This is a genomic window from Vibrio sp. 03_296 (assembly GCF_002265885.1).
On the sequence record NZ_NPKW01000014.1, the window covers coordinates 1 to 57,671 of the forward strand.

Annotated in this window: 41 protein-coding genes, 2 pseudogenes and 1 other annotated feature (1 of these 44 running past the window's edge); of the genes and pseudogenes, 25 read left to right on the forward strand and 18 right to left on the reverse strand. The window is 46.4% G+C overall.

Annotation, left to right across the window (positions count from 1 at the left end; all coding sequences use genetic code 11):
• Positions 1-29 precede the first annotated feature (29 nt).
• The 7 genes from ftsW to lpxC all read left to right on the forward strand — a co-directional run bounded on the left by ftsW (position 30) and on the right by lpxC (position 8,246).
• A complete protein-coding gene (gene ftsW, locus CIK04_RS00965) occupies positions 30-1,223 on the forward strand; it encodes a cell division protein FtsW (RefSeq protein ID WP_026050481.1) in 1,194 nt (397 codons plus the stop codon).
• Positions 1,210-2,277 carry an undecaprenyldiphospho-muramoylpentapeptide beta-N-acetylglucosaminyltransferase gene (gene murG, locus CIK04_RS00970; RefSeq protein ID WP_039540676.1) on the forward strand — a complete coding sequence of 356 codons (1,068 nt, stop codon included), beginning with the start codon at positions 1,210-1,212 and terminating at the stop codon, positions 2,275-2,277. The genes ftsW and murG overlap by 14 nt, the downstream gene beginning before the upstream one ends.
• 13 nt (positions 2,278-2,290) lie before the next feature.
• Positions 2,291-3,751: a UDP-N-acetylmuramate--L-alanine ligase gene (gene murC / locus CIK04_RS00975; RefSeq protein ID WP_097352423.1), complete on the forward strand. Its 1,461-nt coding sequence runs from the start codon at positions 2,291-2,293 to the stop codon at positions 3,749-3,751.
• Between the two features lie 191 nt (positions 3,752-3,942).
• Entirely contained in the window at positions 3,943-4,710 is a 768-nt protein-coding gene (locus tag CIK04_RS00980; RefSeq protein WP_017421301.1) for a cell division protein FtsQ/DivIB, read from the forward strand.
• Between the two features lie 10 nt (positions 4,711-4,720).
• Positions 4,721-5,983 carry a cell division protein FtsA gene (gene ftsA / locus CIK04_RS00985; protein ID WP_011078660.1) on the forward strand — a complete coding sequence of 421 codons (1,263 nt, stop codon included), beginning with the start codon at positions 4,721-4,723 and terminating at the stop codon, positions 5,981-5,983.
• 32 nt (positions 5,984-6,015) lie between these two features.
• On the forward strand, positions 6,016-7,230 hold the full coding sequence (gene ftsZ, locus CIK04_RS00990) for a cell division protein FtsZ (RefSeq protein WP_017421302.1): 1,215 nt from the start codon (positions 6,016-6,018) through the stop codon (positions 7,228-7,230).
• Between the two features lie 98 nt (positions 7,231-7,328).
• Entirely contained in the window at positions 7,329-8,246 is a 918-nt protein-coding gene (gene lpxC / locus CIK04_RS00995) for a UDP-3-O-acyl-N-acetylglucosamine deacetylase (RefSeq protein ID WP_017789418.1), read from the forward strand.
• Between the two features lie 65 nt (positions 8,247-8,311).
• Here the strand turns inward: lpxC and CIK04_RS01000 are convergent, their stop codons facing one another.
• Entirely contained in the window at positions 8,312-8,770 is a 459-nt protein-coding gene (locus tag CIK04_RS01000) for a DUF721 domain-containing protein (protein ID WP_026050483.1), read from the reverse strand.
• 331 nt (positions 8,771-9,101) lie between these two features.
• Here CIK04_RS01000 and secA point away from each other — a divergent pair, with 331 nt between their 5' ends.
• The 5 genes from secA (at position 9,102) to carB (ending at position 18,063) form a co-directional block, all read left to right on the forward strand.
• Positions 9,102-11,825, forward strand: a complete 2,724-nt coding sequence (secA, locus tag CIK04_RS01005) for a preprotein translocase subunit SecA (protein WP_017421305.1) — start codon at positions 9,102-9,104, stop codon at positions 11,823-11,825.
• Positions 11,826-11,890: 65 nt separating this feature from the next.
• Positions 11,891-12,289 (forward strand): 8-oxo-dGTP diphosphatase MutT, encoded by a 399-nt coding sequence (mutT, locus tag CIK04_RS01010; RefSeq protein ID WP_026050484.1) that lies wholly within the window; start codon positions 11,891-11,893, stop codon positions 12,287-12,289.
• Between the two features lie 93 nt (positions 12,290-12,382).
• The gene (dapB, locus tag CIK04_RS01015) at positions 12,383-13,192 is read left to right on the forward strand and encodes a 4-hydroxy-tetrahydrodipicolinate reductase (RefSeq protein ID WP_097352424.1); all 810 of its coding nucleotides are present in this window, start codon (positions 12,383-12,385) and stop codon (positions 13,190-13,192) included.
• Positions 13,193-13,673: 481 nt separating this feature from the next.
• Positions 13,674-14,813: a glutamine-hydrolyzing carbamoyl-phosphate synthase small subunit gene (gene carA / locus CIK04_RS01020; RefSeq protein ID WP_017421309.1), complete on the forward strand. Its 1,140-nt coding sequence runs from the start codon at positions 13,674-13,676 to the stop codon at positions 14,811-14,813.
• 16 nt (positions 14,814-14,829) lie between these two features.
• A complete protein-coding gene (carB, locus tag CIK04_RS01025; protein ID WP_017421310.1) occupies positions 14,830-18,063 on the forward strand; it encodes a carbamoyl-phosphate synthase large subunit in 3,234 nt (1,077 codons plus the stop codon).
• Positions 18,064-18,168: 105 nt separating this feature from the next.
• Here carB and CIK04_RS01030 read toward each other — a convergent pair whose 3' ends face one another.
• Positions 18,169-18,630, reverse strand: coding sequence for a hypothetical protein (locus tag CIK04_RS01030; RefSeq protein WP_097352425.1), 462 nt, complete (start codon positions 18,628-18,630; stop codon positions 18,169-18,171).
• Positions 18,623-19,523, reverse strand: a pseudogene (locus tag CIK04_RS01035) (hypothetical protein). Before CIK04_RS01035 ends, CIK04_RS01030 begins: the two are co-directional and overlap by 8 nt.
• Before the next feature lie 249 nt (positions 19,524-19,772).
• Between CIK04_RS01035 and CIK04_RS01040 the strand changes: the two are divergent.
• Entirely contained in the window at positions 19,773-20,552 is a 780-nt protein-coding gene (locus CIK04_RS01040) for a TSUP family transporter (protein ID WP_097352453.1), read from the forward strand.
• Here the strand turns inward: CIK04_RS01040 and CIK04_RS01045 are convergent.
• From CIK04_RS01045 to gltB (CIK04_RS01090), 10 genes are all read right to left on the reverse strand, one after another.
• A complete protein-coding gene (locus CIK04_RS01045; RefSeq protein WP_017421313.1) occupies positions 20,503-21,348 on the reverse strand; it encodes a LysR family transcriptional regulator in 846 nt (281 codons plus the stop codon). The genes CIK04_RS01040 and CIK04_RS01045 overlap by 50 nt on opposite strands.
• A gap of 116 nt (positions 21,349-21,464) precedes the next feature.
• Positions 21,465-22,085 (reverse strand): TRIC cation channel family protein, encoded by a 621-nt coding sequence (locus CIK04_RS01050; RefSeq protein ID WP_026130518.1) that lies wholly within the window; start codon positions 22,083-22,085, stop codon positions 21,465-21,467.
• 71 nt (positions 22,086-22,156) lie between these two features.
• Positions 22,157-22,975, reverse strand: coding sequence for a vitamin B12 ABC transporter substrate-binding protein BtuF (btuF, locus tag CIK04_RS01055; RefSeq protein WP_086016752.1), 819 nt, complete (start codon positions 22,973-22,975; stop codon positions 22,157-22,159).
• Positions 22,975-23,928: a cobalamin biosynthesis family protein gene (locus tag CIK04_RS01060; RefSeq protein WP_097352426.1), complete on the reverse strand. Its 954-nt coding sequence runs from the start codon at positions 23,926-23,928 to the stop codon at positions 22,975-22,977. The genes btuF and CIK04_RS01060 overlap by 1 nt, the downstream gene beginning before the upstream one ends.
• A gap of 11 nt (positions 23,929-23,939) precedes the next feature.
• Complete coding sequence (mtnN, locus tag CIK04_RS01065) at positions 23,940-24,635, reverse strand: 5'-methylthioadenosine/S-adenosylhomocysteine nucleosidase (RefSeq protein WP_097352427.1); 696 nt, start codon at positions 24,633-24,635, stop codon at positions 23,940-23,942.
• Positions 24,636-24,731: 96 nt separating this feature from the next.
• Complete coding sequence (locus CIK04_RS01070; protein ID WP_097352428.1) at positions 24,732-25,160, reverse strand: DUF1499 domain-containing protein; 429 nt, start codon at positions 25,158-25,160, stop codon at positions 24,732-24,734.
• A gap of 112 nt (positions 25,161-25,272) precedes the next feature.
• Positions 25,273-26,685: an FAD-dependent oxidoreductase gene (locus CIK04_RS01075; RefSeq protein ID WP_097352429.1), complete on the reverse strand. Its 1,413-nt coding sequence runs from the start codon at positions 26,683-26,685 to the stop codon at positions 25,273-25,275.
• Between the two features lie 18 nt (positions 26,686-26,703).
• The gene (gene gltB / locus CIK04_RS01080; RefSeq protein ID WP_045594991.1) at positions 26,704-31,167 is read right to left on the reverse strand and encodes a glutamate synthase large subunit; all 4,464 of its coding nucleotides are present in this window, start codon (positions 31,165-31,167) and stop codon (positions 26,704-26,706) included.
• Positions 31,168-31,596: 429 nt separating this feature from the next.
• Positions 31,597-33,066 carry a glutamate synthase subunit beta gene (locus CIK04_RS01085; protein ID WP_038963024.1) on the reverse strand — a complete coding sequence of 490 codons (1,470 nt, stop codon included), beginning with the start codon at positions 33,064-33,066 and terminating at the stop codon, positions 31,597-31,599.
• Positions 33,066-37,604, reverse strand: coding sequence for a glutamate synthase large subunit (gene gltB, locus CIK04_RS01090; protein WP_038940963.1), 4,539 nt, complete (start codon positions 37,602-37,604; stop codon positions 33,066-33,068). The genes CIK04_RS01085 and gltB (CIK04_RS01090) overlap by 1 nt, the downstream gene beginning before the upstream one ends.
• 549 nt (positions 37,605-38,153) lie before the next feature.
• Here gltB (CIK04_RS01090) and CIK04_RS01095 point away from each other — a divergent pair.
• The 4 genes from CIK04_RS01095 (at position 38,154) to CIK04_RS01110 (ending at position 43,954) form a co-directional block, all read left to right on the forward strand.
• Complete coding sequence (locus CIK04_RS01095) at positions 38,154-39,110, forward strand: TIGR01212 family radical SAM protein (protein ID WP_039468279.1); 957 nt, start codon at positions 38,154-38,156, stop codon at positions 39,108-39,110.
• Between the two features lie 41 nt (positions 39,111-39,151).
• Positions 39,152-40,951 (forward strand): diguanylate cyclase, encoded by a 1,800-nt coding sequence (locus tag CIK04_RS01100; RefSeq protein ID WP_176463264.1) that lies wholly within the window; start codon positions 39,152-39,154, stop codon positions 40,949-40,951.
• Positions 40,952-41,157: 206 nt separating this feature from the next.
• Positions 41,158-43,500: an aerobic respiration two-component sensor histidine kinase ArcB gene (arcB, locus tag CIK04_RS01105; protein WP_097352431.1), complete on the forward strand. Its 2,343-nt coding sequence runs from the start codon at positions 41,158-41,160 to the stop codon at positions 43,498-43,500.
• 4 nt (positions 43,501-43,504) lie between these two features.
• Entirely contained in the window at positions 43,505-43,954 is a 450-nt protein-coding gene (locus tag CIK04_RS01110; RefSeq protein WP_011078636.1) for a hypothetical protein, read from the forward strand.
• A 72-nt stretch (positions 43,955-44,026) separates the two neighbouring features.
• Here CIK04_RS01110 and arcA read toward each other — a convergent pair whose 3' ends face one another.
• Positions 44,027-44,743 carry a two-component system response regulator ArcA gene (gene arcA, locus CIK04_RS01115; protein ID WP_011078635.1) on the reverse strand — a complete coding sequence of 239 codons (717 nt, stop codon included), beginning with the start codon at positions 44,741-44,743 and terminating at the stop codon, positions 44,027-44,029.
• Between the two features lie 363 nt (positions 44,744-45,106).
• Between arcA and CIK04_RS01125 the strand changes: the two genes are divergently transcribed.
• A complete protein-coding gene (locus tag CIK04_RS01125) occupies positions 45,107-45,514 on the forward strand; it encodes a DUF3293 domain-containing protein (protein ID WP_097352432.1) in 408 nt (135 codons plus the stop codon).
• 58 nt (positions 45,515-45,572) lie between these two features.
• Positions 45,573-46,055: a putative 4-hydroxy-4-methyl-2-oxoglutarate aldolase gene (locus CIK04_RS01130; RefSeq protein ID WP_011078634.1), complete on the forward strand. Its 483-nt coding sequence runs from the start codon at positions 45,573-45,575 to the stop codon at positions 46,053-46,055.
• Here CIK04_RS01130 and CIK04_RS01135 read toward each other — a convergent pair.
• Positions 46,052-46,525 carry a ribonuclease regulator gene (locus CIK04_RS01135; protein WP_097352433.1) on the reverse strand — a complete coding sequence of 158 codons (474 nt, stop codon included), beginning with the start codon at positions 46,523-46,525 and terminating at the stop codon, positions 46,052-46,054. The genes CIK04_RS01130 and CIK04_RS01135 overlap by 4 nt on opposite strands.
• A 318-nt stretch (positions 46,526-46,843) precedes the next feature.
• Positions 46,844-46,966: a sequence feature (Thr leader region), on the forward strand.
• A 29-nt stretch (positions 46,967-46,995) separates the two neighbouring features.
• Between CIK04_RS01135 and thrA the strand changes: the two genes are divergently transcribed.
• Genes thrA through thrC form a run of 3 tightly spaced genes read left to right on the forward strand, consistent with a single transcriptional unit; the run spans position 46,996 to position 51,707 of the window.
• The gene (gene thrA, locus CIK04_RS01140; protein WP_097352434.1) at positions 46,996-49,455 is read left to right on the forward strand and encodes a bifunctional aspartate kinase/homoserine dehydrogenase I; all 2,460 of its coding nucleotides are present in this window, start codon (positions 46,996-46,998) and stop codon (positions 49,453-49,455) included.
• A gap of 18 nt (positions 49,456-49,473) precedes the next feature.
• Positions 49,474-50,430 carry a homoserine kinase gene (gene thrB / locus CIK04_RS01145; protein WP_011078631.1) on the forward strand — a complete coding sequence of 319 codons (957 nt, stop codon included), beginning with the start codon at positions 49,474-49,476 and terminating at the stop codon, positions 50,428-50,430.
• A complete protein-coding gene (gene thrC / locus CIK04_RS01150) occupies positions 50,427-51,707 on the forward strand; it encodes a threonine synthase (RefSeq protein WP_017421329.1) in 1,281 nt (426 codons plus the stop codon). The genes thrB and thrC overlap by 4 nt, the downstream gene beginning before the upstream one ends.
• A gap of 121 nt (positions 51,708-51,828) precedes the next feature.
• Here the strand turns inward: thrC and CIK04_RS01155 are convergent.
• Positions 51,829-51,999, reverse strand: a pseudogene (locus tag CIK04_RS01155) (autonomous glycyl radical cofactor GrcA); the annotation flags it as partial.
• A 173-nt stretch (positions 52,000-52,172) separates the two neighbouring features.
• Between CIK04_RS01155 and CIK04_RS01160 the strand changes: the two are divergent.
• Entirely contained in the window at positions 52,173-52,766 is a 594-nt protein-coding gene (locus tag CIK04_RS01160) for a pancortin-3 (protein ID WP_097352435.1), read from the forward strand.
• 67 nt (positions 52,767-52,833) lie between these two features.
• Positions 52,834-53,880, forward strand: coding sequence for a hypothetical protein (locus tag CIK04_RS01165; protein WP_325205686.1), 1,047 nt, complete (start codon positions 52,834-52,836; stop codon positions 53,878-53,880).
• A gap of 241 nt (positions 53,881-54,121) precedes the next feature.
• Here the strand turns inward: CIK04_RS01165 and CIK04_RS01170 are convergent, their stop codons facing one another.
• Together CIK04_RS01170 and CIK04_RS01175 are read right to left on the reverse strand one after the other, a co-directional pair.
• Positions 54,122-55,138 (reverse strand): DUF6035 family protein, encoded by a 1,017-nt coding sequence (locus tag CIK04_RS01170; RefSeq protein ID WP_097352437.1) that lies wholly within the window; start codon positions 55,136-55,138, stop codon positions 54,122-54,124.
• Positions 55,138-56,427 carry a hypothetical protein gene (locus tag CIK04_RS01175; protein WP_097352438.1) on the reverse strand — a complete coding sequence of 430 codons (1,290 nt, stop codon included), beginning with the start codon at positions 56,425-56,427 and terminating at the stop codon, positions 55,138-55,140. Before CIK04_RS01175 ends, CIK04_RS01170 begins: the two co-directional genes overlap by 1 nt.
• Before the next feature lie 547 nt (positions 56,428-56,974).
• On the opposite strand from CIK04_RS01175, the gene CIK04_RS01180 reads away from it, so the two are divergent.
• A protein-coding gene (locus CIK04_RS01180) for a site-specific integrase (RefSeq protein WP_157806502.1) crosses the window boundary here: on the forward strand, positions 56,975-57,671 show its 5' portion. 656 nt of this gene lie beyond the right edge of the window; the window shows 697 of its 1,353 coding nt (coding positions 1-697); it begins with the start codon at positions 56,975-56,977; its stop codon lies beyond the right edge, outside the window.

The window sequence follows — 57,671 nt, forward strand, 5'->3', positions numbered from 1 at the left end:
TGATTTTTAACAAGGCACGATGTTTGGTGATGGTAGGTAATATCAAAAACAATTTGTTCGGCTGGTTTCGCCACTCACCACCAGACGCCTTGTTTGATAGGCAGTTGGTTTGGATTGCATTGTGTTTAATGCTGACGGGGCTGGTGATGGTGACATCGGCATCCTTTCCTATCAGCTCTCGTCTGACGGATCAGCCTTTTCACTTTATGTTCCGCCACGCCACTTTTTTGTGCTTGGCGTTGGGCACCTCCGCGGTAGTGTTGCAAATCCCACTGCAGAAGTGGCAAAGCCATAGCCACTATTTGTTGGGCATCGCATTTGCGTTGCTGGTGGTGGTTTTAATTGCGGGTAAATCGGTGAATGGCGCGTCACGCTGGATCCCTCTAGGGCTTTTTAACCTGCAGCCAGCGGAAGTGGCCAAGCTTGCACTGTTTATCTTCATGTCCGGTTATTTGGTTCGTAAACAGGATGAAGTTAGAGCGACCTTTTTTGGTGGCTTTATGAAACCCATTATGGTTTTTGGCGCGTTAGCGCTATTGCTACTTGGGCAACCAGACTTGGGTACGGTCGTTGTTATGTTGGTGACCTTGTTTGGCATGCTTTTTATCGCTGGAGCCAAATTGAGTCAGTTTCTGGCGTTGATGGTCGCTGGGATTACCGCAGTCGTAGGATTGATTCTCATCGAACCGTATCGTGTAAGACGTGTGACGTCTTTCTTAGATCCTTGGGAAGACCCATTTGGTAGCGGCTATCAGTTGACTCAATCATTAATGGCGTTTGGTCGTGGTGAATGGTTTGGTCAAGGTTTGGGTAACTCGATTCAAAAACTAGAGTATTTGCCGGAAGCTCACACCGACTTCGTGTTTGCTGTCATGGCAGAAGAGCTTGGTTTCATTGGCGTGGTGCTGATCTTAGCGCTCATTTTTAGCCTAGTGATCAAAGCGGTGTTTATCGGTAAAAAAGCGTTTGAACATCAATTGCAGTTTGGTGGATATCTCGCTTTTGGTATTGGTATCTGGTTCGCTTTTCAAACCCTAGTTAATGTAGGGGCAGCAGCGGGGATGGTCCCTACCAAAGGTCTTACGTTACCGCTGATCAGTTACGGTGGTTCGAGTTTAATTATTATGTCCATCGCTGTATCGATTCTTCTGAGAATTGATCATGAATGCCGACTTATCTCGATGGGCAATAAAGCAGACTTACAGACAGATGAAAAAGAATAAAAGATTAATGGTCATGGCAGGAGGCACAGGTGGACACGTTTTTCCTGGCTTGGCGGTGGCGAAAAAATTGCAGCAACAAGGCTGGGAAATCCGCTGGCTCGGAACAGCGGATCGTATGGAAGCAGAGTTGGTGCCAAAACATGGTATCGATATCGATTTCATTCAAGTCAAAGGCTTGCGTGGCCAAGGCATCAAACGCCTTGTTTTGGCGCCTTTCCAAATCCTCAATGCTATTTTTCAAGCGAAGGCACACATTAAGCGTTGGCAGCCGGATGCGGTGTTAGGGATGGGCGGCTACGTAAGTGGTCCTGGTGGTATTGCTGCTTGGCTATCTGGCATTCCAGTGGTCCTGCATGAGCAAAATGCGGTGGCAGGGCTAACCAACCACTGGCTAGCGAAAATCGCTAAAAAGGTATTTCAGGCCTTTCCGGGGGCGTTTAAAGATGCACAAGTCGTAGGTAATCCGGTACGTGAAGATGTCGTTGCCCTTCCTGAACCCATGCAGAGAATGCAGGATAGAGACGGTGCAGTACGCATTTTAGTGATGGGTGGCAGCCAAGGTGCCAGAATCCTCAATCAAACCATGCCTCAAGTGATGGCGCAACTCGGTTCTGGTTTTGAGATTCGCCATCAAGCGGGTAAAGGCAGTGCAGATGAAGTGCGTCTGGCCTATCAACAAGCAGGCGTTGAGCACGTTGAGGTGAGCGAGTTCATTGATGACGTTGCTGCGCAATACGCTTGGGCCGACCTATTGGTGTGTCGCTCTGGAGCTCTGACCGTATCGGAAGTCTCTGCCGCTGGCGTAGGGGCCATTTTTATCCCATTTATGCACAAAGATCGTCAACAAGCGTTGAATGCAGATCATCTCGTGGCATGCGGAGCCGCGCTGATGATTGAGCAGCCACAACTGACGGTGGATAAGCTTGCGGGAGAAATTCAAAAATTAGGTCGAGATACATTGCTCTCAATGGCGCTTCACGCCCGAGCAGCAGCACAAAATAATGCCGACCAAGTTGTGGCGGATGCGATTGTCGCCCTAACTGAACAGAAATAAAGAGAACAGGTTAATGACTATTCAACACAAGCAAGATCTTGCACAGATTCGCGCTATGGTCCCAGAGATGCGCCGAGTGAAATCCATCCACTTCATTGGGATTGGTGGTGCAGGCATGAGCGGCATCGCCGAAGTGTTGCTCAATGAAGGGTATCAAATCACCGGCTCTGATATTGCAGAAAATGCCGTTACTGAGCGCTTGGCTCAAAAAGGGGCAAAAGTGTATATCGGCCACCAAGCGACGAATGTTGCAGAGGCGAGTGTTGTTGTTGTCTCAACAGCGATCAATGAAGCGAACCCAGAAGTTAAAGCGGCGCGTGAAGCTCGTATTCCGGTAGTTCGCCGTGCAGAAATGTTGGCAGAACTGATGCGTTTTCGTCACGGCATTGCCGTTGCTGGTACGCATGGTAAAACCACCACGACAGCATTGGTAACGCAAATATATTCAGAAGCGGGACTGGATCCAACGTTCGTGAATGGTGGCCTGGTAAAAAGTGCAGGCACCAATGCGCGTTTAGGTTCTAGCCGCATTTTGATTGCTGAAGCCGATGAAAGTGATGCGTCGTTCTTACATTTGCAACCGATGGTGTGTATTGTCACCAACATTGAAGCTGACCATATGGATACCTATGGCGGTGACTTCGAAACACTGAAGCAAACCTTCATCGACTTCTTACACAATTTGCCATTTTATGGTCAGGCGATTGTTTGTAATGATGATCCGGTGATTCGCGAGCTGATCCCTCGCATCAGTCGTCAAGTCATTACTTACGGCTTCTCGGAAGATGCCGATGTTCGTATTGAAAATTATCGCCAAGAAGGCCAGCAAGGAAAATTCACCGTGGTCCGCAAAGATTGCGAAGCGCTGGATATTACCCTGAATATTCCTGGCCGCCACAATGCATTGAATGCCGCTGCAGCCATTGCTGTGGCAACGGAAGATGAAATTGGTGATGACGCGATCCTTGCTGCCATGATTGGTACTCAGGGCACTGGTCGCCGTTTTGAACATCTAGGTGAGTTCGAAACAGGCAATGGAAACGTAATGCTGGTTGATGATTATGGCCATCACCCAACCGAAGTGGATGTGACCATTCATGCCGCTCGTAATGGTTGGCAAGACAAACGTCTAGTGATGATTTTCCAACCCCACCGTTATAGCCGTACCCGAGATCTCTACGATGACTTCGCAAACGTGCTTGAGCAGGTTGATGTGCTGGTCATGTTGGATGTATACGCGGCGGGTGAAAAAGCGATCGCTGGAGCGGACAGCCGTTCATTGTGCCGCACGATTCGCAGCCGTGGAAAAATCGATCCTATTTTTGTTGCTGATACCCAGCAATTGCCAGAGGTATTGGCGAACATTTTACAAGAAGGCGATCTGTTATTAGCACAAGGTGCGGGGGATATTGGTAAAGTCGCCCGTCAATTGGCTGCACTTGAGCTAAATATCAGTAATATGAAAGCAAAATAGCCATTTGTGGCGGATATTAAGCAGTTAGTAACGCAGATCTCGTATTTGCGATAACTTCGTTGCGATTTCTCTCTATCAATGTTTGATAGTTTACAAGAGCTCAGTATAATCCCGAAGTTAAAGTCATTACTTTTCGCTCGCGAATATCCGCTGAATAAAGAGTATTTGAACAAAGTCAGGAAGCGTTAACTTTGACAGAAATAGCAGTTGATGAAGCTGATGTACTTCCCTTGCACTGGAAGAGACAAAAGCACCAAATAATTGGCGCTGCATTTTTCGTATTGGTTGTCGCTTTAATCGGCTCAATTTTGTATTCAACCTTGAGTTGGATGTGGGATGACCAACGCCTGCCTTTATCAAAGATAATTCTGCAAGGGGATTTGCAGTACGTCACAGCTGATGATGTGCAGCATGCCTTTGGCAGTATTACTCATATCGGCACCTTTATGTCGCAAGACGTTTCGGTGTTGCAAGAAAGCGTGGAAGCCTTGCCTTGGGTTGCGCATGCATCCATTCGCAAGCAATGGCCAGATACGGTGAAAGTGTTTATCACCGAGCACCGTGCCGCGGCGATTTGGAATGGCAACGCATTACTCAATCAAGATGGAATGGTCTTTGATGGTGACGTCGCGCAACTGAATGAAGAGAGAGTCAAACTTTACGGGCCAGTTGCGACTGGGGTTGAGGTACTGAAAAAGTATCGAGAAATGAACCCTGAGTTTAGTAAGTTAGGCTTATCGATTTCTTCATTAGTATTAAATGACCGACGCGCTTGGCAAATTATCCTAGATAATGGTATTCGCCTTGAATTAGGCAAAGAGTCTTTGGATGAGCGAGTGGCGAGGTTTTTTTCGCTCTATCGCCAATTAGGCAGCAAAGCTGATAAGGTCAGCTATGTTGACCTCAGGTATGACACGGGAGCCGCTGTTGGTTGGTTCCCAGAGCAAGAGTCAGAATAAGAGAGTACAGATGACTAAGACCGCCGATGACAACATTATTGTTGGTCTTGATATAGGCACTGCAACCGTATCCGCTCTGGTAGGCGAAATTCTGCCTGATGGTCAAATTAATATCATTGGAGCAGGCAGTAGCCCATCTCGTGGTATGGATAAAGGCGGCGTGAACGATCTTGAATCTGTGGTGAAATCTGTCCAGAGAGCGATCGATCAAGCTGAAATGATGGCTGAGTGCCAAATCAGCAACGTATTTATTTCTTTATCGGGGAAGCATATTGCCAGCCGCATAGAAAAGGGCATGGGTACCATTTCCGATGAAGAAGTCTCACAAGAAGATATGGATCGTGCTATACATACAGCTAAATCCATTAAAATCGGTGATGAGCAGAGAATCCTTCATGTGATTCCACAAGAGTTCACTATCGATTATCAAGAAGGCATTAAAAACCCTCTTGGTTTGTCTGGCGTGAGAATGGAAGTAAGTGTTCATCTTATTTCCTGCCACAACGACATGGCGCGTAATATAATTAAAGCGGTAGAGCGTTGTGGTTTAAAAGTCGAGCAAATTGTCTTTTCTGGTTTGGCGGCAAGCAATGCGGTCATTACAGAAGATGAAAGAGAGCTGGGTGTGTGTGTGGTCGATATCGGCGCAGGCACCATGGACGTAGCAATCTGGACGGGCGGTGCACTTCGACACACTGAAGTGTTCTCTTATGCTGGCAATGCTGTCACCAGCGACATCGCTTTTGCCTTTGGTACACCCGTGAGTGATGCCGAAGAGATCAAAGTGAAATATGGCTGTGCTCTGAGTGAGCTAGTCAGCAAGGATGATACGGTTAACGTCCCAAGCGTTGGTGGGCGTCCCTCTCGGAGTTTGCAACGTCAAACTTTATCTGAGGTGATTGAACCGCGCTATTCTGAACTTATGGGATTAGTTAACCAAACTATTGAATCTGTTCAAATGAAGCTGCGTGAAGATGGAATTAAGCACCATCTTGCTGCGGGAGTTGTCCTCACCGGAGGGGCAGCCCAAATTGAAGGTTTAGTAGAATGTGCGGAGCGAGTGTTCCGCAATCAAGTTCGCGTTGGTAAGCCACTAGAAGTGAGTGGCTTAACTGATTATGTAAAAGAGCCGTATCATTCCACGGCAGTTGGATTACTTCATTACGCACGAGATATGCGCTCAAGCGATGATAGTGACTACAACGAGCCTAAACGTTCGGCAGTCACTGGCTTGTTTGGCAAGCTGCGTAATTGGATACAAAAAGAGTTTTAACCTGAGAGTTGCAGGAAAAACGGAGATAACACATGTTTGAACCGATGATGGAAATGTCTGACGATGCTGTAATTAAAGTCGTTGGGGTTGGTGGCGGCGGCGGTAATGCTGTAGAACACATGGTGCGTGAATCCATCGAAGGCGTGGAGTTCATCAGCGTCAATACGGATGCACAAGCACTTCGTAAGACAAGTGTGGGCAATGTGATCCAGATTGGTGGCAACATCACTAAAGGTCTGGGTGCAGGTGCAAACCCACAAGTTGGTCGTGACGCAGCTCTTGAAGACAAAGAAAGAATTAAAGAATTGCTGATTGGTGCCGATATGGTATTTATCGCAGCTGGCATGGGCGGTGGTACTGGTACAGGTGCTGCTCCGGTTATTGCAGAAGTTGCGAAAGAGCTAGGCATCCTTACGGTTGCAGTAGTAACCAAGCCGTTCAGTTTCGAAGGAAAGAAGCGCTTAGCGTTTGCTGAGCAAGGTATCGATGAGTTATCAAAGCATGTTGATTCATTGATCACCATTCCAAACGAAAAGCTGCTAAAAGTGCTTGGTCGCGGCATCACTTTGTTGGAAGCCTTTGCTAGCGCGAATGATGTACTAAAAAATGCAGTGCAAGGTATCGCCGAGCTCATTACTCGCCCTGGCATGATCAACGTGGACTTTGCGGACGTTCGTACAGTGATGTCTGAGATGGGTCACGCGATGATGGGTAGCGGTGTGGCAAAAGGTGAAGATCGTGCAGAAGAAGCGGCGGAAATGGCTATTTCTAGTCCACTTCTCGAAGATATCGACCTTGCAGGTGCTCGTGGCGTACTGGTTAACATTACCGCTGGTCTAGACATGCGTCTAGATGAGTTTGAAACAGTGGGTAATACGGTTAAAGCGTTTGCTTCGGATAACGCAACAGTCGTAATCGGTACTTCACTTGATCCAGACATGGCGGATGAAATTCGAGTGACGGTGGTTGCTACCGGTATCGGTAACGATAAGAAACCAGACATCACGTTAGTTTCAGGTGGTAAAGCTAAAGTCGCTCAACCAACTGCAGCACCACAACCTGTTGTGGCTGCGAAGGTGGAAGAAAAACCGGCACAAACTTTGCAGGAAAGACCTCAGGTTACTCCTCAGCCATCGACGCCTGTTTCCTCTTCTACAGCGTCAGGCAGCCAGAATACGGCGCCTAAGCAGGAAAAAGAGAGCGGATATTTGGATATTCCGGCATTTTTACGTCGTCAGGCTGATTAATATTCAGGCACAAATTTGACACTGTTCAAAATTGTGGTAGCATTCACGGTCGGCGTCTTAGACGACCGTGATTTGTAGCACTTCAAAGAGGCAATCAGATGATCAGACAACGTACTCTGAAAGAAATTGTGAAAACAACTGGTGTGGGTCTCCACTCTGGTCGTAAAGTCACATTAACTCTTCGCCCTGCAGCTGCAAACACTGGCATTGTTTATCGCCGCACTGATCTAACGCCTGCGGTAGATTTTCCTGCTGATCCTGCTTCTGTTCGTGACACTATGTTGTGTACTGCACTCGTTAATGATGCAGGCGTTCGTATCTCTACAGTTGAGCATTTGAACGCAGCGCTTGCGGGTATGGGTATCGACAACATCATCATTGAAGTTGATGCACCTGAAATTCCAATTATGGATGGCAGCGCAAGTCCATTTGTTTACTTGCTTCAGCAAGCAGGCATTGAGACACAAAATGCAGCGAAGCGTTTTATCCGCATTAAGAAACCAGTTCGTTTTGAAGACGGTGACAAGTGGGCTGAATTTGTTCCATTTAATGGTTTTCGCATGGATTTTGAAATCGAGTTTAACCACCCTGCAATCGATTCTGATGAGCAGCGTCTGTTGTTCGATTTCTCAACGCAAGGTTTTGTTCGTGAAATCTCTCGTGCACGTACTTTTGGTTTTATGCGTGACATTGAATATCTCCAGTCACAAAATTTAGTGCTGGGTGGTAGCTTTGACAACGCGATTGTGTTGGATGATTACCGCATTCTTAACGAAGAAGGCCTTCGTTTCGAAAACGAATTTGTTACGCACAAAGTGTTGGATGCGATCGGTGATCTTTACATGTGTGGTCATGCGATTATTGGTGAGTTCCGCGCATACAAATCCGGACATGGTTTAAATAACCAGTTGCTACGTGCAGTGTTGGCAGACCAAGAAGCTTGGGAATGGACAACGTTTGAAGAAGAAGTTGGTTCTCCAGTTGCCTTTGCTGAACCGAATATGGTTTTAGCGTAACAAGCGAATGAATAAAGAAAAGCCAGACATCTGTCTGGCTTTTTGCTTTGTTAACAAATCAAAGTTCAACTCGATTTCTTCTCTGCCATTGCAGCCAATCGCTCGAGACGAGCTTTCACTTTTGGCGGTGCCATTTCGGCAATCATAGTTAAAGCATTTGCAGCATTTTGCGAGATCGGCTCGCGTTTCTTTTGATCCTTAGGCGCTTTTTGCTGATATAGACCGGGATTAATGCGAACTTCGATGGCCATTAATTTAGCAAATCCACGAGAGCGTAAAGCATTCAGGATCGTCAAACGATCGTAATCAACCTTCATTTTGATCGCCGCGCTAGCGACATCGAGGATCAAACATCCCTGACGTAAATTTGCCGCTCGGCAATGCTGTGCAGTCCCATTTGGCAGCAACTCTGCTAACACTTTATTCAACTCGAGTATCTCGCACGCATGATGCTGGATCTTTTGTAGCGAGCTACCGCTACCGTCAATAAGTTCTTGTGTTGAGGTGGGGCGATGATCACGCATGATAGGCACCTAAAAAAACATCCATACATGCATTCTAAGTTACCACTTAAGCCTGCTTCAAGTTGCTTTGGCGTTATTTCACTGGTGAATCCATCGCCAATAACAATAAAAACTTCAAAGCGCTTCAAACAAATGGGGTTTGTGATGGTTGTCTTAACGAAAAATCCTTACACTAGACGACATTATTTGCCACCTTAGCCTTGAAAAAATAGCTCGTCAGTACAATATCTGAGTTACATGATTTATCTCAGTATCCTTAGTTTAAAACTGGTAGAGACTGAAGGCATTTATCGTAGGCCGAAATGGTCTAACAAAGAGAGATTCATAAGAAATGATAACTAAGCTACTGACAAAGGTGATTGGTAGTCGCAACGATCGCACACTGCGCCGCCTTAGAAAGATTGTTAAAGAGATTAACAACTACGAGCCGACCTTTGAGGCTCTCTCAGATGAACAATTAAAAGCAAAAACGGTTGAGTTTCGCCAACGTCTAGAACAAGGCGAAACGCTTGATCAACTATTACCTGAAGCATTTGCTACCGTTCGCGAAGCATCAAAGCGTGTTTACGGTATGCGTCATTTCGACGTTCAGTTAATTGGTGGTATGGTTCTCAATGCAGGCCAAATCGCTGAAATGCGTACGGGTGAAGGTAAAACTTTAACCGCAACTCTTCCTGCTTACCTTAACGCACTCGCTGGTAAAGGTGTTCACATTGTTACCGTCAATGATTACTTGGCGAAGCGTGACGCAGAAACCAACCGCCCTCTATTTGAGTTTCTAGGAATGACCGTTGGTATTAATGTGCCAAACATGCCTCATCCTGCGAAAAAAGAAGCGTACCAAGCCGATATCCTATACGGAACCAACAACGAGTTTGGTTTTGACTATCTACGTGACAACATGGCTTTCCGCAATGAAGATCGTGTTCAGCGTGAACGCTTCTTTGCCGTTGTCGATGAAGTGGACTCGATCTTGATCGATGAAGCGCGTACACCACTTATCATTTCTGGCCCTGCTGAAGATAGCTCTGAGCTTTACACGCGTATCAATGCGCTGATTCCATTATTGCAGAAGCAAGATAAAGAAGACTCTGAAGAGTATCGTGGTGATGGCCACTACACCGTCGATGAAAAATCGAAGCAAGTGCATCTAACGGAAACAGGCCAAGAGTTTGTGGAAGAGTTGATGGTGAAAAATGGCCTAATGGAAGAGGGAGATACATTGTACTCTCCAACCAACATCAGCCTTTTGCATCACGTTAACGCGGCATTACGTGCGCATGTTCTGTTTGAGAAGAACGTGGACTACATCGTAAACGAAGACGGCGAAGTCGTGATTGTTGACGAACACACTGGCCGTACAATGCCAGGTCGCCGTTGGTCTGAAGGTCTTCACCAAGCCGTTGAAGCGAAAGAAGGCGTTAAGATCCAAAACGAAAACCAGACCTTGGCTTCGATTACATTCCAGAACTACTTCCGCCTGTATGAAAAACTGTCTGGTATGACAGGTACAGCGGACACCGAAGCGTTCGAGTTCCAATCGATTTACGGTCTTGAGACAGTGGTTATCCCAACCAACAAGCCAATGATCCGTAACGACATGCCTGATGTTGTTTACCGTACTGAAGCAGAGAAATTTGCTGCCATTATTGAAGACATCAAAGCGCGTGTAGAAAAAGGTCAACCTGTACTTGTGGGTACGGTTTCTATCGAGAAATCCGAGCTGCTTTCGAATGCACTGAAGAAAGCGAAAATTAAACACAATGTTCTAAATGCCAAGTTCCACGAAAAAGAAGCGGAAATTGTTGCAGAAGCCGGTAAACCGGGTGCGGTGACCATTGCAACCAACATGGCTGGTCGTGGTACGGACATCGTGCTAGGCGGTAGTTGGCAAGCGAAAGTTGAATCGATGACTAACCCAACGCAAGAGCAGATTGATGAAATCAAAGCAGAGTGGAAGCTGGTTCACGATCAAGTGCTTGAGTCGGGCGGTCTACACATCATTGGTACTGAGCGTCACGAATCTCGCCGTATCGATAACCAGCTGCGCGGTCGTTCAGGTCGTCAGGGTGATGCCGGTTCATCTCGTTTCTACCTTTCTATGGAAGATTCACTACTACGTATCTTTACTTCGGATCGTATGGCGGCATTGATTCAAAGTGGTATGGAAGAAGGAGAAGCGATCGAATCTAAGATGCTTTCTCGCTCTATCGAAAAAGCGCAACGCAAAGTGGAAGGCCGTAACTTCGATATCCGTAAGCAGCTGCTTGAATACGATGATGTGGCGAACGATCAGCGTAAAGTGGTGTATGAGCTACGTGATGAGTTGATGAGTGTTGATGACATTAGCGATATGATCGAACACAATCGCGTTGATGTGCTTCAAGGCGTCATCGATGAATACATTCCACCTCAATCATTGGAAGATATGTGGGATCTTGAAGGCCTACAAGAACGCCTGAAGAACGATTTCGATATCGATGCTCCAGTGAAGCAATGGTTGGAAGAAGACGATAAGCTTTACGAAGAAGCGTTACGTGAAAAAGTTATTGATACCGCGGTTGAAGTCTACAAAGCGAAAGAAGAAGTCGTTGGCGCACAAGTGCTGCGTAACTTCGAAAAATCCGTGATGTTACAAACGTTGGATACATTGTGGAAAGAGCACTTGGCGGCGATGGATCACTTGCGTCAAGGTATCCATCTTCGTGGCTATGCACAAAAGAACCCGAAACAGGAATACAAGCGTGAGTCGTTTGAGCTGTTTGAAGGCTTGCTTGAAACATTGAAATCTGATGTTGTGATGATTTTGTCGAAAGTACGCGTTCAGCAGCAAGAAGAAGTTGAGCGTATGGAGGCTCAGCGTCGTGCACAAGCTGAAGAAGCGGCTCGTCGTGCGCAAGCTCAACATGCCTCAGCTCAAAGTCAGCTTGCTGATGACTCTGATGAAGGGCATCACCAACCAGTGGTCCGTGACGAGCGTAAAGTAGGTCGTAATGAACCCTGCCCTTGTGGTAGTGGCAAAAAATACAAACAGTGTCACGGTCAAATCAATTAGTGTTAGCCTAATTAATGTAATCAATTAAGAGTCGCTTAGGCGGCTCTTTTTTTAAGGAAAAAATGATGAAACGTATCCATATTGTTGCGGCGATTATTTTCAATCAAGACAAGAGCCAGGTTTACATTACCAAGCGTCCGGATGATAAACACAAAGGCGGCTTTTGGGAGTTTCCTGGAGGCAAAGTCGAAGAAGGTGAAAGCATAGAGCAAGCCATGGTACGTGAACTTGAAGAAGAAATCGGTATTACGGCGACTCAACAACAGCTGTTTGAGCATTTAGAGTACGATTACCCAGATAAATCACTCAAGTTTGACTTTATCGCAGTCACGGATTTTAACGGTCAGCCTTATGGTAGAGAAGGACAACAGGGAGCGTGGGTGGCGGTTGCAGAACTTAGCCGTTACCCGTTTCCAGAAGCGAACGTACCAATTCTTGAAAGAGTGCTAAAAGAGTTCGCTTGAGATCTGGTCTCTCTTTGCAATAGTTGATAGTTTAAGAACCTATTTGATCGATTTGCCCTGTTTGGCAGATCCAGAAACACGGAGAAATATGCAATGGTAAGAATTGCAGTTGCAGGAGCTGCGGGTCGTATGGGCCGCAATTTAGTAAAAGCTGCGCATCACAATCAGGCTGCTAAGGTTGCTGCTGGCTCAGAGCGTCCAGAATCATCACTGGTTGGTGTCGATCTTGGTGAACTATGCGGTGAAGGTAAATTTGACGTTGTGGTTTGCGATGATTTAGCCAAACAAATTGATCAATTTGACGTAATTATTGATTTTACCGCTCCAGCAAGCACTTTGAACAATCTGGCGCTTTGCCAACAATATGGCAAGAGTATTGTGATTGGGACCACTGGCTTTACCGAACAGCAACGTGAGCAGATCGATCAGGTCGCGCAACAGGTACCTGTGGTCATGGCGCCAAATTACTCTGTGGGCGTGAATCTTGTTTTCAAGCTGCTTGAAAAAGCGGCGAAAGTGATGGGCGATTACTGTGACATCGAAATTGTTGAAGCGCATCACCGCCACAAAGTGGATGCTCCATCGGGTACAGCCATTGGTATGGGTGAGGCGATTGCTGGTGCCATGGGGAATAAGCTCAGTGATGTTGCCGTCTATGCTCGTGAAGGGATCACTGGAGAGCGAACCAAGGACGAAATTGGTTTCGCGACCATTCGAGCAGGGGATATCGTTGGCGAGCATACCGCGATGTTTGCTGATATTGGTGAGCGTGTAGAAATTACCCACAAAGCAACAGACCGTATGACATTTGCTAATGGTGCCGTCAAAGCCGCGGTGTGGCTGCACGAAAAACCTGCCGGGTTTTATACCATGACAGATGTCCTTGGGCTTAAGGACCTGTAAATAAATAATTATGCGCCAGCCAATGCTGGCGCTTCTTTTGTCTGCGCTACTTTTCCTTAAAGTTTGATCAAAGTTCTTGTCTTCCTAGTGTTAAGTTAATGTGTTATTTCTAGTTGTTTGACTTCGTTTTGTTCTGAAGTGCTAGAAAGTAAGTGTAATTGAATCTTGCGCAACGTTTGCTTTTTGGTGTAAATAAAAAATGTGATCTGGGTTTGCTTGGTTTTTGCTCGTTTCATAAAATTTTCATGAATTGGGTGGTTGGGGCTGAATAAAGTTATACTTTTGGGGCTATTTTGCTGTTTTTCACCCTAGATGCTCTAAAGTGATATTTTGTTAGAAGCGAAATGTTGACATGTATCAAGAGTGTCTTTAGAATACCGCCAATTTGTCTGAATTCCCCAAAATCACACTTTTCTGGTGATAGATAGGGCAGATTTGCAGTTTAATTTATTTTTTATGCATTTTTATTCTGGAGGTTGTCTTGAGTAAATCAGCACTGTTAGTCCTGGAAGATGGGACAGTGTTCCGCGGAGTGTCCATCGGCGCAGATGGTATTTCCGTTGGAGAAGTCGTTTTCAATACCTCGATGACGGGGTATCAAGAAATCCTCACTGATCCTTCTTATTCCCAGCAAATCGTTACTCTTACTTACCCTCACATTGGCAATACCGGAACCACTTCCGAAGACGAAGAATCCTCTTCCATTCATGCTCAAGGCCTTGTGATTCGCGATCTCCCTCTTATCGCTTCCAACTTCCGTAGTGAACAATCCCTTTCTGATTACCTCAAATCGCAAAACATTGTCGGCATTGCTGATATTGATACGCGTAAACTCACTCGTATTCTGCGTGAGAAAGGTGCACAAAATGGTTGTATCGTTGCAGGTAACAACCTAGATGAAGCTTTGGCACTGGCGAAAGCAAAAGAATTTCCAGGTTTAAAAGGAATGGATCTTGCGAAAGAGGTTACAACAAAAGAAGCGTATCAATGGAAACAAGGTTCGTGGACGCTTGAGGGTGGACTTCCAGAAGCGAAAGACGACAGCGAATTGCCATATCACGTGGTTGCCTACGATTTCGGCGCAAAACGCAACATCTTACGAATGTTGGTTGACCGCGGCTGCCGCTTAACGGTCGTGCCAGCTGAAACGTCGGCAGAAGACGTTCTAGCGCTAAACCCAGATGGTGTTTTCCTATCAAATGGCCCTGGTGACCCAGAGCCTTGTACTTATGCGATTGAAGCAACCAAAGTGTTCCTAGAAAAAGGCCTACCAGTATTTGGTATTTGTCTTGGCCACCAAATTCTCGCGTTGGCATCAGGTGCGAAAACGGTGAAGATGAAGTTTGGTCACCACGGTGCAAACCATCCTGTAAAAGATTTAGACCGCAATGTGGTGATGATTACTTCGCAAAACCACGGTTTTGCCGCTGATGAAGCAACACTACCAGATAACCTACGTGCTACTCACGTATCGCTCTTTGATGGCTCTTTGCAGGGGATCCACCGCACAGACAAGCCAGCATTCAGCTTCCAAGGTCACCCAGAAGCGAGCCCTGGTCCACACGACGCAGCTCCGCTATTTGACCATTTCATCGAACTGATTAAACAACACAGCGCTTAATTTGGAGTAGTAGACAATGCCAAAACGTACTGACATTCAAAGCATTCTTATCCTAGGTGCTGGTCCAATTGTTATCGGTCAGGCTTGTGAGTTTGACTACTCAGGCGCACAAGCATGTAAAGCGCTACGTGAAGAAGGTTACCGAGTTATCCTAGTAAACTCGAACCCAGCGACCATCATGACAGACCCAGATATGGCGGATGCGACCTACATCGAGCCAATTCAATGGGAAGTGGTACGCAAGATTATCGAAAAAGAGCGTCCAGATGCGGTTCTACCAACCATGGGTGGTCAGACGGCGCTAAACTGTGCGCTTGCGCTTGAAAAGCACGGTGTGCTAGCGGAATTCGGCGTAGAAATGATCGGTGCAACCGCCGATGCCATCGATAAAGCGGAAGACCGTTCTCGCTTCGACAAAGCGATGAAATCTATCGGCCTAGAGTGTCCTCGTGCTGATACAGCTAAGACCATGGAAGAAGCGTACAAAGTGCTCGATATGGTTGGCTTCCCATGTATCATTCGCCCATCATTCACCATGGGTGGTACGGGTGGTGGTATCGCGTACAACAAAGAAGAGTTCGAAGAAATCTGTCGCCGTGGTCTTGACCTGTCGCCAACCAATGAACTGCTTATCGATGAATCTTTGATCGGTTGGAAAGAGTACGAAATGGAAGTGGTTCGCGACAAAGCGGACAACTGTATCATCGTCTGTTCTATCGAAAACTTTGACCCAATGGGCATTCACACCGGTGACTCTATCACCGTTGCACCGGCTCAAACGTTGACAGATAAAGAATACCAACTGATGCGTAATGCGTCGCTAGCGGTACTTCGTGAAATCGGTGTAGAGACAGGTGGTTCAAACGTGCAGTTTGGTATCAACCCGAAAGATGGCCGTATGGTTATCATCGAGATGAACCCACGTGTATCTCGTTCGTCTGCTCTAGCGTCAAAAGCAACGGGTTTCCCTATTGCGAAGATTGCAGCGAAACTAGCAGTTGGCTTCACGCTTGATGAGTTACAAAACGACATCACAGGTGGTGCGACACCAGCATCATTTGAACCGACCATCGACTACGTAGTGACTAAGATCCCTCGTTTCAACTTCGAGAAATTTGCTGGTGCTAACGACCGTTTGACGACGCAAATGAAGTCAGTGGGTGAAGTGATGGCCATTGGCCGTAACCAACAAGAATCACTGCACAAAGCACTGCGCGGTCTAGAAGTGGGTGCAACAGGTTTTGACGAGATGGTCGATCTTGATTCTCCTGATGCATTGACAAAAATTCGCCACGAGCTGAAAGAAGCGGGCGCTGAGCGTATTTGGTACATTGCCGATGCATTCCGTGCGGGTATGTCTGTTGATGGTGTGTTTAATCTAACTAACGTTGATCGCTGGTTCTTGGTTCAAATCGAAGAGATTGTGAAACTAGAAGAACAAGTGAAGGCGGGTGGTTTTGCTGGTTTGACTCAAGATGTGCTTCGTCAAATGAAGCGTAAAGGTTTCTCAGACGCTCGCCTATCAAAACTACTCGGTGTGGCTGAAAGCGAAATCCGTCGTCTACGTGACCAGTACGACATCCACCCAGTATACAAGCGCGTTGATACCTGTGCGGCAGAGTTCTCGTCGGATACGGCTTACATGTACTCATCTTATGATGACGAGTGTGAAGCGAACCCAACCGATAAAGAAAAGATCATGGTTCTGGGCGGTGGTCCAAACCGTATCGGTCAAGGTATTGAGTTTGACTACTGCTGTGTACACGCTTCGCTAGCGCTACGCGAAGATGGTTACGAGACCATCATGGTGAACTGTAACCCAGAAACCGTATCAACCGACTATGACACTTCAGACCGTCTCTACTTTGAACCGGTTACTCTAGAAGATGTGTTGGCGATTGCACGCGTTGAAAAACCAAAAGGTGTGATCGTGCAGTATGGTGGTCAAACGCCACTGAAACTGGCGCGTGCGCTAGAAGCGGCGGGTGTACCCATTATCGGTACTAGCCCAGATGCTATCGACCGTGCTGAAGACCGTGAGCGTTTCCAACAAGCGGTTGACCGTTTAGGCCTGCTACAGCCAGAGAACGCAACTGTGACCACCATGGAGCAAGCGGTTGAGAAATCACGTGAAATTGGCTTCCCATTGGTCGTTCGTCCATCTTACGTACTGGGTGGCCGCGCGATGGAAATCGTTTATGACGAGCAAGATCTACGTCGCTACTTCAACGAAGCGGTTAGCGTGTCGAACGAATCGCCAGTTCTACTGGATCGCTTCCTAGACGATGCAATTGAAGTCGACATCGACGCTATCTGTGACGGTGAGCGCGTGGTGATTGGCGGTATCATGGAGCACATCGAGCAAGCGGGTGTTCACTCTGGTGACTCTGCATGTTCACTGCCTGCTTACACGTTAAGCCAAGAAATCCAAGACAAGATGCGTGAGCAAGTTGAAAAGCTGGCATTTGAGTTGGGCGTTCGTGGCCTAATGAACACGCAGTTTGCCGTAAAAGACAACGAAGTGTACCTCATCGAAGTGAACCCTCGTGCTGCACGAACCGTTCCATTCGTGTCCAAAGCGACCGGTGCACCATTGGCTAAAATCGCTGCACGAGTTATGGCTGGTCAGTCTCTGGAATCGCAAGGTTTCACCAAAGAGATTATTCCGCCTTACTACTCTGTAAAAGAAGTGGTTCTGCCATTTAACAAGTTCCCTGGCGTTGACCCACTATTGGGCCCTGAAATGCGCTCAACGGGTGAAGTGATGGGCGTGGGTGCAACTTTTGCAGAAGCGTATGCGAAAGCAGAACTGGGTTGTGGCAATGTGTATCCTGAAGGTGGTCGTGCGCTGCTTTCTGTACGCGAAGGCGACAAGCAACGTGTGGTTGACCTAGCGTCTAAACTACTGAAACTAGGGTACAAGCTGGATGCGACACACGGTACGGCAGTGATCTTAGGTGAAGCGGGCATCAACCCACGCCTAGTAAACAAAGTGCACGAAGGTCGTCCTCACATTCTTGACCGTATCAAGAACAACGAATACACCTACATCGTGAACACGGCGGCTGGTCGTCAAGCGATTGAAGATTCGAAAGTTCTACGCCGTGGCGCACTTGCAGAGAAAGTGAACTACACCACGACACTTAACGCGGCATTTGCAACCTGTATGTCTCATACGGCGGACGCGAAAGCAAGCGTGACGTCGGTGCAGGAACTACACGCGCAAGTGCAAGCAAGTTTGAAAGCGTAATAATCAGTAAGCCCTGAGTTCATAACTATAACGGCTTATATGACAACCTCATTGCCCGCTCATTTGAGCGGGCTTTTTTTGTTTAAATTAAGTTAGTGGTTCTACTTACTTGAGATCTTTAACTTGTCGTCGATGAGCTCTACGACTTAGAGCTAGCTCATGGTAGAAGCTTATGAAGCTTTTGTAGGACGGTGTGCTCATTAAATAAATGGCGCTAACAGGGGGAGCGAAAGCTATTGCCCAGAACAGATCTCCTATTTTTGATTCTGAAATACCAAAACATGCCACGATGAAAATCTGTATCGTGGCATTAAAAATATTGATTGGATTTAGGTGCTTAAAACCATGGATAATGATCATCCCATATGGAATCGTTACCAAAAGAGCGCCAAGTCCCATCATTATCACCCATAAGTAGAATGGGCCGTAGGTAGTCGAAATATCGATGATTTGATCCAGAAAGAATATGTTTAGCCCACACCCTATTGTTAAAAGCATTATCGTACTTAAAGCTGTGACAATGCTTTTAGAGGATAGAACGAATACTTCTTTTTCCTTACTACTCAACGGAAAGCTCCTCGTAGATACCCACAGCAATAGCCCCAACGTTACCGGAAGTTGCGCTGCCAACGAAACTGATAGTTGCACCTATGGCATCTTTTAGTTGAAGTCGGACTGCATTACTGATTTCTTGTGAAGAATATCTTCGTTTAACGCTCCCTGAACGTACTAGTTGTTTATAGGCTTTTGATGATAAGTTTGGGATGTTTTGCTTTGAAATTTCTTTAGTGAGCCTTACTCGTTCGTGCCGATTTAAGCCCTTTAACACTTCATTTAAGCTCTTTCCTGAGCTCTTTTGTAGATTGCTTAGTGGCTGTCCCGGATGCTCCAACACCTACGAGAGATATGTAATCTAGGGCTTTAGACGTATTTAGATACCAAGCCTGTGAGTCGAGCTCATCGAGGTTATCAGGGGAAAAGTGCTCAGCTCCACTTCTACCTATGCCTACCATACATTGGAGTGTCGAGGCTACTGCGGCGCCGTATCCCAAATAAGTAACGGCAGCACTTGTGCCTCCAGAGATTGGTACCGCACCAACACTACCAACTACCACCACCCAACCTAAAACTGCTGAGGCACAACTTAGGCTGGCTCCAATAAGTTCAGAAGCCAATTTAGACTCTCTATTCGAAGACTTAAGTTCTTTGGCGTAGTTATCAGCCAACATAGGATATGTCGGCTCTTTTAAAACAATGTTAATAGGATTAACGCGACAACTTGAGTTGAACTTTCGAAGAGAGATTAATGTTGAATCACCAGCGATATATATAACTCCAGCTCCCGAAGTTTCTGGCCTAGAGTCGATAACTTTGAACAGTTGTTTTAAGTTAACTGTTTGCTCGATGCGAGCGCGTAATTGCTGCTCTTTTATTGATGGGCGAATCCTCAAAGCTTCCATGATTTTGATTTCGATGTGTTTTAGTTGATAGGATTAAGCCCACATTTTTCGTTACCTTCAAAAAATTTAAATGCGCTTGAGAGCGATCTCAATTGGAAATGTAACTGATATGTTTGATGCATTATGTCTTTCATTGTCTGATTGATGAATTTTAGGAATGGATTGCTGTCTTGGGTTTCCTTTTTACCTCGCTATTTTTGATGTTACCGTCTTGTTCTTTACTCTTCCTCTTTGAAAAGGATGCTTGAATTGGACATAACGATTGAGATGTTGGCAGCACTGTTCTTTGTTGCTTATGTGGCGGGTTTTATTGATGCCATGGCAGGTGGTGGTGGGCTGCTTACTCTTCCTGCGTTGTTGGCTTCAGGGTTGAGCCCAACGCAAGCATTGGCGACCAATAAGTTGCAAAGCTCATTCGGTAGTTTCTCAGCCAGCTTATATTTTGTCCGTAATGGCATCGTCAGTTTAAAAGAGATGAAAGTCGCCATCGCATGTACCTTTATCGGTGCGGCTATCGGTGCAGAGCTTGTTCAAGTGATTGATGCTAGTGTGTTAACCAGCTTGATTCCCGTGCTGCTAATAGCGATTTCTCTCTATTTTTTACTCGCGCCACCCACCCGCAATACTGGGGGACAGCCAAAGTTATCGGAGGCGATGTTTGCACTGTCGGTTGGTGGTGGCGTTGGTTTCTATGATGGTTTTTTTGGCCCAGGAACGGGATCGATCTTTACCGTTTGTTTTGTTGCGCTTGGGCAGTTTTCCCTCGTTGAAGCTACTGCGCGAACCAAAGTGCTCAATTTTACCTCCAACATCGCGGCATTACTGTTTTTTGTTCTGGCGGGATTGCCTGTCTGGAAAGTGGGCTTAGTGATGGCTGTGGGGGGCTTTATTGGTGCACGCTTAGGGGCAAAAGTGGTGGTGACCAAAGGACACAAATGGATCCGTCCTCTGGTCATTGTGATGTCGATGGCAATGGCCTCTAAACTGCTTTGGCAACAGCATCAGCAATGGTTGTTATCACTGTTTTAACTCGGCTGTTTTGATGGCTTTTGGCTCGGCAGCATATCGTCACCGGGCGAGTAAGATGGCTAAGCTCGTCAAAGTGATAGCAATACTGTGGATCTATGCGTAACGCATTAATCACTGACTTTGGCACTAGGGCTGGCGCCATTCCCCCCACGGCGAGCTGGGCTGAAGCGGTGTAAGAGTCCATTTGCATCAAGGGCGTCACACCCACCGCTGACAATGCAGCCAGTTGATAGGTATTGGCGGGATTGTTGAGGTCATTGGTTATGATTGCTTTTGGTAGTTCAGTAAGTGGGTACTTACTAATAATGCTAAAAGACTCATCAAAAAGGTGGAAAGTCATCAATCCATGATTTGGCGGTAAATAGCCGGCACAAAATCCGAGTGTGGCTTTGCCTGACTGGACGTGTTCCACAATCCTAGGTGTGTGGTTGGTGGTCAAGGAAAGGTGACGATCCTGCTGGTACAACGCTTCCATCGCATTGTTCAAATAGCCAGCCAGTAGCGTCTCTGAACAATCGATTTTAATCAATGCATTATCTTCGATAAGTTGCTGATCGTAGATCTGCCCGCGCAGTTCATTAAAACTCGGTTCAATGCTCTTTATTAAGGCTTGAGCGTCAGCGGTTAAACGAATATGGCGTCCGTCAGGTTCAATCAGTTTCTTGCCAAGCTTTTTCTCAAGATTCGCAATGCGTTTACTGACAGCAGATTGACTAATATAGAGCTGGCTGCCGGTGCGACTCATGGTCTTTTCTTTATGCAGAACCAATAACGTTTCGATGCCTTCAAGTAGCATGATGATCTATGATAAATGGGAATGGATGGATCACTTTAACCAGAGGTAAGTCGGCTGCCAAGTGAAAAGATGATGGGTTGTGAAGTTGGCCGATGTGAGCGTTCGGCCAACACAGATTATTTGTTTAGTGCAAATGTAGGCAATGATAAATGCCAGCGAATGGCACCCAAGCGGATGATCAAGGTCGAAAACACTCCTGCCAATAAGGCTGTCGAGTGATCATAGCCAAGGCTTAGGGCAGAGGTGTGGAATATCCCACCAACAAGACAGGCAGTCGCATACACTTCACTTCGCAACACCATTGGAATTTCACGCGCCAACACATCGCGAATAATACCGCCACCACAGCCAGTAATGACGCCCATGATCACCGCGACCATTGCTGAATCTTGATAGGCGAGGGCTTTCTCGACACCGATCCCAACAAATACCGCCAAGCCAATGGCATCGCAGACAGGCAGTATCCACCAAGAGAGTCGCTTAGGGCGACGAACCACTAACATGGTTAGTACGCAAGTAATGATGATGACCCAAAGATAGGTAGTGTCTTTGATCCAAAAGACGGGGGTTGCGCCTAAGGCCATATCGCGAATGGTGCCGCCACCAATGGCGGTTACGCTACCTAAGACGACAACACCAAAAGGATCCATCTTTAACCGACCGGCCAAGAGAACGCCGGAAACAGCAAAGATTGCGGTGCCAAATAAATCGATTAAATACAGCAGCATGGAGTCCATGTTACTTAATGCCTTAAAATGTGAGGGAACAGAAAATGGGGGCAAATTGTACGAAATTTTCCAGCCAAACGTTAGCGTTTTTGCTCGATGCTGGCAAAGTGCTCACAGACTTGTTCAATCGCCAGTAAGGTACGAGGCGTTGGTCGGTTTAACCAATCTGCATTGAGCTGCCAAAAATGGCGATTTTTTAACGCTGGAATCTCCTCAACCCAAGGGCTCCACATGCCGTTATTTTGAATCGCGTGAGGAGAAACAAACATGGCTTGGGGTTTCTTTAGAATTACCTGCTCAATACTGACTTGAGGATACGGTGCCGATGCACCATCAAACACATTCTCGCCGCCACAAAAGCGAAAGACCTCTGTCGGCCAGTTTTGCCCCGCAACGGTGATGATCGGCGTGTCGCTAAGTTGGTAGAAGTAGCGTGTTTTAGGCAGAGCTTGGTACAGTGTTTTTAGCGCTTCGAGACGAGTCCTGTACTCTCGAGCATTGTTTAGGCCGATTGTCGGATCGTCACTGTATTGGCTGAGTTGCTCGATGTTATCGCCGATATCTTGCAAAGTTTTGGTTTGTGAGTAGTAGATCTTAAAGCCAAACTGTTCGAGTTTTTCTAGCTCTTTTGCAGGGTTACCCGCCGGCCAAGCGATGATCAAATCCGGTTTTAAGGTGATGATTTTCTCTAAGTTAATCCCTTTGTAGTTGGAGACTTTCTCTAACGTTTTTGCTGCCTCTGGGTAATCGCTCATCTCGCTAACGGCAATCAGTTTATCTCCAAGCCCTGCTGCGTAGGCGATCTCGGTGGCGTGTGGTGCCAGGCTAATCACTCGCTCGATTGGTGCAGCTTGACTGGTGGTCGCGACGAGGAGAAAAAGAGGAGAGAAGTATTTCATCAGATTCCTTGATAAATCAGTCCGAATAGTAGGCTTTGCAGGAGAATCCAGATAATAATTCGGCGTGCGAGTAGGTGTTGCAGTTGGTCTATGTGAAGCGCTGAAGGCGCAATACGTCCACCAATTTTGGCTCTCTCGGCTCTTTTGCCTTGATAAATGGCTGGCCCACCCAAAGAGAGTTGCAGCTTGTTGCCCACAGCACACAGTAACCAAGCTGGACCGGGCAACGGCCAAGATGCGGCTTGTTGACGAATGCCTTGCCACGTTTGACCCGCGTGTTTACCAAGCAGGATCATTAGGGCAAATAAACGCAGCGGAATGAAATCCAGTACTGCGGCGAGTCGCACGGCGGCCACACCAAATGGCGCATAGTTGGCGCGACTTGGTGACCAGGCTCTTGCTAGTTCAACAGTGAGGCGATACATCAATGCCCCAATGCCACCTGAAAGCGCAAACCAAAAGAGAACGCCAACGACATTTCTCCCATATCCCATAATCAAGGTTTCTGCAGCGGCTTTGCCGATACCAAGTTGGGAGAGGGTGGTGGTTTCTCGATTGAGGTAGGGGGCCAATAGGCTTCTTGCTGCAGGTTTATCCTCATTGGCCATGGCGCGAATCAGCGCTTTGGCAAGGCTCTCGTTACTGCGCCAATCGAGCGCCAACAGCAGCAACGCAAGTTCAAATAGCTGCGGTTGCCAAACCAAAGGTTTTAAAGCAAACAGAACCGCTAAACAAGGAAACAGCATCAACAATAACGCCAAATTACCTGAGATGAGGCTCTGTTGATAGCTTTGCTGGGTATTGACTTTGTCTGCCAACAGTTCGGCAAATTTGTGCCAGAGTGTGACGGGATGCGAGGAGCGTGGAATCGGGAGAATAAGATGGAACAGTAACGCTCCCCAGAGAATGAGGAGCGCACCGTTGGCATAGAGTTGATCAAACAGCTCTGTCATAGGTATGGCTATTACTTCAGCAGTTCCAACATTTTGAAGACCATTTCTGACGAGCTCTTGGCTGCCAAAGGTAAGAACTCTTCAAAGCTCATTGGTGATTCTTTGTCAGCCACATCTGAAATTGCACGCACGACAACAAACGGCACTTTGAACTGGTGGCAAGTTTGTGCAATGGCAGACGCTTCCATTTCAACCGCAATCACGGATGGGAAGTGTTGACGGATAAAGGCTTGACGCTCAGCGGTACAAACGAATGCATCACCAGTACAGATGAGACCACGAACCGCGTGTTGTCCATCCATTTGCTCTAACGCTTTTTCAGCCAAGTTCATCAACTTTTCATCGGCAATGAAAGCGGCTGGCTGACCTGCCATTTGGCCCATTTCGTAACCAAATGCGGTCACGTCAGCATCGTGATGACGGACTTCAGTCGAAATGACCACATCACCAAGGTTAAGGCTAGAATCAAAGCCACCTGCAGAACCGGTGTTGAGCACCATATCTGGCTGATATTCATCGAGAAGGATAGTGGTGCCAATCGCGGCAGCAACTTTACCAATGCCGGATTGCAGTAGCACAACCTCAACACCATTGATTTGACCTGAATAGAAGGTGCAACCTGCTTTACTTACGGTTTGTGCGTTGGTCATTGCTTCTTTAAGGATGGCCACTTCTTGTTGCATGGCACCGATAATACCGACTTTCATATCAATCTCTTAATTTTTAAACAAACATAGAATTGGCGAGAGTATAGCAAAGCTCTGTCACAATAAGTACTTTCGCTTGTTGTTTACCCTTTGCCTTTACTTAATGAAACCCGCCTCAGTCAGCAAGCTTCTTAATTGCTCAGCACGCTTGCGATTGACGCCAAAATCGGAGTAACCAACGCGAGACTCTGAACGGACGAGCAATTGGCCATCGACGATTTTGAGTTCAAGATCATCAACAAAGCGAAACAGTCGTGAGGTGCATTCTACTCTTAAGTAGTGTTCCGTTTTATCCGCCATTTTTGCCCCTGGAAGTTCAAGGGCAACTTGCTCTATTTGATCTAAGGTGGCGTTGGATGTGAGCTTAAAAGGTTCGAGTTGGAAACTCGCGCGCTCATCTTGTGTCGACACACAGTTGGGTTTATTGCCACAAGGCTGAGACGTTCGATCGGTCATTGTGTAAGCTCCATTGCTGCAAGCGGTCAGGGCTAAGGTGGCGCAAATCGTTAAAATGAGTTTTTTCATCCTGTACACCTACTGTTCCCAAAAGGGCGTTATCCGCAGATCCTAAACATTAAGTCTAAAAGAAAAAAGGTTGGTGATCGCTCACCAACCTCTCATAACACACCGATAGATATTAGAGTTCGAGATAATCTAATATGCCTTCCGCGGCTTTACGGCCTTCATCAATGGCCGTGACCACCAAATCGGAACCGCGCACCGCATCGCCACCGGCAAAAATCTTCTCATTGCTGGTTTGGAATTGGTAAGTCTGTTTCGCGGCTGCTTTGATGCGACCCCATTGATCGAGTTCAACCCCATAGGGTTCCAACCAACTCATTTGATGGGGTTGGAAGCCAAAGGCCATGATCACCACATCGGCTGGTAACACATGCTCACTGCCTGCCACGGGTTCTGGGCGACGGCGGCCCGCCTCATCGGGCTCACCTAACGCAGTCTGCACCACTTTCACGCCCGTCACTTGTCCGCGAGTGTCCACTTCAATCGACAGAGGTTGCAGGTTAAACATAAAGTTCACCCCTTCCTCTTTGGCGTTTTTCACTTCACGACGTGAGCCTGGCATGTTCTCTTCATCGCGACGATAGGCACAAACGACATTGGCAGCGCCTTGGCGGATAGAAGTACGAACACAGTCCATCGCGGTATCACCACCGCCGAGCACGACAACATTTTTGCCCGCCATATCGATGAAAGGCTGGTCGTATTCAAGGCCCATTACTTTGTAAGTGTTGGAAATCAAAAAAGGCAGGGCGTCATACACGCCGGAGGCATCCTCATTCTCCAAACCAGCACGCATGTATTTGTAGGTGCCGACGCCAAGGAACACGGCATCATACTCTTCCAGCAGTTCTTGCATCTGTACATCTTTACCGACTTCGACGTTCATGCGGAACTCAACACCCATTTCGCTGAAAATGCGGCGGCGGTTTTCCATCACCCCTTTTTCCAATTTGAAAGAGGGAATACCAAACGTCAGTAGCCCACCGATCTCGGGGTAGCGGTCGAAAACAACGGGTTTGACCCCATTGCGCACCAAAATATCGGCAGCCGCGAGACCGGCAGGACCCGCGCCAATGATGGCCACTTTCTTATCTGTCCATTCGACTTTGGACATGTCTGGCTTCCAGCCCATCTCAAAGGCTTTGTCGGTGATGTATTTTTCAATATTGCCGATGGTGACGGCGCCAAAGTCGTCATTTAATGTGCAAGAGCCTTCACATAGGCGATCTTGAGGGCAAACTCGGCCACACACTTCCGGCAAGCTGTTGGTCTGATGCGAAAGCTCTACCGCTTCCAAAATCCGTCCTTCATTGGCCAGCTTTAGCCACTGAGGGATGTAGTTGTGTACTGGGCACTTCCACTCACAATACGGGTTACCACAATCTAAACAGCGATCCGCCTGAGCGGTCGCTTGCTGTTTGGTAAAGGGTTCGTAGATTTCGACGAACTCGATCTTGCGAATCTGCAGCGGCTTCTTAGCAGGATCGACACGTTGAACATCGATAAACTGGTATACATTCTGGCTCATGTTCATATCCTCCTTGAATTACTGGGCCTGCACGCGAAGTTCTGCCGCACTGCGGCTTTGGTGGCCAAGCAGGGTGTTAAGATCCGCTGCTTTCGGTTTCACCAAGTAGAACTTCGGTATCCATGCGTCAAAGTTGGCCAGAATATCTTCGGCGTGAACGGAGCCGGTCTCTTCAAGATGTTCGGCGATCAAACCACGAAGATGTTCTTGGTGGATATAAAGATCAGAAAGCGAAATCGCTTCAACCGATTCACTGTTAACACGGCCTTGGAAATCTTCATTCTCATCCAGAACGTAAGCAAAGCCCCCCGTCATCCCTGCACCGAAGTTAACCCCAGTCGCACCAAGAATGGCCACGATGCCGCCGGTCATGTATTCACAAGCGTTGTCGCCCGCGCCTTCAATCACGGTGATAGTGCCAGAGTTACGTACACCAAAGCGTTCACCCGCTTTACCTGCGGCAAACAGTTTTCCGCCTGTTGCGCCATAGAGACAGGTGTTGCCGATAATGGTCGCATCGTTACAACGGAAGGCTGTGCCTAAGTGCGGTTTGATGACAATCTTACCGCCCGCCATGCCTTTGCCGACGTAGTCATTGGCATCACCAGTGAGATAAAGCTCAACGCCACCCGCGTTCCACACGCCAAAAGATTGGCCAGCGGTACCATCGAGGTAGAGTTTAATGGGCGATGCAGCCATGCCTTGGTTGCCATAACGCTTGGCGATTTCACCGGAAAGGCGTGCGCCAATCGAACGATCGGTATTGATCACGTTATAGAAGAAGCTGGCAGATTGACGGTTCTCAACCGCATCAAGCGCATCTTCAATGATCTTTTGGTTTAGCACTGCTTTATCAAACGGGGCATTGGGTTCTGTCCAGAACAGAGGTAGATTGTGCGGTGACACAGGCGCTTCAAGAATGCCTGACAGATCAAGCTTGGACTGCTTGGCGGTCATGCCTTGCACCACTTCGAGCAGATCGGTGCGGCCAATCAAGTCGGTGAGCTTTTCAACGCCCAGTTCAGCGAGCAAGCCTCGCACTTCATCAGCTAAGCCGATGAAATAGTTCATCACCATTTCTGGCAAGCCTTTGAAATACTCTTTACGCAGAGTTTCGTCTTGTGTTGCTACACCAGTCGCGCAGTTGTTGAGGTGGCAGATACGCAGGAACTTACAACCCATTGCCACCATTGGAGCCGTACCAAAGCCAAAGCTCTCAGCGCCTAGAATTGCCCCTTTCACCACATCCAAGCCCGTTTTCAACCCACCATCCACTTGAAGGCGGATCTTGTGACGCAGGCCATTGGCCACTAGGGCTTGCTGCGTTTCGGCTAGGCCCAGTTCCCATGGACTGCCGGCGTATTTTACTGAGGTCAGCGGGCTGGCAGCAGTACCACCATCATAGCCAGAGATGGTGATGAGATCGGCATAGGCTTTGGCAACGCCGGTGGCGATGGTGCCGACACCTGGTTCAGATACCAATTTGACGGAAACCAGTGCTTTCGGGTTGACCTGTTTCAAGTCAAAAATCAATTGCGCTAAGTCTTCAATCGAATAGATGTCGTGATGCGGTGGTGGCGAGATAAGTGTCACGCCTTGCACGGAATAACGAAGCTTGGCAATCTCGGCAGTGACTTTGTGGCCAGGTAACTGACCGCCTTCGCCTGGCTTCGCGCCTTGAGCGACTTTGATTTGCAATACATCAGCGTTGGTGAGGTAGTGCGGCGTGACGCCAAAACGGCCAGAGGCAACTTGCTTAATACGCGAGTTGCGCTCAGTACCAAAGCGACGTGGATCTTCGCCCCCTTCGCCTGAGTTGGAGTAACCGCCCAAACGGTTCATGGCGGTTGCCAACGCTTCATGTGCCTCAGGGCTTAATGCACCAATCGACATGGCTGCTGAATCAAAGCGCTTAAACAATTCGGTACTAGGTTCAATTTTTTCTAACGCGAGTGGTTGGTCCGCTTTTTTCAGTTGCATTAAATCGCGCAGCATGGCGACAGGGCGTTGATTCACTTGTTGAGCGAATTGCTGATAATCACCACTTTCCCCCGATTTCACCGCTTTTTGCAATGTGCCAACAACATCAGGGTTGTAGGCGTGGTACTCGCCACCGTGTACGTATTTGAGTAAGCCGCCATGTTCGATCGACTTACGTTTTGCCCATGCCTTGCGAGAGAGGTTAAAGAGATCTTGTTGGAAGTCCGTAAACCCAGCGCCTTCAATGCGGGTTGTTACGCCTTTAAAGCACAACTCCACCACATCACGGCTCAAACCAACCGCTTCAAAAAGTTGAGAACAGCGGTAAGAAGCAACAGTGGAGATGCCCATCTTCGACATGATCTTATACAGACCTTTATTGATGCCGTATTGATAGTTTTGCATCACCTCACGGTAGCTTTTCTCGAGTGCGCCATCGTCGATCAGTTTCCCCAGTACTTCATAGGCAAGGTAGGGGTAGACGGCGGTTGCACCAAAGCCGAGTAAGACGGCAAATTGATGAGGGTCACGCGCGGTCGCTGTTTCCACCACGATGTTGGCATCGCAACGCAAGTTGGCGTTAACGAGGCGAGTTTGTACCGCACCTACCGCCATAGCCGCTGGGATTGGCAGTTTACCTGCCACTAAAGGACGGTCAGAAAGCACAATCAAAACCGTGCCGTCACGCACAACTTGTTCGGCTTGATCGCAGAGATCCAATATCGCCTGCTTGAGATCTTTTTCGCTTGGATCGTAGTTGATGTCCAAAATGGTGTTGCGATAGTGGTCATCGCTCAGCTCAAGTAGTTGCTGCATATCGGAATAGAGCAGTACCGGAGAACCGAATGTCACACGGTGAGCGTGCCCGTCTGTTTCGCAAAAGACGTTCATCTCTTGGCCGATGCTGGTGGCCAGAGACATGACGTGCTGTTCGCGCAATGGATCAATCGGTGGGTTGGTGACCTGAGCAAATTTCTGGCGGAAGTAATCCGTTACGAGTCGCTCTTTTGAAGACAAGACGGCCATCGGAGTGTCATCACCCATAGAGCCAACGGCTTCTTGCGCCATATCACCCAACACGCGAAGCACTTGATCGACTTCTTCATTGCTCATCGCAAACTGCTTTTGATAGGTTTTTAGTGTGTCACTATCAAAGCTGCGTTCACCCACTTGATCTTCGGGTAGTTCAGAAAAAGGAGTGAGGCGGCGAACGTTGTTGTCCATCCATTCGCGGTAAGGGTGACGGCTTTTAAGATCGTTGTCGATCTCGCTTGATTGCCATAATTTACCCTTGCGCGTGTCAATGACTAACAGTTCTCCCGGACCAACGCGACCTTTCTCCGCCACTTCATCCGGTGCGTAATCCCAAATACCCACTTCTGAGGCAAGCGTGATCAACTTGTCTTTGGTGATCACATAACGAGCAGGGCGCAGGCCGTTGCGGTCTAGGTTACAGGCGGCGTAGCGCCCATCAGAAAGTACGATACCAGCAGGGCCATCCCAAGGCTCCATGTGTTTGGAGTTGAAATCATAGAAGGCACGTAGGTCGGGATCCATATCAGGGTGGTTTTGCCACGCAGGCGGCACTAACATGCGCATGGCGCGGAAGATATCCATACCACCAGCAAGGAACAGATCCAGCATATTGTCTAAGCTGGAGGAGTCCGAGCCCGTTTCGTTAACAAATGGTGCTGCGCTTTGCAGATCGGGCAGAAGTGGCGATGCAAATTTATAGCCACGAGCCCGAGCCCATTGGCGGTTGCCTTCGATGGTATTGATCTCACCGTTGTGCGCTAAATAGCGGAACGGTTGAGCAAGTGGCCAACGTGGTTGAGTGTTGGTTGAGAAACGTTGATGGAACAAGCAGATCGCGGATTCCATCCGTAGATCCGCGAGATCTAGATAGAAACGCGGCAGATCCGCCGGCATACACAAGCCTTTATAGACAATCACTTGTGTTGATAAGCTACAAACGTAGAAATCTCTATCGTCTGTGATCTGTTTTTCAATACGGCGGCGAGCAATATACAAGCGTCGTTCTATGTCTCTTTCACGCCAACCTGCGGGAGCGGAAATGAACACTTGTTGTATGTCAGGTAAAGAATCCGCAGCAATAGGACCAAGCACCGCTGGATTGGTTGGCACTTTGCGCCAGCCTGCAACCGTGAGTGTCTCTTTGGCGAGTTCTTTGTTGATGATATCGCGAGCGGTTTGCGCCTTAACGGGATCTTGACTGAAGAAGATCATACCGATGGCGTATTGTTTCGCTAAATTGAAGCCTTTTTCTTTGGCTATCAAGCGCAGATATGAGTCGGGTTTTTGAAGTAATAGCCCACAACCGTCACCGGTTTTTCCATCGGCAGCGATACCACCGCGGTGTGTCATGCGATCAAGTGCTGAAATCGCGGTACGGACCAGCTTATGGCTTGGCTCACCTTCCATGTGTGCGATAAGACCAAAACCACAGTTGTCCTTCTCTAAACTTGGATCATAAAGAGCCATTGCAATTCTCCCTTTGCTTCTCTGCCTTCCAGACAGAAATACCAACACAGTTTATGTTGGTATGTATGACTAACTATGCGTTCTAATTATTCGTATTTGTATGTTTATGCAATAAAAACGTTCTAAATTCTTAACAATAAATAAGGCTTTATGTTGCACTGAATTCACAACGTATAGGTTATTGTGAAAAAGGTCAAGTTGTTAGTGAATAATCACGTCAATATGCGATTTACCACGTAATGGTCTAAATAAGATGTTTAAATTCAAAAAGATAGATTTTTTATTGTTACAATTTTGCAACATAAATAAAGTCTGGAGAGGAAAAAAGACCAGCATAAAATGCTGGTCAAAAGAAAAAGTTTGGAAGGATTGGATTATCTTTCTTTACTCGGATAGGTTTCTTGACCGCTCCGAGTAAAGAGTAGGCAATTAAGCAGAAAGCATGAGTGAATCGGCTTTTGCTTCCAGATTGGTATTGCCCATCAGGTATTGGTCGATCGCACGTGCACATTCACGACCTTCATTGATACAGCGCACCACCAAAGATTGACCAGTACGCATATCACCTGCGGCAAATACGCCTTGTTGATTGGTCTGGAAATCTTGGGTTGCGACGTTGCCGCGCTCATCCAGTGCGATATCCAGCTGAGCAAGTACACCATGCGGTTCTGGATGTAAGAAGCCCATCGCCAAGAAAGCCATATCACATGGAATCACGCGCTCGCTGCCTTCGACTTCTTTGAAGCTTGGGCGCTCGCCTGGCTGTGCATCTTGCCAAACAATATCCGCTAAACGAAGGCCAGTGACCTCACCTTTGTCGTTGCCGATGAACTCTTTAGTCAGAATATTCCAATGGCGATCAACCCCTTCTTCGTGTGAAGTTGAGGTGCGAAGAATCATTGGGTATTGCGGCCAAGGCATATTGGCAGGGCGCTTTTCTGGTGGTACAGGCATGATTTCTACTTGAGTCACGCTTGCTGCACCATGACGGTTAGAAGTGCCCACACAGTCTGAACCAGTATCACCACCACCGATCACGACGACATGTTTCCCCGCAGCATGAATTTCTTCACCTTTGAGGTCCATTTCATTCGCTCGGCGGTTGTTTTGCGCGAGGAACTGCATCGCATAGTAAACGCCTTTCAGCTCACGACCAGGGACAGGAAGATCGCGTGGCACGGTTGAACCGCCTGTCAGCAATACAACATCGAACTCTTGACGCAGTTGCTGTGCGTTCACATCCACACCAACATGTTGATTGACTTTAAACTCAACTCCAGCTTCTGCCATGAGATTGATCTTGCGGTCAATGACGTCCATGCCCAGTTTGAAATCTGGGATACCGAAACGCAGTAGACCACCGACTTTCTCATCGCGCTCGAAAACCGTCACCGAATGGCCCGCACTATTGAGCTGCTCTGCAGCGGCTAAACCTGCAGGGCCTGAACCGATGATCGCGACTTTCTTACCTGTACGCGAACGCGGTGTTTTAGGTTTGGCGTACCCTTCACGATACGCCGTTTCCACAATGGTTTTCTCAATGTTACAGATGGTGATTGGGTCTTGGTTGATGCCCAATACACAAGCACTTTCACATGGCGCAGGGCAAACTCGTCCGGTGAACTCTGGGAAGTTGTTGGTTGAACTTAGAATGTTCCACGCTTCTTCCCAACTATCGCGATAAACCGCATCGTTGAATTCAGGAATGATGTTGCCAATTGGGCAGCCGTTGTGACAAAACGGCACGCCACAGTCCATACAGCGAGACGCTTGGGTATTGATTTTCTTACCAAACTCCGCGTTGAGTACGAACTCTTTGTTGTTTTTGATTCGCTCTGCTGGTGCGAGCTTCTTTGGAAGCTCGCGTCCAAACTCTAAAAATCCAGTCGGCTTACCCATTACACTGCCTCCGCTTCACGTTGCTCTGCTTCTGCTTTGCGTTTTTGTAGTACCGCTTTGTAATCACGTGGCATCACTTTCACCAAGGATTTCAAGCTGGTTTCAAAATTGGCAAGGAAAGCTTGAGCCACTTCACTTCCTGTGAACTGAACATGTTTGTTCAACATATCCAGCAGTAGATCTTTGTCTTCTTGTTCGATTGGATCGAGGTCCACCAGTTCAGGATTCAGTTTCGACTTGAAGTCACCTGATTTGTCCCAAACGTAGGCCACGCCGCCACTCATACCCGCGGCGAAGTTGCGACCTGTTGAACCGAGGATAATCGCCACACCACCGGTCATGTATTCACAACCGTGGTCACCCACGCCCTCAACGACGACTTTGGCTCCGGAGTTACGAACACAGAAGCGCTCACCCGCTAGGCCGCGAATGTAAGATTCGCCGGATGTTGCACCGTAGAAACAAACGTTACCCACGACGATGTTGTCTTCTGGCACCAGTGTTGAGTTGCTGTCTGGGTAGAGCACCAGCGTACCGCCAGAGAGGCCTTTGCCCCAGTAGTCGTTCGCATCGCCTTCCACTTCAAATTTCACGCCTTTCGCAAGGAAAGCGCCAAAGGATTGGCCAGCTGAACCTTTGAACTTGACGTTCATTGGTTGTGGTAAACCTTGGTCTTTGTACACTTTCGAAATTTCGTTCGACAGCATGGTACCTACAGAGCGATCGGTGTTGATGATTGGGAATTCCGCGGTTACCGCTAAACCGTCTTCCAGTGCTGGTGTCGCCACTTGAATCAATTGACGATCAAGTACCGCTTCTAGCTGGTGGTTTTGTTTGGTTTGACAGTAAATGCCATCTTGCTCGCGAGGCTGCTCTAGGAAGAGAACAGGAGAAAGATCCAAATTCTTGTATTTCCAATGAGAAACGTTGTCGCGCACTTTGAGTTTTTGCGCCTGACCCACCATCTCATCCACAGTACGGAAGCCAAGCTCGGCCATGATTTCACGCACACCTTGCGCCATGTAGAGGAAGAAGGTCACCACGTCTTCTACGCGGCCATCAAAGCGCTCACGTAGCGTTTTGTTTTGAGTTGCGATACCAACAGGGCAAGTGTTTTTATGACACTTACGCATCATGATACAGCCTTCAACGACGAGAGCAGCTGTCGCGACACCCCATTCCTCAGCACCTAATAGCGTTGCGATTGCGATGTCACGAGGGGTCTTCATCTGGCCATCGGCTTGCACTACGATACGGTTACGTAAGCCGTTTTTCAGCAGCGTCTGGTGCGTTTCTGCAAGACCGAGTTCCCAAGGTAGACCTGTGTGACGAATCGACGAAATCGGTGATGCACCGGTACCGCCATCGTGACCGGCAATCAGAACCACGTCCGCTTTCGCTTTTGCCACGCCAGAAGCAATTGTCCCTACGCCAGCTTCCGAAACCAGCTTAACGTTGACACGGCCTTTACGGTTGGCGTTTTTCAAGTCGTAGATCAACTGAGCCAAATCTTCGATTGAGTAGATATCATGGTGTGGCGGTGGTGAAATCAAACCAACCCCAGGAGTGGAGTGACGTGTTGCACCAATCCAATCGTCGACTTTGTCGCCCGGTAGTTGACCACCTTCGCCCGGTTTTGCCCCTTGTGCCATCTTGATCTGAATTTCGTCAGAGTTAGTGAGGTAGTAAGAAGTAACACCAAAACGGCCTGAAGCAACCTGTTTGATCGCAGAGCGCTCTGAGTCGCCATTTTCATTTGGTGAGAAGCGAATGGGATCTTCACCACCTTCACCGGAGTTCGATTTCGCGCCGAGGCGGTTCATCGCGACCGCTAGAGTCGAGTGTGCCTCGTAAGAGATAGAGCCAAACGACATTGCGCCGGTGGCGAAACGTTTGACGATGCTCTCTACGGGTTCTACTTCATCGATTGGGATTGAACCTGCAGGATTTTTCACGAAATCAAGTTGGCTACGTAGGGTAACGGCTTTGTCACCTTGGCGATCCACTTCTGCCGCGTATTTCTTGAACTCTGCGTAGTCTTTGTTGCGAGTAGAGTGTTGCAGCAGGTGAATGGTTTCAGGGTTAAACAGGTGTTTTTCACCACGTTGTTTCCACTGATAAACGCCGCCCACATCGAGCATTTGAATTGGGATTTCACGAGTTGGGTAGCCTACGCGATGACGCACTAAGACTTCTTTGGCGATGTCGTCTAAGGTCAAACCTTGAATACGCGTAACGGTACCGGTGAAGTATTTGTCGACCACCGCTTTGCTGATACCAAGGGCTTCAAAAATTTGCGCACCGTGGTAGGACTGCAGCGTCGAAATACCCATTTTCGAGAAGATCTTTAATAGGCCGCCGTTGACCCCTTTACGATAGTTGTTGAAGTACTCTTCAACCGACACGTTGGCATCCAGCTTTTTACGACGTTGTAGATCAACGATCGTTTCAGTGACCAGATAAGGGTTCACCGCATTTGCACCATAGCCCACGAGCGTGGCGAAATGGTGTGTTTCGCGCGCATCACCCGTTTCCACCACGATGCCACATTTGGCGCGTAGCCCTTTACGAATCAGGTGATGGTGAACCGCACCCACTGCTAACATCGCGGGAATCGCTGCGTGGTTAGAGTTTACGGCACGGTCAGTCAATAGAATGATGGAGTAACCGTCGATCACGGCATCTTCCGCGTACTGACAAATACGTTTGAGTGCGCGTTCCAGTTTGCCAGCGTCTTCGTTGGCTTGGAAGACGATGTCTAACGTTTTTGCTTGTAAGTGTTCGTTGTCGATAGCACGCAGTTTTTCGAGCTCAGCGTTCGAGATCACTGGAGACTCAAGTTCTACTTTACGGCAATGAACCGGTGATTCTGCCAGCAAGTTCTGATCTTTACCGATGTAGGTATTGAGTGACATCACCATGCGTTCGCGGATCGGGTCGATCGGCGGGTTAGTCACCTGAGCAAACAACTGCTTAAAGTAGTTAGCTAAATGCTGAGATTGATGCGATAGGATCGCAACTGGCCAGTCAGCACCCATCGAACCAAGGGGTTCATAGCCGGTTTGTGCCAGCGGAAGAATGATCTCATTCACTTCTTCTGCGCTGATGCCAAACGCTTGCTGGCGATGCAGTAGACGCTCTGGTGACGGTTGGCTGTGGACGTTATCGGCATCTGGCAGTGATTTGAGGCTTAGTAGATTATCCGTTACCCACTGTTCATACGGCTGAGCGTTGGCAATCGAATCTTTCACTTCTTCATCGGAAATGATGCGGCCTTGCTCGAGATCGGCAACGAAGATACGCCCTGGCTGCAAACGGCCACGGTATTCCACGTTTTCTGGCGGGATTTCCACAACACCAGATTCAGACGCCATGATCAGCATGTTGTCTTTGGTTACGGTATAGCGTGAAGGGCGCAGACCGTTACGGTCTAATGTTGCACCGACTTGCACACCATCGGTAAAGCAAACAGACGCAGGGCCATCCCACGGTTCCATGATGTTGGCATGGTATTGATAGAAGGCACGGCGTTTTGGATCCATGGTTTTGTTTTCTTGCCACGCTTCAGGAATCATCATCATTAGCGCGTGCGGTAGGCTGCGGCCTGAAAGCACCAGCAGTTCCAACACCATGTCAAAGTTGGCAGAGTCAGAAGCACCTTCCTGACAGATCGGCAATAGCATGTCGATCTCAGCTTGCGTGAAGAGCTTAGAGTCTAAGATCGCTTCGCGTGCTTTCATCCAGTTAAGGTTGCCGCGAACCGTGTTGATTTCACCGTTGTGCGCAATGTAACGGAAAGGTTGAGCCAAGCGCCATTTCGGGAAAGTATTGGTAGAGAAACGAGAGTGCACAAGAGCCAGTGCGGTGACCATGGTCGGGTTTTGTAGGTCTTGGAAATACTGAGGTACTTGCTCAGTGGTTAGCTGACCTTTATAGACCAAGGTTTTGTATGACATCGAGTTGATGTAGAAGTCATCCCCGATATTCGAAACGCTCTCAAGGCAAACGCGTACGGTGTAGTTACGCAGCACATACAGTTTGCGCTCAAGTTCTTCAGGTGAGGTACCTGGGCCGCCAGAAATAAACACATGCTCAAATTGAGGCTCTGTGCTCAGCGGATCGGCGCCAATCATCGAATTGTCGGTTGGGAGGACACGATAGCCAATGATGTCCAAATCAAGGCGTTTGGCATTGCGTTCTAGGATGTCACGGCATTGTTCGCGTTTGTATTCGTCTTTCGGGAACAAAACGACACCAACACCATATTTTTCAAAAGAAGGCAGCTTGATACCAAGCTTGACCGCTTCTTCTAACAAAAATTCGTGAGGCTTTTGCAGCAAAATACCCGCACCGTCGCCACTGCATGGATCGCAACCTTGACCACCACGGTGTTCCATGCGAGCTAGCATATCTAAAGCTTGTGTCACAACCTGATGGGATTTGCGGTTTTTGAGATGAGCGACAAAACCGATACCACAGGCATCATGCTCTAGCTCAGGAGTATAAAGCCCTTGCGAACTTTGCTCTCTATCTACCATAGATACTTCCTTCCAGTTCTAGAAGGCGCAGCAACACCAATACGATAAGATCGCATTCTCGGGTTGAGCCCCTTGTCCTTTATAGTTTTGAATCGCAATCAACCAGAGGGGGTTGATTTTGAGTCCTTTCCGTATCCCACAGGAAAAATTTTGTGGGAAAAACAATCCTTGGTGATAAGCCTGTTTTATTGGTCACTTTTTAGTGATTTATATAGGTTGGAGTGGCTTATCGCAGACATATTCCGCATTTGATTTTGTAATAAAGCTCACAAAAATGACGGTTATGTGTAAGTATCCTACAATTTTGTGACTAAGGAATGCAACGAAAAGTAACCAGAGCTAGGCAAAATTCTTGTTTAAAAATGCACTTTACGTTTAACAAATATGCAACATTGGCCCGTTTTTCTTTTATTTATGCATGTTTATTGATTTTTGCCATGAAAAGCTTCGTTTGAATTCACTACAATTTTGTGTTTTTTCTTGCAGGTATGTAATTAATTTACAGAAATCGTAGTGAGATTGATTGCGGTTTTCAATTGGTGGTTTTCAATGCAATTACATGAGCTAGTGAATACGATTGGTCAGGATCTTCAGCGTCGATATGGAGAAAAAGTGCATAAATTGACGCTTCATGGGGGCTTTAGCTGCCCAAATCGTGATGGCACGATTGGCCGTGGTGGCTGTACTTTCTGCAATGTGGCATCGTTCGCTGATGAGCAAGCTCAAGTCAAAAGTATTCGAGAGCAATTGAGCGAGCGAGCGGGAGAAGTGCATCGCGCGAAAAAGTACTTAGCCTATTTTCAAGCCTACACCAGTACCTATGCTGAAGTGCAGGTGCTGAAAAACATGTATGAAGAAGCGTTGAAAGCCGCGGATATTGTCGGTCTTTGCGTAGGGACTCGCCCAGATTGTGTGCCTGATTCGGTGTTAGAGCTGCTCTCGGATTACGTACAGCAAGGTTATGAAATTTGGTTGGAGTTGGGGCTGCAAACGGCCAGCAATGACACCTTAAAGCGGATCAATCGTGGACACGATTTTGAATGCTACGCAGAGATCACTCAGCGAGCTCGAGCCTTGGGCATCAAAGTATGTACGCATTTGATCGTTGGGTTACCAAAAGAGTCTCCAGACGATAACTTTGCCACCTTAGAAAAAGTGATTGAGGTCGGTACGGATGGTATAAAACTACATGGTTTGCATATTGTCGAAGGCAGCACCATGGCCAAAGCTTGGCGTGCGGGTAAGTTGGAAGCACCAGAATTAGAGCAATATGTCGAGATTGCCTGCGAAATGATTCGCCGAACACCGCCAGAGGTGATTTTCCACCGAGTCTCTTCAGCCGCTCGTCGTCCGACATTGCTATCGCCTTTATGGTGTGAAAATCGCTGGTTAGCCATGACTGAAATTGGTAAATACCTTGCTCAGCATGGCGGACAGGGCAGTGCGCTTGGCCATTCTTTTGTCTATACTAAACCGCAATTAAAAAGCGGAATTCACCCTCAATAGTTGGTATAGTCGCCGCACACACAATTCATCTAAGAGTGAGAATGGACAAGCAGTTTGCATGGATAGCACACCTCGCAGAACATTACGGCGCGATTATTTTAATGGCGGTGTTAGGCTATGTTGTGGTTCGGCTGCTGCATCTTCGTTATCAACGAGAGCTTGATACGCTGATTCTCGATTTGATGTCCCCTGTCTTACTGGTCGATCTCACTGGGCAGCATGTGCTACTGGCAAACAATGCAGCGATGCAGCAGCTTGGTGTTCGCCAGCTAAACCGAACGTATCTTTTTCCGGCGACGTTTGCCATTGAACAGTTGTCCAACTCGTTAACCTCACTCTCTGGTCGTCAGTTCAGTCAGCTTGCGTTTGCCTGGCAAGCATCGGAACACGAGCATCTTGACGTGGCGTTAAGTGGCCGCAAAGTTTACTACCGTGGCCAGCATTGCTGGCTACTGAATATCCAATTAAATCCTTCGAATCGCTCTCGTCATATGGACGATCTCGATGCCTTCTTAGTGGCGCAATCAGCGTTAGATTCGCTAAGCGAACTGATCTGCCTGAAAGACAATGACGGCAAAATTCTGGCCACCAACCGTGCTTTTGAACTGTTCTGGGAAGGGCGGAGAGATGAAGCGATTATGCCGGAAAGTCGCCTGATGAAAGGCCGTCAAAGTGAACGCCGCTGGACGACCGATCCGCAAGGGCGCAGTTGTTTGTTGGAAGTTAATCAAAGTTTATTGATGACCAAAGCGGGTGAGCCAATTGGTACTCTTAGCATCAGCCATGATGTGACAGAGTGGCATGCCATGCAGCAAAATCTACGAGATGAGATGGAGCGCCGAAAAGATACCGAGGTGGCGTTGGCACAGCGAGATACCATCTTACAAAACATTTTGGAAGCCAGCCCTGATTCGATCGGTATCTTCAATGAGAATTTGGTGTATCAAGCGTGTAACGAGCCATTCGTGCGAGCGCTGGGCATCGCGGACGTGAATGATCTCATCGGTAAGCGTTTGCAAGATGTGGTTCCCGGTGAGATGTGCCAGCGTCTCTCTGTGACGGACAGTCAGGTGTTGCATGAAGGTAAGTCGCTGCGTTATATCGATAAAGTGCTCGACAGTAATGGAGAATACGCTTGGTATGACGTGGTTAAGTCACCGTTTCGCGATCCCGCTTCGGGAACCAACGGCGTCTTGATCATGGCACGCGATATCTCGGAACGTTATCTCGCCGAGCAGAAATTGGAAGCCGCGAACCTCGAGCTAGAAAAACTAAGCTTTATGGACAGCTTAACTCAAGTGTCCAACCGTCGCCGTTTTGATGAGCAGCTGAATACTCTGTGGTTCCATCATGCTCGAGAAAAATTGCCGCTGACCATCATGCTTTGCGATATTGATTTCTTCAAAGAGTTCAATGATCGCTATGGCCATCAAGCAGGCGATGAGGCGCTGATCCAGGTGGCGACCGTTTTTAGTCAAGTCGTCAGCCGCTCATCTGATTGTGTCGCGCGCTATGGCGGAGAGGAATTTGCTCTGTTGTTGCCCAATACTACGGCAGAAGGGGCTTTGAAAGTGGCAGAGAAGATCCACACTTACATCGCCGAAAGCAACATCGCCCATCAAGGCTCCAAGATTGCAGGGCGAGTAACCATTAGTATTGGTTTGGTTTCTTACATTCCCTCTCCTGAAGATGTTCCTGATATGGGGGTGGCGCTTGCGGATAGCGCGCTTTATCAAGCCAAGTCAGATGGCCGGAATCGCACTTGTGTTCATCCTATTTCTCTCTCTTCTGGCGAATCGCCGTCCACTTTGGTACAGGACAATCCCCCTCACGCCAACTGATTTTCTATTGATTGTGCTTGTTGTGATTTCAATAGCTTAACCCTCAAGGGTAAACAAGCTAAACTAAGTGCGTGAATTTGATGTTGAAACGTGCCGCGATCGCCATTTTCATTACAGGGTCTGTTCGAGGTTTGCACGGCATTGAATGCTAATGTCGCCAACGACTTCACTAGTTCAGGCTGCCCTCTCATCTTTTGGAGCATTAAATGAAACCGATGAAAAACCTTGCCCAGTATTACGTTGATCTACTGGTTAAGCTGGGGATTGTGCGTTTTTCGATGTTGCTAGCCTTGGCGTTGGTTGCATTAGCTGTGGTGGTCCAAGTGGGCATTACCTTGGTGCTGAAAGGCAATGTGGATGATATCGATATTGTTCGCTCAGTCTTTTTTGGTTTGCTCATTACTCCTTGGGCGGTCTATTTCTTGTCAGTGGTGGTGGATCAACTGGAAGAGTCACGCCAGCGTCTCTCAAAATTGGTTTCTAAATTGAAAGATATGCGCTCACGAGATCAAGAGCTTAATGTGCAGTTGCAACAGAACATCGAACAATTGAACCAAGAGATCGAAGAACGTATTCGCGCCGAAGAAGCCAGAGAAGAGGCAATGAAAGATCTCGAAAACGAGGTGTTTCAACGGGAAAGGACCCAAGTGGAACTTGCGGAGCGTACCGCGTTATTGCGCTCTTTTATTGATGCCTCTCCGGATTTGATTTACTACCGCAATGCCGAGGGGGTGTTCTCTGGTTGTAACCGAGCGATGGAAGAGTTGACCGGCAAGAAAGAGCATCAATTGGTCGGCTTAAGCCCTTGGGATGTTTACAGCAAGGAAGTCGCTCAACAAATAGTCGATACGGATCAGCAAGTTTTTGCCAATAATCGCGCTTTGACTTACGAGCAGTGGCTTGAATATCCAGATGGTAGAAAACACTACTTTGAGCTGCGTAAAGTGCCGTTTTACAGCAAAGATGGGCGTCACCTAGGATTAGTTGGCTTTGGCCGTGACATTACAGAACGTAAACGCCATGAAGAATCATTGGAAAAAGCGAGCCGCGACAAAACCACTTTCATTTCAACCATCAGTCATGAGCTTAGAACCCCACTTAACGGCATTGTTGGTTTAAGTCGTATGCTATTGGATACGCGCTTAACCGATGAGCAGCGCAAGTACATGCAAACCATCAATGTTAGCGCGATCACCTTAGGTAATATATTCAATGACATCATTGATATGGACAAGTTTGATCGCCGCAAATTGGAGCTGTTACCCGCTCCGCTTAACTTTGAAGACTTTGTCGCAGAAATCGAAAGCATTTCGGCGCTTATGGCAGAACAAAAAGGATTGCGATTTGATTTAGAACGTTTGAGTGAACTGCCTAAAGCCATCGAGGTGGATGCCACGCGCTTGCGCCAAGTCATTTGGAATCTCATCAGCAATGCGATGAAGTTTACCAAAGAGGGCGGAGTGGTCATGACGGTGAGTTCTGAAGTTGAGGATGATTTTGCCACCATCATTATTGAAGTAGAAGATACAGGGATCGGGATTCCAGAAGCGGAACTGGATAAGATTTTTGCCATGTACTACCAAGTCAAATCAGGTAAAGATAACTTGCATGCTGTTGGAACGGGGATTGGTTTGGCGGTTTCACGCCAGTTGATCAACATGATGGATGGCGACATTACGGTCAGTAGTGAGGAAGGCTTTGGTAGTACGTTCACTATTTCTATTCATGTTCCTGTGATTGAATCTGCACCATCGACGGTGGACAAACCGAAAACCCAACTCCATCTCAGTATCTTTATGGTGGAAGACATCGCACTCAATGTCACCGTTGCTCGCTCTCTACTTGAAAGTCTCGGCCACAAAGTGACGGTTGCGATGACAGGGGACGAGGCGATACGATCCTTTGACCCGAGCCGTTACGATTTGGTGTTACTGGACATCCAACTGCCGGATATGACGGGTTTTGATGTCGCGGCGTACTATCGTAAACACTATAGCCAATTGCCTCCACTGGTTGCCCTCACCGCCAACGTATTGAAAGATAAACGCGAGTATCTAGACAATGGCATGAATGAAGCCATTAGCAAGCCACTCTCGGTACAGGCAATTCAAGATGTGATTGAAAAACTGATCATCAAACAAGAAAGCAACACGATCGAGATGGAAGAGGCTGAAGTGGTTGAGATCGCAACCAGCCACGTAGAGAATCATATCTTGGATTTGGTGATGCTTGAATCTTACGTAGAGATTGTTGGACCGCAGCCAGTTCTCGATAGCATCCGTATGTTTGAAGAGATGATGCCTGAATACCTTGAAATACTCGATTCCAATATGATTGCAAAAGATCAGCCTGGGATTGTTTCCGAAGCGCATAAAATCAAGGGAGCGGCGGGTTCGATCGGGTTGAAACGAATTCAAAGCGTTGCGCAAAAAGCACAATCTCCAGACATGCCCGCATGGTGGGAAAATATCGCTGACTGGGTAGAAGAAATCAAGAATGAGTATCAAAATGATATTCAGATATTGAAGAGTTGGTTAGAACAGAGGTGAAGAAATGAAAAAACCATTAATTGCACTGCTGCCACTATTGCTGTTGGTAGGATGCACCTCCGAGCCAAACGTGAGTTGGCAGCAAGATAATCGTATTACCATTGCAGATACTCGCATTGAACTGGCCAGTAACCTTTGGATCAACCAGATGCCGACACTAGGTGAATCGCAACAAGATAACCTGCATGGTGCTTTGTATCTCTCATCGGATCGTGATCTGCCAGCTAGCTTAACAGTGAGTGAGTTAACGATTAAGCAAGGCGATCAAGAGTGGAAAATTGATGGCGATTTGCTTGAATTGCGCACGCACAGTGAGAATAAATGGGAAATTGCCTTTGTATGGCAAGCGAATTTTGATCCAGAAAAGAATGTTGATTTGCTGGTGGAGCTCGATAACCACGGTAAACGTGAATGGTTAGTTGAGCGCAACATTACGATCGATAAAGTGTTTTAAGCCAAACGGATAGGACATGACAAAATAAAAAAGGTTGGTAAACACCAACCTTTTTTTGTTTATGCGGTGAGCTTACGCTTCTAAATCACCACAGAAACGGTAACCTTCACCGTGAATGGTTGCGATGATTTCTGGTGTGCCAGATACCGATTCAAAGTGCTTACGGATGCGACGAATGGTCACGTCAACGGTACGATCGTGCGGCTTAAGTTCACGTCCCGTCATCTTCTTCAGAAGATCGGCACGAGTTTGGATCTTGCCTGGGTTTTCACAGAAGTGCAGCAATGCACGGAACTCTGAACGTGGCAGTTTGTAACCATCACCCGATGGGCTGATGAGTGAGCGGCTGTTGATATCCAACACCCAACCGTTAAATTCGTATTTCTCAACCGAACGTTTTTCTTCCGGCATAACACTGCTGCTCATAGAGCGGCTTAGCAGGTTACGAGCACGGATAGTCAGTTCGCGAGGGTTAAATGGCTTAGTGATGTAATCATCTGCGCCGATTTCTAAGCCAAGAATCTTGTCGACTTCATTGTCGCGACCAGTTAAGAACATCAAAGCAACATCGGCTTGCTCGCGGAGTTCACGGGCAAGAAGAAGGCCGTTTTTACCAGGCAGGTTGATGTCCATAATCACCAGATTAATACTATTTTCAGACAGCATGTGGTGCATCTCATCACCGTTGCTGGCTTCAAATACAGCATATCCCTCTGCTTCAAAAATACTCTTAAGAGTGTTACGAGTTACTTGCTCATCTTCGACGATAAGAATCTGCGGGGTTTGCATTGGCGGTACCTAAATTTGTGACAAAATTGTACGAATAGAATAAATTCTAGGCAAAAACATAACATACAGGTAATGATTTTTTGATAATAAAACAAAGTGATCAAAAAAACACTTCTTTAAGTTATCTGCCTTCCGTGGGTTCTCGCCAAATGTATACAGTATCCAACTGTTACTGGATTATTCTACTGGGTCTGTTTACCTTTCGACGCCTTTCGTCTGGTGTGGAAAGGTAATCATCCCAAGGCTTTTGTGCGGATTCTATAATGTTAACAGCATGCTAACAATGAACAAATGTTAATTCCATTCACTTTGTTGATTTATATCAATTGATGAAATGTAACAATTATTAATCGATGGAGACTTATGATAAATAATGGTGAAACAACTGTAGATGCGTCATTATGGCATGCCTATTCAGCCTCTTTTTTCCATTTTAATGACGAATGGCAAAGCGATTGTTTTGCCATTATTACAGCATGGAACCCTGCGAGCATTTTGCAGTCAAAAAAAGAGAATTGCATAAGTAATCAGAAGCTAAAAACAAAGATTAACACGCTACGCTTTTGTTCAGTTTTAGTCGCCGATAAGGCGTGCTGCTGGAGCGAAGAAAGTTTTGCCGTCGAGATAAATTTGAATTACGCACTAAACTTAGCAAGAGAGTTCCAACAAAACGCGATTTATTTTGTTGAACAAGGAGAGCTTTTTTTAGTGTCTTGCTTGAGTGATGAAAGGAAAGAATCACTGGGGCCGTTTGACCAGCGCATCAGATAAGAAATTTTGAATTCGAGCCGCATGTGTGATGTGGCAAAAATTTTCTCAAGGAGGATATATGAAGGACATTACCCCGGATATCTGTGATCAACATGAAGACAAAGTCACTTTACTCAATCTGCCATTACAGAATTTTGGTCAGAAAGCCGCATTTTTCGGGGAGATTGTGACTGTTCGCTGTTATCACGACAACTCGAAAGTGCGAGATGTTTTGAGTGAAAATGGTAAAGGCAAAGTGTTGGTTGTGGATGGGCATGGTTCCTGCCAAAAAGCATTACTTGGCGATCAATTAGCGATATTGGCGATTGAAAATGATTGGGAAGGGGTGATTGTGTTTGGTGCCGTGCGCGACGTCGCCCAGATGTCACAAATGGAGCTGGGGATTAAAGCATTGGGCACTTCACCATTCAAAACGGAAAAACGAGGGGCTGGTGAAGTCAATGTTACCTTAACCATGCACAACCAAATGGTGCAGCCAAAGGATTATATCTACGCCGATTGGAATGGAATTCTAATTTCCAAAGAGTTGCTTCAATTCTAAAAGCGGAAACCTAAACCAAACTCAATACCTTGTTGCCACTCTTGCAGGTCGAGAGTGGCGTGCAAATCCAGTTGTTCACTAATTTTGACTCGGCTTGTCACTTCAGCAGCAAAATTACCATTATGTTCAGTGCCACTTTCTTCCTGAACTTTGAAAGAACGAATGGTACTTTTCACTACCACCCGATCGCTAATTTGGTAACTCACGCCACTTAAAAAGCCACTCTGATTGGCTGTTTGCGAATTATTGACACGAGCGCCCACGTAAAGGTCCACTGAATCAAACAATTGATAGGCGTAGCCTCCATCGATATTCCAGACATCAAAACTTTCTTCTGTTTGACTTTCACTGGTGAGAAACAGTTTGTGGGGCGACGTTTTCGTCGGGTTTGTCGGGTTTAAAGTAGGCAAATTGTTGGCATATGCATGAGAAAACACAAAGAAAAGCAGCAAGATGGGCCAGTTTTTCATACCACTACTCCTTGTGATTATTATGAGGATTTTTTTATTGTACTCTCAAGTTAAGCACAAAATTCCTCCCATGTTGGGAAAAAATTTTCCGTCGAAGATCTAGGTTAGCGAGTTTTCTAAAGCCATTTTGCTGAGAAGATCAAAATGCTGAGATTTAAGAACCTGAAAATGAGAACGCGATCTTAAAATGTGCGCATATGCATAACCCTCGCGATAAAAAAAACGTAACTTTTTGTTGACGAACCGCTCGAAACTACGGTAAACGTAGATACAAGCAAACACACAAAAGCAATAGATAACGTTTTATGATTCTTAACAGCCAACTAGTAATGACCACCACCATTATTATTACCGACATCACACATGTTGGGGCAGGCTGCTGAGCGAAAGAACAAATTTCAAAAAAAGGCCTGTATCCAACAAGATACAGGCTTTTTTTATACAGATTAAAAATAATCCGGGAGGAAGGGATGCGAGTATTAAAATTTGGTGGCTCATCGTTAGCCGATGCAGACCGCTTTTTAAGAGCGGCGGACATTGTTGCTAACAATGCCAAGCAGGAAGAAGTTTCTGTAGTGTTGTCGGCGCCAGGGAAAACAACCAATAAATTGGTCGCGGTCATTGAATCTGCACTGAAAAATGGTGAAGCAGAACGACAAGTCGACGAGCTAGACAGTGCGTTCAAACAACTGCTGAGTGATATCAAACAGCAGCTTCCTAACCTCAACGGCGATGCGTATTTAAAGCAAGTCGCGGATTCACTTTCGCAACTGCGTCAATTTGTTCATGGCATCGGCCTGTTGGGGATGTGTCCTGATAACGTCAATGCTCGCATCATCAGTAAAGGTGAGCGTGTTTCCATCCAGTTAATGAAGGCGGTGTTGGAAGCAAAAGGTCATCTCGTTAATCTTATTGATCCGGTTGACTACTTGCTTGCCCATGGTGATCACCTAGAAGGGATGGTGGATGTCGATGTATCTACGCAAAACTTCCGTTTGAATCCTCTTCCTCAAGGGCACGTTCATATCATGCCTGGCTTTACCGCAGGCAATAAGCATGGTGAGTTGGTTACTTTAGGTCGTAATGGTTCCGATTACTCAGCAGCCGTGTTGGCGGCATGTCTGCGCGCGGATTGTTGTGAGATCTGGACGGATGTGGATGGGGTGTACAACTGTGACCCGCGTTTAGTCGAAGATGCTCGCTTATTGAAGTCCTTAAGCTATCAAGAGGCTATGGAGCTTTCATACTTTGGCGCATCCGTTTTGCATCCAAAAACCATTGCGCCAATCGCGCAATTTCATATCCCATGTTTGATTAAGAACAGCTTCAACCCTCAAGGTGCAGGCACGCTGATTGGCCAAGATACAGGCGAAGATAATCTAGCGATCAAAGGCATCACTACGCTCAATAATCTGACGATGGTGAACGTGTCTGGACCGGGCATGAAAGGCATGGTAGGCATGGCGAGCCGAGTATTTGGTGCGATGTCGGCTTCTGGCGTGTCAATCGTTCTGATTACTCAGTCTTCTTCTGAGTACAGTATCAGCTTCTGTATTGAAGCTGCCGACAGACCTTTAGCCGAACAGGCACTCTCAGATGCTTTTGAGTTAGAACTGAAAGATGGTCTATTGGAGCCCGTCGAATTTCTGACTAATGTTTCTATCATCACGCTGGTGGGTGATGGTATGCGCACTTCCAAAGGCGTTGCTTCACAATTCTTTGCTTCTCTTGCGGAAGTGAGTGTCAATGTCATCGCTATTGCTCAAGGTTCGTCAGAGCGCGCTATTTCAGCGGTGATCCCAGAAGATAAGATCTCTCAAGCGATCAAAGCGTGTCATGAAAATCTCTTCAACTCGAAACACTACCTGGATGTGTTTGTTGTTGGTGTCGGTGGTGTCGGTGGTGAGTTGGTGGATCAGATCCAGCGTCAGCAAGCCAAACTGGCAGACAAAGGCATTGTCATCCGAGTGTGTGGTTTGGCTAATAGTAAAGGGCTGTTGTTAGACAGCAACGGCTTACCTCTGGAGCATTGGCGTGACCGCATGGCCAATGCATCTGAAGCGTTTAGCCTTGCCAGTTTGATTGCCACTGTGCAGCGTAACCATATCATCAACCCAGTGCTCGTCGATTGTACTTCTAGCGACGTGATTGCCAACCAATACGCAGAGTTTTTAGCCGCTGGTTTCCATGTCGTGACGCCAAATAAGAAAGCCAATACCGCGAGTATGGCGTATTACCACCAACTACGCGATGTGGCACGCAGCTCTCGTCGTAAGTTGATGTATGAAACAACGGTTGGTGCTGGTTTGCCTGTCATAGAAAACTTGCAAAATCTTATCTCTGCGGGTGATGAGCTGGAGCGATTCAGCGGCATTCTCTCTGGTTCACTTTCCTTTATCTTCGGTAAGTTGGATGAAGGCATGACGTTGAGTGAGGCGACCAATATCGCCAAACAAAATGGCTTTACAGAGCCAGATCCTCGTGATGACCTGTCCGGAATGGATGTGGCGCGTAAACTGCTGATCTTGGCGCGTGAAGCGGGCATGGCATTAGAGCTGGAAGATGTCGAAGTGGATCAAGCCTTGCCACCAAGTTTTGACGATTCAGGTAGTGTCGATGAGTTTATGGCGCGACTACCGGAAGCTGATGCGTACTTTAAGCAACTTTCTGCGCAAGCGGCAGAAGAAGGTAAGGTGCTGCGTTATGTCGGCGAAATCATTGACGGAAAATGTAAAGTTTCGATTGCTGCCGTTGATGAAAACGATCCAATGTTCAAAATCAAAGATGGCGAAAATGCTTTAGCGTTTTACAGCCGTTACTACCAACCGATTCCTCTTGTGTTGAGAGGTTATGGTGCCGGCACTGAGGTGACTGCAGCGGGTGTCTTCTCTGATGTGATGCGTACTTTAGGCTGGAAATTAGGGGTTTAATCGATGAGTTCAAGCGATATGGCTGTGGTAGTGTACGCTCCCGCTTCTATTGGTAATGTCAGTGTGGGTTTTGATGTATTAGGGGCGGCAGTGTCGCCCATTGATGGCACTTTGCTCGGCGACCGAGTCATGGTGAAAGCAGGGAATGAGCCGTTTTCGTTAAAGACTGCGGGTAGTTTTGTCGCAAAGCTGCCAAGCGATCCGAAAGAAAACATTGTTTATGATTGCTGGCGAGTGTTTGCCCGCGAACTCGATAAAAAAGGCCTTGAGCTCAAACCGCTTGAGATGACATTAGAAAAGAACATGCCGATTGGATCTGGGCTTGGCTCTAGTGCTTGTTCTATTGTTGCCGCGTTAGATGCCCTCAATCAGTTCCATGCCAACCCACTGGATGAAATGGAATTGCTCGCACTGATGGGTGAAATGGAAGGCCAAATCTCCGGTGGAGTGCACTATGACAACGTTGCACCATGCTATTTAGGTGGTTTGCAGTTGATGCTCGAAGAGCTCGGCATTATTAGCCAAGAAGTTCCGTGCTTCGATGATTGGTATTGGGTGATGGCCTACCCTGGCATTAAGGTGTCGACGGCAGAAGCGCGTGCGATTTTACCTTCTCAATACCGACGTCAAGATGTGATCGCACATGGCCGCCATTTGGCCGGCTTTATTCACGCTTGTCACTCAGGGCAGCCTGAGCTTGCCGCGAAGATGATCAAAGACGTGATCGCAGAGCCTTATCGTGAGAAACTGCTTCCCGGTTTTGCTGATGCGCGTAAATATGCCGCTTCTGCGGGGGCATTGGCAACGGGCATTTCTGGCAGTGGGCCGACACTGTTCAGTATTTGCAAAGACCAAGATGTTGCACAGCGTGTGGCACGCTGGTTAGAACAAAATTACGTACAAAATGAAGAAGGATTTGTCCACATTTGTCGTTTAGACAAAAAGGGCTCAATTGTGACAGGAAGTGAGCTATGAAGCTTTACAACATAAAAGAAAATGACGAACAAGTTTCCTTTGGCCAAGCCGTGCGCCAAGGGTTAGGCCGTAATCAGGGGCTATTTTTCCCAGCAGAATTACCGAAATTTGACGATATCGATGCATTGCTTGCGCAAGATTTTATCTCGCGCAGCACTGCGATTCTTTCCGCGTTGATTGGTGATGAGCTAGCAGAAGACAAAGTTAACTCAATGGTGGATGCGGCATTCCAATTCCCAGCACCGATTAAACAAGTGAAAGAGGGTGTCTACGCTCTTGAACTGTTCCATGGACCGACACTTGCCTTCAAAGACTTCGGTGGCCGCTTTATGGCTCAGTCGTTGGCTGCGGTTTCTGACGGTGGAAAAATCACTATTCTAACAGCGACATCGGGTGATACAGGAGCAGCGGTTGCACACGCTTTTTACGGTATGGAAGACATCAATGTGGTCATTCTTTATCCGAAAGGCAAAATCAGCCCATTGCAAGAAAAGCTGTTCTGCACATTAGGCAAAAACATTCACACGGTGGCGATTAATGGTGACTTTGATGCGTGTCAGGCGCTGGTGAAGCAAGCGTTTGATGATGCAGAGCTGCGTGAAGAGATTGGTCTCAACTCCGCAAACTCCATCAACATTAGCCGTTTGATGGCGCAAATCTGCTACTACTTTGAAGCTGCTGCACAGATGAGTAAGCAAGAGCGCGAGAATCTGGTGGTGTCGGTACCAAGCGGTAACTTTGGTAACCTTACTGCAGGTTTGCTTGCTAAAGCTCTGGGTTTACCGATTAAGCGCTTTATCGCAGCAACGAACGCCAATGATACCGTGCCTCGCTACTTAGAAACGGGTAAGTGGGATCCAAAACCGACTGTCGCGACGACTTCAAATGCAATGGACGTGAGTCAGCCTAACAACTGGCCAAGAATTGAAGAGTTGTGTCGTGTGAAAGAGTGGGGTTTGGAAACTCTGGGCAAAGGTGCTGTGTCTGATGAGCAAAGTGCGCAATCGGTAAAAGATCTCTATTCACTCGGTTACCTGTGTGAACCACATGGTGCGATTGCCTACCGTGTGCTGGATCAGCAGCTACAAGAAGGTGAAACAGGCTTGTTCCTCTGTACCGCACATCCGGCGAAGTTTAAGGAAGTGGTCGATGACATTCTTGGCACTGACATCGATTTGCCAGCACCACTGGCAAAACATGCGGTGATGGAACTGCTCTCAGAAGAGTTGGATGCGGATTTTACTGCTCTGAAAGAAGTATTGCGTCGCGTGCAATAAGCATGCATCAATCTCACAGGTGGAGCTTGGCCTCCACCCTATTGTTTTCTTTAGAAAACAAACGCAAGAATAGAAAAACGGCGCTCGATGAGCGCCGTTTTTTATTGTTTAGGTCTCTATATTATAGAGATTCAGTAAACGTACGAGCAATGACGTCACGTTGTTGTTCAGGTGTTAGTGAGTTGAAACGCACGGCATAACCCGATACACGAATAGTTAGCTGTGGGTATTTCTCTGGGTGCGCAACCGCATCTTCTAGCGTTTCACGTTTTAGAACGTTCACGTTTAGGTGTAATGTTGGGGTTAAATTATGACGTGTAATGTTTGGAGGTAAAAGTTATTTTTTTATGACTTATTATAAGGTAATGAGATTAGAGTCATATTAATCAAAATTAGCTGCTTTGCCCCCTTGATCTTTATACATTAGCTCTCATATAAAAGAGATGATTTCTAAAAGGACAGGATATGCACGACTACGCTGTTTTTGGTCATAACCGTGCAACCATTGGTAGATGGTTGGGGGTAAGTTCAATTGTTTTAACGGGGGCAATTTCTAGCCTTATTAGCTACATATATCAATTGACAGGCTTTCAAGCCGTTACGAGCGTAGCTATAACAACAGGTCTTATTTACTTCGCTTTGCATTGGCTGTTCAACAAATTTGCTTGGAAAATACCACTGTTTCAAATTCCTGATTTGAATGGAGTATGGAAAGTTAAAGGGACGACCTTAGATGAAGATGGAAATGCTAAATTCGAATGGGACGCTGAAATAGATATAGAGCAAACTTGGGAAAAAATGGTTGTTTGCTTGAAAACCAGTCAAAGTGCAAGTGAGAGCTATACAGCTACTTTAGCAAAAGCTAATGGTACTCGTGGTGGTTGGTTGTTGAGCTATAGCTACAGTAATAATCCAAATGTAGATCAGTATCATGAGTTAAATTCTCATAAAGGATATTGCGAGATTTTGCTAGATAAAGAGTTAAAGGTTGGATCTGCTGCATATTTCAACAGCAATGGTAGAAGAACTTTTGGTAAAATGGCGCTGAGTAAAGATTAATATGATCAATTTTGACAATAGACTTAAAAGTTTAAAGGATCGAAGACAGGGGACAAGAGAGCGTGTATTGCTTGAGAATAGCCTTTCTCAATATGATCCCCGAGATTTACGCACTCAAGAGAGTTATGAAAGATTATCTGAAAGTGCTGCGATTAAATATACAGTTGGTGCAATGGCTGCTGTTGATAGTGATTCAACTCGCATTTCAATACAAGAGGGAGATCGAGTTGCTGATACATTGATATCGATGCTTGGTAATGCTGGCATCCGAGCTACGAAAGAAATCCAAGGTTCGGTTGCCCTAGATATACATATTCAGGGGCATTCTGATGTAGATATGCTGATCTTGAAAGAAGATATAGTTTTGGTTCAAACACCAAAATTAGATGGTTCTTCATGCGCCGCCTCAGACCAACGACCAATGAAAGATATCATTAGAGAGCTAAGGCTAACATCTGAGCAAAAGTTAACCTCGCGATATTATGAGGCGACAGTTGATTGTTCGGGGAATAAGTCTATTGCTTTGAGTGGTGGAAGCCTCAAAAGGAAAGTCGATATAGTTCCTGCATGTTGGTATCACACTCATGACTATCAACGTAGTGGGTTGAAGCATGATAAAGAAGTGCAAATTTATCATAAAGCTAATCATGAATTAGTTGGCAATAAACCATTTATGCACATCAAGAAAGTTAATGATAAGGACTCCATCTACTCGGGTAACTTAAAGAAAGTTACAAGGCTAATGAAGAACTTAGTAGCTGATATGCCTGATTATAAAAAACGAAAAGCGAAGAAATTGTCAAGCTATGACCTTACGGCTTTAGCATATGACATGGACGGTCAATTAAGTTGCCCACCGTATATGTCACTAGCATTAGTCGAAAGACTTAGAGCGCACTTATCATTGCTAGTTTCATCAGAAACGCTTCGAGATCGGATTTTGGTGCCTGATGGCAGTAGAAAAGTATTCAATGAAGAAAGTAAGCTAGAAGCACTGCAAATCATATCAAATGAAGTTGATGATTTAGCCAAGGCTATTTATAAGAGCATAGCTCCGTCATCACATATGGTATATGATTCAGCCGCACTGAATCATAGGTATGTTTACCTATAACCGCTTTCGTCGTGGTGATGAGGTACGAGTATCGGCATCATGCTTGATGATGAGCTTTCAAGGGTAATCCTCACCGTCCTAAAAAAGCCCGCCTTGGCGAAGCATAGCGGGCTAATTTTTGATACCTACACTTACAGGTCAATAGGATTTGTTTTGAAGGGCTTACCAGCTTCATAAATGATTAGTGTTTTATGAGTCATATTTACAAGCAGTAAAAGCCGTATCCAAATCGAATGCACCATCAGTATGTAGTGCTTTTTGATTTGCTCGTTAAGCATATGCTGCATCTTTTTTGACCATCTAAAACTAACGTATCGGTAGGCATTTTACAGTGAGAACAAACATTAGGGTTGTCTTTCCTCTTGGTTAAAGTTAACTGAGACTTGAGTTCCCCTTCTATCATCTCGACATCTTTGTAATACGCTTTTAAGTAGTAATCGTGAAAGATTAGCCTTGAAAAAGGCACAAGCTCGTTTTTCCATTCGTAGTTTAGTTCACCTGCTTCGATATATGGCTCTCGCCAATGAACATCGATCCACAATTCTCCAGATTCTAAAGTTTTTTCTTTTGCTTCTCGGCTTAACACAAAAACATTGACTCGATTTCTGTATGCAATATCCAAGTCGGTGAAACGCTTACCATCGAAATCAAGTAAAATCCAAATAACGAAAGTGTTATTACGCTGATAAAAGAGTTCACGCGCCGCTATAACGCTTATAAAAGTGGTGCTCATTTGCAATTCAAAAACAACTCGCTTCGTTTGCCCCATATCGTCATAAAGTGCCGATACATCGGGTATACGCCACTCTTTACACATTATTTGGTTAGGATCGTCGGATGAATCTCGAAAAGTAGCTTCCACTTCACATTGTGAAAATCTTGATAATCTATCTTTCTTGATAGCCTGATAGATGAAATCTTTTGACTCTCTATGAGCTTTCCCCTCTTTTTGACCATTAAACTTCATGGCTAAAATTTGCTCTTTTTTAAGAGTCGAATCTTTCTCTTGCAGGGGGCATTCAACATTGATGCGCTTGTGTTTATAGTGATCAATTGTCCGAGGTTGATTAGAACGCAATACTACAGGTTGATAGCAAACAGAGCATAGATAAGTCCTCAGTCCATCTTCAATAAGGCTTCTTTTTCTGAAAAACTCACCTTGTTCAATTCCATCAAGCTGATCTGAAACCAAAATAATATCGTGAGTTTGAGGATCATAAATATGTGTGATGAGGCGTTTCTTAAAATTTGCATTCATTACACGTTCCCATTTTTCACAAGAGTTTTAAGTTGTTGATTTTCTTTGAACATGCGAAATTTTTCTTTTTTGTAGAACTCAACACCTTTCTTTTCTTCATCTAGTTCTTTCCGTTTTCTTTCAAGATCTTCTTCCAATGAGGTAAGTTTGTTCTGAGCTAATCTAGCTTTGTTCTCATAGTCAACATATGACTCAGAGATTTGCACGATTTTGTTGAGTTCGTCCTCTATGTTGCCAAAAGTGCAATCGAATCTTGCCAGAATGCTTCTTAACCATTTGGCATTTTGGATTTCCTCTTGAATTGATTCTTTTTGTTGCTCCAATCTGTCAATTTGAGTTGTTAGCCTGTTTTTTTCTCGTTTTTGTTGTTCTAGGTGTTGTTTGCCTGATGCATAGGAACTGCGCAATTCATTTAACTGGTAATTTAAGCTTGCCGTGGTGGAGTCACTCAACAGTTCACTTCGTTGCTGTTTAAGTTTGGATATCTCTGCTAAAAGATTACGTTCTTCACCTTTTAGTGACTCAATATTCCGACTTAAATTATACTTATGCTTCTGGCTTTGAAAGCGATGTAAGTTATCTTGAGCGGTGATGGTATCTCTACCAATTTGTTCTAGAGTGCTATTCGAGGTTTTAATTCTCTCTTCAACCTTACTCAGTTCATCAAAGGCTATTTGTCGTGCGTGTAGAATAGAATCAGCCTCAATGGATGCAATATTTCTTGTTAAAGGGTAAAGCGGGTTGAATGCAAGCCATTTACAGAATCTGTGAAACTGGTTGTTTAACAAGGAGTCTCTTAGGTAAGAAGTGAAATCACTTGATGGTACAGTTAAACCACTGAGATTTACTTCTATGACACTTTCAAAACGCTGTCGAAGCTCTAAAATTTGCTGCTTATCTGTTTCAGAATCTTCTAAGGCAATGGTTAGGTAAATGGTTTGATTATCGGTTAGTGTTAGCTCGATAAGAGGGCGCGTGTTGCTATCTACTAACAAGGAGCAGTGAACTATTTCGACGCTAATGCTATTCGTGCAGGAGTAATCAATAGGTAGCGCTAATCTTTTTTGCTCGGAGATCAGGTTACTTAAACGCTCGCATACTTCAGATAAGACTAAGTAATCACACTGATTATCTGAGTGTTGAAATAGCTGGAAGGTTTCCTTACGACTAACAGCATTGCCACATACACGGCAATTGGCTGATAAAATGAGGCTATTTTTAGCGTCAACTAAAGTACCGTTGTCATTAAGACAAAACCTGATCCCCATTCTTTGAGTGCTGCACAGCATTCCCTATCCCCACTGAGCTAAAAGAAGTCAATTCAACGTCACCAATAATACTAAATTTATGATATTGAATGAATATTTAAGTGCTGCATATGCAAAGGTAATCGATGTCAACCGACAGTAGGTGGATACAACTCTTATCGAACAATAAGATGCATGTTCCTATCGATTCTTTTGAGATCTTCATAGCACCAAAGCTTTTAGCCAATCTTAGTGGATACCCGTATCCAGCGTGTTTTCGAGAGAGTGTTCGACATGGATAAATTCAATGCCACCGAACTCTGTAGAGTATTCTCTAGGTTCGCCCGTTGTCGCGACGATTGTGCGCATCGGAATTTTTGAAATTACCCCCCATCTAGAAAGAGCCTCTTCAAATGAGATGTAGACCTGATGATTTTTACGTAGTTTGCATTTGGAAATGCATTCCTTTGCCTAAATAACATGTACTCTCTGTTTTTTTGATTTAACTTGCTAAATCTTTTCTATAACTCTATGTTATATATTGTTTTGTTGATTTGTCTTGTGGGTTTTTATGACTAATAGTGCGATCGTGACTAGTGAAAAAGTTGTTCGTGGAACTAGAGGAAATGATGCTTATGTTCTTACTACTCTGAAATGTGACTTATACCCAGAGCTAAAGGTTAGAGTTAATGATGATGGTGAGATAGAGCCTTATGCCCCATCACGCTCCAAAGTTAAAGAAAAAGAGCTTCTTCAGATAGTCACCGTAGAAGGTAAATTGGTATACCCGCAAAACCTTTATCTGACAATCTGCGCTCGAAAAACCCAGTCTATTGGGACTCGTGCTCAAGCACTGTTGATGTTTACTCGGTGGCTCGAATTAACAGGTAAATCTTACAGAGATATCTTCGCAGACCCTTCCGACGGTGTCGGGCATGAATTTGCTGATTTTCTTGTTCGGTGTGTAATTGGTGAGCATGATGAAGGACTAAATCTCGCCTTGTCTACAGCGAAAACGTACATGAGATTTGTTATCGATTTTTACAAATGGATGAACCGAGAAGGTGTACTAGTTTGGTCTGATAAAGTAAGACCGTTTGAATTCACATTGAAGCGAATACCTCGTAAATCAAAACAGAACGTCGATATGTTGAGTCACACAAAAAGAAACCATGAGATTTTGGTTCAAACAAGTAGCGTCATGAATAAGTTCCCTCGCTCTGCAAAAATCCCACCTCATAAGAAGCTGAAACCATTGCCAGAGCATGAATTAGAGGTGCTCGATA

Bases quoted from the DNA above. Each gene is read 5' to 3' on its own strand.
- ftsW (WP_026050481.1), top strand. From the start codon at position 30: ATGGTAGGTAATATCAAAAACAATTTGTTCGGCTGGTTTCGCCACTCA.
- murG (WP_039540676.1), top strand. From the start codon at position 1,210: ATGAAAAAGAATAAAAGATTAATGGTCATGGCAGGAGGCACAGGTGGA.
- murC (WP_097352423.1), top strand. From the start codon at position 2,291: ATGACTATTCAACACAAGCAAGATCTTGCACAGATTCGCGCTATGGTC.
- ftsA (WP_011078660.1), top strand. From the start codon at position 4,721: ATGACTAAGACCGCCGATGACAACATTATTGTTGGTCTTGATATAGGC.
- ftsZ (WP_017421302.1), top strand. From the start codon at position 6,016: ATGTTTGAACCGATGATGGAAATGTCTGACGATGCTGTAATTAAAGTC.
- lpxC (WP_017789418.1), top strand. From the start codon at position 7,329: ATGATCAGACAACGTACTCTGAAAGAAATTGTGAAAACAACTGGTGTG.
- CIK04_RS01000 (WP_026050483.1), bottom strand. From the start codon at position 8,770: ATGCGTGATCATCGCCCCACCTCAACACAAGAACTTATTGACGGTAGC.
- secA (WP_017421305.1), top strand. From the start codon at position 9,102: ATGATAACTAAGCTACTGACAAAGGTGATTGGTAGTCGCAACGATCGC.
- mutT (WP_026050484.1), top strand. From the start codon at position 11,891: ATGAAACGTATCCATATTGTTGCGGCGATTATTTTCAATCAAGACAAG.
- dapB (WP_097352424.1), top strand. From the start codon at position 12,383: ATGGTAAGAATTGCAGTTGCAGGAGCTGCGGGTCGTATGGGCCGCAAT.
- carB (WP_017421310.1), top strand. From the start codon at position 14,830: ATGCCAAAACGTACTGACATTCAAAGCATTCTTATCCTAGGTGCTGGT.
- CIK04_RS01045 (WP_017421313.1), bottom strand. From the start codon at position 21,348: ATGCTACTTGAAGGCATCGAAACGTTATTGGTTCTGCATAAAGAAAAG.
- CIK04_RS01050 (WP_026130518.1), bottom strand. From the start codon at position 22,085: ATGGACTCCATGCTGCTGTATTTAATCGATTTATTTGGCACCGCAATC.
- btuF (WP_086016752.1), bottom strand. From the start codon at position 22,975: ATGAAATACTTCTCTCCTCTTTTTCTCCTCGTCGCGACCACCAGTCAA.
- CIK04_RS01060 (WP_097352426.1), bottom strand. From the start codon at position 23,928: ATGACAGAGCTGTTTGATCAACTCTATGCCAACGGTGCGCTCCTCATT.
- mtnN (WP_097352427.1), bottom strand. From the start codon at position 24,635: ATGAAAGTCGGTATTATCGGTGCCATGCAACAAGAAGTGGCCATCCTT.
- CIK04_RS01070 (WP_097352428.1), bottom strand. From the start codon at position 25,160: ATGAAAAAACTCATTTTAACGATTTGCGCCACCTTAGCCCTGACCGCT.
- CIK04_RS01075 (WP_097352429.1), bottom strand. From the start codon at position 26,685: ATGAGCCAGAATGTATACCAGTTTATCGATGTTCAACGTGTCGATCCT.
- gltB (WP_045594991.1), bottom strand. From the start codon at position 31,167: ATGGCTCTTTATGATCCAAGTTTAGAGAAGGACAACTGTGGTTTTGGT.
- CIK04_RS01085 (WP_038963024.1), bottom strand. From the start codon at position 33,066: ATGGGTAAGCCGACTGGATTTTTAGAGTTTGGACGCGAGCTTCCAAAG.
- gltB (WP_038940963.1), bottom strand. From the start codon at position 37,604: ATGGTAGATAGAGAGCAAAGTTCGCAAGGGCTTTATACTCCTGAGCTA.
- CIK04_RS01095 (WP_039468279.1), top strand. From the start codon at position 38,154: ATGCAATTACATGAGCTAGTGAATACGATTGGTCAGGATCTTCAGCGT.
- CIK04_RS01100 (WP_176463264.1), top strand. From the start codon at position 39,152: ATGGACAAGCAGTTTGCATGGATAGCACACCTCGCAGAACATTACGGC.
- arcB (WP_097352431.1), top strand. From the start codon at position 41,158: ATGAAACCGATGAAAAACCTTGCCCAGTATTACGTTGATCTACTGGTT.
- CIK04_RS01110 (WP_011078636.1), top strand. From the start codon at position 43,505: ATGAAAAAACCATTAATTGCACTGCTGCCACTATTGCTGTTGGTAGGA.
- arcA (WP_011078635.1), bottom strand. From the start codon at position 44,743: ATGCAAACCCCGCAGATTCTTATCGTCGAAGATGAGCAAGTAACTCGT.
- CIK04_RS01125 (WP_097352432.1), top strand. From the start codon at position 45,107: ATGATAAATAATGGTGAAACAACTGTAGATGCGTCATTATGGCATGCC.
- CIK04_RS01130 (WP_011078634.1), top strand. From the start codon at position 45,573: ATGAAGGACATTACCCCGGATATCTGTGATCAACATGAAGACAAAGTC.
- CIK04_RS01135 (WP_097352433.1), bottom strand. From the start codon at position 46,525: ATGAAAAACTGGCCCATCTTGCTGCTTTTCTTTGTGTTTTCTCATGCA.
- thrA (WP_097352434.1), top strand. From the start codon at position 46,996: ATGCGAGTATTAAAATTTGGTGGCTCATCGTTAGCCGATGCAGACCGC.
- thrB (WP_011078631.1), top strand. From the start codon at position 49,474: ATGGCTGTGGTAGTGTACGCTCCCGCTTCTATTGGTAATGTCAGTGTG.
- thrC (WP_017421329.1), top strand. From the start codon at position 50,427: ATGAAGCTTTACAACATAAAAGAAAATGACGAACAAGTTTCCTTTGGC.
- CIK04_RS01160 (WP_097352435.1), top strand. From the start codon at position 52,173: ATGCACGACTACGCTGTTTTTGGTCATAACCGTGCAACCATTGGTAGA.
- CIK04_RS01170 (WP_097352437.1), bottom strand. From the start codon at position 55,138: ATGAATGCAAATTTTAAGAAACGCCTCATCACACATATTTATGATCCT.
- CIK04_RS01175 (WP_097352438.1), bottom strand. From the start codon at position 56,427: ATGCTGTGCAGCACTCAAAGAATGGGGATCAGGTTTTGTCTTAATGAC.